The following is a 56,196-nucleotide window of genomic DNA, read 5'->3' as shown; positions in this document are numbered from 1 at the left end:
CCTCCGGGAGCTCCCGGAGCTTCCGCCGGCAACGGGAACCCGCCCTCACCTGATCGGCGAGGACGGGTTCCAGTTCCATTGCAGCTGAATCACTTACACCCGGGCTGGGTGCATGTCTGCCGCTTCTCCGTCGATCATCACCATTGCCGGACGGGGTATGTCGACGGTGCCGTCTCCGAGATCGCCGAGGCTGCCGTCGAACGCCACCAGGTCCGCGCGACGGCCGGCGGTCAGGCTGCCGACGCGAGTCTCGTCGTGGACCAGGTACGCGCTGTCGACGGTCATGGCCCGGATCGCGCGATCCACTCCGATCCGCTGGTTCCCGCCGAGCACGGTGCCGCCCTGTGTCATCCGGGTGACCGCGGTGCGGATGGTCGCCAGCGGGTCCATCGGCGTGATCGGACAGTCCGAATGCAGCCCGAATCGCAGACCCAGTTCGTCGGCGCAGGCCAGGGGATCCATGTCGGCGGCCCGCTCGGCGCCGAGGAAGCGGTCGCGGTGGCGATCGCCCCAGTAGAAGACGTGGTTGACGAAGAAACTCACCCCGAGTTCGGCTTCCCGGATCGCGGCCAGGTCGCTCGGTGCGCTCACCTGGCAGTGTTCGATGCGGTGCCGTCCCACCCGGCCGTCGGTGGCCTGCGCCCGCCGCAGCGACGTGATCGCGGCGCCGACGGCGGCGTCGCCGTTGGCGTGCACGGCGACCTGACCACCCGCGCGGTGCACCCGCAGGATCATCTCGTCGAGTTGCTCCTGCGGGTAGAGCAGGTCGCCGTGATGACCGGGGTCGCAGGCGTACGGGGCGCGGAGTGCGGCGGACAGTCCCTGGATCGATCCGTCGGCCCAGAATTTCGCGCCGGCCAGCCGGAAGTGCGCTCCGGCCGCGGGTGCGTGCTCGAACGTGACTCCCCGGTCGTCGACGGCCTGCAGCGCGAGGTCGCCGCGGAGGAACCCGACGACGTGGACCGGTAGCTCACCCGATACGTCCAGTGAGCGGTAGGCGGCCAGCTCCTGCTCGCCCGCCGACAGACCCACCCCGAGATCGTGGATCGTGGTGATTCCCCGTGCCCGCGCCGACAGCAGGCTGCGGAGCAAGGCACCGTTGACCTCCTGCTCGGTCAGCGCGGGAACCGCCGCGGTGAGCCTCGACACCGCATCGATTTCCCACGCCATCCCGGTCAGCCGGCCGTCGTCCCCGCGGGGGAAGAGCGGGTCGTCCATCGGCACCGTCGACTCGTCGATGCCCGCCGCCGCGAGTGCGGCGGTGTTGGCGACGGCGAAGTGCCCGCAGATGTGCAGCACGATGACCGGCCTGTCGATGCTGACCGCGTCGAGATCCGTCCGCGTCGGGTGCCGTCCCTCGGCGATCTGGGTGTCGTCGTAACCCCACCCCCGGATCCAGCCGCTGCCGCCGGCCGAGGCACGCAGCGCCTGCTGAATGTCGGCGATCGACCGGCACGGTGGCGTCCGGCAGTCCGCCCAACCGTCGGTGAGACCGGCGTACGTGGGGTGGATGTGCGACTCGATGAGTCCCGGGATCACCGTGGCGCCGGGCAGGTCGACGCGGCGGGCGCCGATCCCGGCGCAGTCGGCCATGTCCTTCCTGGTGCCGGTCGCGAGCACGCGGTCGCCGGCTATGACCAGCGCTTCGACGGTCGGCGACGACGGGTCCTGGGTGTGGATCGCATCGGCGGTGAGCAGTGTTCGGGACATTCAGGCACCTACTTGGCTGGGAGTGGCCGTGGATTTCACGGCGGCGGGTGTGCGACCTTCGGTGCGAAGGCCGCGGACGGGGTCGGTGGCCGGCCAGAACAACCGCGTCGCCACCACGAACAGGATGTTGAGGACCAGTGCGGCCGCGCCGAGGTTGACACCGTGCTCGGCGAGCCACACGGACACGGGGCCGTGCTTGTCGAGATACAGCCACAGCACCACGACGTCACCGAGCACCACGCCCATCGCGAGGGCGGAGGGGCGCAGTTTCCAGCCGAAGACCATCGTCGCGAACACCACGGCGGCCTGTGTGACGCCGTAGTACGCGGTGTTGACCAGGGTCAGCAGGAGCTGAGGGGTCGCGAGGGTGAGCAGGAGCGAGATCGCCAGATACGCCACGACGACTCCGCGTACCCAGATCCGTTGGCGGGATTCGGGGATCCCGGGAATGATGTTGCGCGACACGATCGCACCGATACCGAGGGCCGCCCCGCACAGCACCACGATCGCGCAGAGGGCCGCGCCGCCCGCGACGACGCCGGTCAGCCACTCGGGCAACAGTTGTCGCGACAACTGCAGGAGCACCTGGTCGGATTCCGTGCCCTCGAGCTTGGTCGGCAGCAGCGTGATCGCCCCGAAGGCGGCGGCGACGAGGAACGGGTACATGAGCATGTACAGGGGATTGAACTTGGCGACCCGCTTGATCGTCGCCTCGGACTTCGCCGCGAGCACGGCCTGCACGATGATCGGGAAGATGAAGAACCCCACCGATTGGAACACGATGGTCGTCAGGACGAACGTCAGCGACGACCCGGTGACCGTGGAGTGCGAGGCCGAGCCGCCACCACTGGCTGCCGCCGCGGCGAACAGCTTCTCGGTGCCACCGGTCTCGATCACTGCCGCCAGTCCGATCAGGACGGCGCCGAGCAGCAGGGCGGTGTCCTTGACGTAGGACACGAATGCGGGGGCGCGCACCCCGGACAGCATGAGGAACAGCAGCGCGAGTGCCGCTCCCGCGAACACCGCGACGGTGGGATCGATGGAGATCCCCAGCCCGGTGAGCGCGATCTGCAGACCGGCGAGCTGAAGCTGCCCCCACGGGATGAGGAATACGACCGACGCTATAGCGATCGTCAATTCCAGTCCCCGCGACCGGAAGTGGCGTCCGGCCACATCGGGCAACGTCATGGCGCCGTACCGCTTGCCCGCCCGCCACAGGTAGGGCGCGAAGAAGTACCCGATCGGGTAGGCCAGCAGGATGTACCCGATGAACCAGACGCCGTAGCTCGCGCCGTGCGCGTACACGCCGCCGGGGAACCCGATCAGGGTGCCGATGCTGTACGCCTCACCCGCCCCCAGGATGAAGACCAGCAGCGGACCGAACGACCGGCCACCCACCAGGTAGTCGGAGATCTCCTTCTTGCTGCCGCGCCGCGACAGCACGCCCGCCCCGAGGGCGAGGATCAGCACGAGCGTGAAGAACGCCGCGGTCATGACTGTTCTCCGATCCCACTGCCCGCAGCGGCGGATTCGGCACGTTCGGCAGCTTCGAAGTCTTTGCGGTCGAATAGCTTCCAGGCGAGATGGAGGCACAGCGAGGTGAGCGGCATCCACAGGAACAACCACGCGAACAGGATCGGAACTCCGAAGACCGCGGCCGTGGATCCGGACAGGACCACGATGCCGCCCAGAACCCCGGCGAACGGGACACCTATCGCGAGTAAGGCGCTTTTTGCCTCGTTGGACATGATTGTTGGGCTCCTATTCTGACTGCGTCGACCGGCGTCGCGGTGTGGTCCGGTGCCTGGCGACGTGCACTCTGGCACTAGTGTGGTCCGAGTCACTCCCCGCGGGCCATGGGCGAATCCCGGAAAACGCCGAAGCGGTTCGTGAATTTCACGGGAGTGTGGAATGCGAGGGGAAAGTGCCCGAGTCCGCGGGTGAAGACACGATCCAGCGGTTGTGCCGGCAGGTCTCGGAGGAGATCGAGTCGGTAACCGACCGATCGGTGCGTCAGATCCGTGCCGAGTTGCAGTCGTACGCTGCCGTTCCGATCGATGAACAGCACGAGTACATCGCCCGGCAGCTCGCGGCGACGTTGCGCGCCCTCGCGGAGTGCGAACCCCTCGCCGACGACGTCCTCGAGCGTTCACGTCAGCTCGGCCGGCGCCGGGCAATGCAGGGATTACCACTGTCCGACGTCATCGAGACGTACCACATCGCGTCCCGCGAACTATGGAACACGATGGTCGCCAGAGCGGCCGAACCGACAACCGACCTGTTGCGTGCAGGCGGCATGATGTGGGATCTCGTCCACACCGCCACCAGCGCGGTCGCCGTCGGACACACGGACGCGACCCGAAGCGAACAGACCATCCGCGCGGGCGTGCGGTACCGGTTCTTCGAGGCACTCGCAAGGTCCCCCGACGGAGACGACCGTGATGTGCGCGAGCTGGCGGAGGCGCTCGGGTTCACACCGCAACACGGGTTTCGAGCGGTGTGCGTCGCCGCGGAGGAATGGTCGGAAGCGCAGCTCGAACGGCTGCAACGCACCCTCGACACGATCCCGGGCACCACTCAATGCAGCGGGCACGGCACCGTCATCGTCGCCCTGAGCCAGCACGCACCGGTCGAAGACATCATCCGCGAGGTCCGCCTCAGCCACCCGGGCACCACCGTCGGTGTCGGATTGGACCGCCCCGGCCTGGCCGGAGCGGCGATGAGCATCACCGACGCGCGGCGGGTCCTGCAACTGGCCTCGCCCACCGGCGCCGTGGTCCGATTCGCCGACGAATGGGTCGCCGCGACGCTGGCAGATCATCGCGCCGAACTCACCACGCTGTTGGAACCCGGGGCCACCGTCGCCGCCGACCACCCCCACCTCGTCGAGGCGGTGTCGGCCTTCGCCCGCAACGGCTTCTCCATCAGCGCGGCCGGCCGGGACATCCACCTCCACGCGAACTCGATCACCTACCGACTCGACCGCTGGCAGCAGCTGACCGGCTGGGATCCCCGAACCCTCGACGGCCTGCAGCGCTCGGTGCTGAGTCTCGGACTGTTCCACCGCGATTCGGGCGACACGACCTCCGACACCGCAGGGGAGTAGCAGCTCTACCGCAACGCCACCTGCACGAGGACGGCGGCGCCGAGGAAGCCGAGCAGCCACAGCACGCGCTGGCGGACCTGGTGGGCGGTGGTGCGGTCGAACATCCATTTCCCCGCGGCGGCGCCGAGCATGCAGAGCGGTGTGAACAGGGCGATCTGTGCGAGGACGGGCAGCGTGAGGAGGCCGCCGGCGGCCGATCCCGCCGCGCCGAAGGCGTCGATGACGAGGAAGAACACGACGAGCGAGGCGCGTCCGGCGGCCACGTGGGTGGACGCGGAGAAGTACATGAGGACGGCGGGCGGGCCGCCGAGGGCGAAGCCGCCGTTGAGGAGTCCGGACGCCATTCCCGTCGCGGCGGTGACACCGGGGCCCGGCAGCGACTGCCGGTCGGGGACGGCGGCCATGGCGACGGCGGATCCGATGATGGCGGCACCGAGCAGTACGCGCACCAGGTCACCGGACAGTTGCGTGAGCGCCCACATGCCGACCGGCATTCCGATCAGGGTGCCTGCGAACAACCAGCGCAACGACTTCCAGTGCACCTGTCGCCACACCTGGGGCAGCATCGCGGCGCTGGCGACGACCTCGAGGACGAACACGGTGGGAATCACGGACGTCGGCGGGAGCAGGACGACGAGTCCGGCGACCCACACCATCGCACCACCGAAACCCCCGAAGCCGCGTACGACGCCACCGGCCACCACGATGCCGAGGGCGAAGAGGAGGGCGGGCAGCGACAGATCCCACACCGTTGCCGCCATACCCTGTTGCTCCGCTTCCGTTCGTCGTGGTCTCCGTCAGAAGTGTGGGGGTCGCGGCGGTAAAGCGACAGGTCCAGACCGCGTCGAATCGTCGGTACCAGGACCGCACGGGACGTGGCCCCCGGCGTGATCGCCGGAGGCCACGTGCTGGCAGCGGTTGGATTTACACGTAATCCTTGTACTTGTCGAGCAGGCGAACCGGCTTCGACAGGGCGTCGCGGCGGAAGGGGTCGCCGAGTTCGCGGGTGCACATGATCTCGATGACCGTGGTCTTGCCCTCGTTCATCTGTGCGGCGACCGCGCGCTGCAGCGCGGGACCCACCTCTTCGAGTTTGTCGACGACGATGCCCTCGGCACCCATCGCCTGCGCGATTCCGGCGAAGGATTCGCTCTCGAGCTCACCGGCGACGAAGCGGCGGTTGTAGAAGTCGACCTGGTTCTTCTTCTCCGCGCCCCACTGCCGGTTGTGGAACACGACCGCCGTGACGGGGATGTCGTGCCGGACGGCCGTCATGACCTCGCCCAGGCTCATGCCCCAGGCGCCGTCGCCTGCGTAGGCGATGGCGGGCCGTTCCGGTGCCGCGGCCTTCGCGCCGATGACGGTCGGCAGTGCGTAACCGCAGTTGCCGAAGCTCATCGGGGCGAGGAAGCTGCGCGGCTTCTCGAAGCGGAGGTAGCTGTTGGCGACGGAGTTGATGTTGCCGATGTCGGTGGAGACCATCACGTCCTCCGGCATCGCCTTCTCCAGCTCACGCAGCACCTGACGCGGGTGCAGCCAGTTGCCGTCCTCGCCTTCCTGTTCGGCGATCATGTCGAGGCTGAACGGGTCGCGCTCGTGGGTCCACTCGTCGAGTTCCTTCTCCCACGCCGCCTTCTCGGCGTCGATCTTCTTGCTGCGCTCCTCTCGGTTGGCATCACACGCGAGGGCCTTGCCCTCGAGCCGCTCGGTGAGCGCGACGGCAGCGGCCTTCGCGTCGCCGCAGATTCCGACGGAGACCTTCTTGACCAGGCCGAGCATCTTGTGGTCGGCGTCGATCTGGATGATCTTGGCGTTCTTCGGCCAGTAGTCCATCCCGTGCTGCGGGAGGGTGCCGAAGGGGCCGAGGCGGGTGCCGAGGGCGAGCACGACGTCGGCCTGGCTGATCAGCTTCATCGCGGCCTTCGAGCCCTGGTAGCCGAGCGGTCCGGTCCACAGCGGGTGGCTGGCGGGGAACGAGTCGTTGTGCAGGTAGCTGTTGACGACGGGGGCACCGAGACGCTCGGCGAGCGCCTTGCACTCGTCGACGCCGTCGGCCATCACCACGCCGCCGCCGGAGACGATGACCGGGAACTTGGCCTGCGCCAGCAGTTCCGCCGCCTCGTTCAGGCTCTTCTCCCCGCCGGGGCCACGATCGAGGCGGGTGGGCTGCGGGATCTCCGTCTCGATTTCGCCGTAGAAGAAGTCGCGGGGAATGTTGAGCTGCGTGGGGCCCATCTCGGACATCGCACGGTCGAAGCAGCGGCCGGTGAACTCGGCCATGCGCTTGGGGTTGTTGACGTGGCCCTGGTACTTCGTGAACTCCTGGAACATCGGCAGCTGGTTGGCTTCCTGGAAGCCGCCCAGGCCCGTTCCCATGGTGCCGGCCTCGGGGGTGACGATGACGACGGGACTGTGCGCCCAGAATGCGGCGGCGATCGCCGTGACGCAGTTGCTGATGCCTGGGCCGTTCTGCCCGATGACCATGCCGTGACGTCCGCTGACCCGGGCATATCCGTCAGCCATGTGTCCGGCGCCCTGCTCGTGCACGACTGGGACGAGCCGGATTCCGGCGGGAGCGAAGATGTCCATCGCGTCCATGAAGGCCGATCCCATGATGCCGAACATGTCGGTTACGCCGTTCGCGACCATCGTCTCGACGAACGCCTCCGACGGTGTCATCTTCTGTACGCCGGAAACAGCGGTGCGATCGGCACCGTTCTTCTTCTTGGTCATGTGTGATCCTCCTTCAGGGGCGCGCCGGAACCGGCCGAGAATGTCAAAAATCGGAACGTTTCGTTCGTGATTTTGTGATCTGCAGTGACAGTAGGCCACGTCACACGGTTCGTCAATGAATGTTCCTAAAACCGGAACCAGATGTATGATTTTTCGATACATGATGCGAATGCGTCGCCGTTCTGCCTAGGAGGAACCGTGGGTGAGATTCACCGGATCGACGAGTCGAACGGACACCCGACGACGGAGCTACCCGGAGACACACCGACGCTCCGCCTGTTCGCGCTGCTCGAGATGATCGCGTCCAAGGACCAGCTGTTCACGTTGCAGGGGCTCGTCGAAGAGACGGGCATGGCCAAGCCGACCCTGCACCGCATGCTGCAGCAACTCGAGGGGGCCGGACTCCTCACCCGGCAGAACAACGGCAGGCACTACGGCACCGGTGTGCGCCTGCGCCGCTTCGCCGAGAACCTGCTGCTCAACGACACCCACCACGGGGCGCGGCACGCCATCCTCCGCAACCTCGTCGCCGAACTCGGCGAGAGCTGCAACGTCACCACCCTGTCGGGTAGCGAGGTGGTGTACCTCGACCGCGTGGAAACCTCCGAACCCCTTCGGTTTACACTCCATGCGGGGTCGCGGGTGCCCGCGCACTGCTCGGCGAGCGGCAAGATGATCCTGTCGCAACTCAGCCCCGCGCAGCGCCGGCGACTCCTCGGGCGGATGCCGCTCGAGCGGTACACCAACAAGACGGTCACCGACGTCGAACTCATCGAGACCGAACTCAAGCAGGTCCGCCGCGACGGCTACGCCATCGACGACGAGGAGTTCCTGCCCGGCCTCGTGTGCGCCGCGGTGCTCGTCCCCTGCGCCACAGGTAATTCCAATCTCTGCATCGCAGTCCAGGCCCCGGTCATGCGACTCACCCCCGACAAGGCGCTCAAACTGCTACCCGCGTTGCGGCGGGCCGCCGACGCCATCGGTGAGATCGAGAACGAGGTCCAGGACGACGGAACGGCAGACCTGAACTGAAGGAGGGCGCATGCCCGAAATGACCACTGCGGCACCCAGCCACGTGCTCTCCGCGCGTGAGCTGTTCGGACTCGACACCGACCTGACGGTTCGGGCCTTCCGGGAACCGGTCGACCACGTCCCCGACGTCGACCACGCGTACCGGTTCGATCACGCGGTGACCACCGCCCTGCTCGCCGGGTTCGACCGTAACCGCCGGGTGATGGTGCAGGGACTGCACGGCACCGGCAAATCCACGCACATCGAGCAGGTCGCGGCGAGGCTCAACTGGCCGTGCGTGCGGGTCAACCTCGACGGCCACCTCAGCCGGCTGGACCTGATCGGCAGGGACGCGGTCGTGTTGCGAGACGGCAAGCAGGTCACCGAATTCCAGGAAGGCATCCTGCCCTGGGCGCTGCAGCGTCCCGTCGCCCTCATCCTCGACGAGTACGACGCCGGCCGCCCCGACGTCATGTTCGTCATCCAGCGCCTCCTCGAACGCGACGGCAAACTCACCCTGCTCGACCAGAACCGGGTGCTGTCTCCGCATCCGGCGTTCCGGTTGTTCGCCACCGCCAACACGGTCGGACTGGGCAACCTCAACGGGATGTATCACGGTGCGCAGCGGCTCAATCACGCGCAGATCGACCGCTGGAACATCGTCGCGACGCTCGATCATCTCCCCGCGGAACAGGAGATCGAGATCGTGTCCGCGCGGGTGCCGTCCGTGGGGCGGTCGCTGATCGCGTCGATGGTGGCCGTGGCGAATCTGACCCGCAACGGTTTCCGGCTCGGCGACCTGTCGACGCTGATGTCGCCGCGCACGGTGATCACTTGGGCCGAGAACATCGAGATCTTCCACGACCCGGCGCTGGCATTCCGGTTGTCGTTCGTCAACAAGTGCGACGAGGCCGAGCGGCCCATCGTCGCCGAGTACTTCCAGCGATGCTTCGACGAGGAACCCGAGTGGTCGGCGATGCTCGCGGCGAGCACGGCCTGAGCGGGCGGTCATGGCAGAACTGCCCGTGTGCCCCGAATCGGTCCGTCGTCGGCAGGAGGTTCGTGAACTCTGCGCCGGCAGCATCCGCGCTCTGACCGGTCAGGGTGAGTTGCATTTCCGCGGAACGGAACTTCATCGCGGACATCGGCGGGTGCCGATGCCCGCCCCGCACCTGCACCCGTCGTTCGGCCGCGCCGACGTCGCCTCCTTCCGCGGTGCGGGCGACGGCATGGCGCTGCGACTGCTCCACACCGATCCCGCCCTGCACCGGAGCCTGTACCCGGAGGACACGCCGAGTCGGCTGATCTTCGAAACCCTCGAACAGTTCCGCGTCGAATCGCTGGCCGCCGGCGCGTGGGACGGGGTGCGCGCGAATCTCGCCCACCGATTCTCGCGGTGGTCGCAGGAGTTCGTGGCGTCCGGCCTGACGGAGACCGTGCACGGCATGCTGCTGTTCACGGTGATCCAGATGTGCCGGGCACGGATCACCGCCGAGCCGATACCCGAGACCACGCAGGATCTGATCGAATCGACCCGGTTCGGCCTCGCCTCCGTGCTCGGTGACCAGCTTCCGCAGCTACGCCGAACCCGGCACTCGCAATCGGATTTCGCGGTGCATGCGCTGGCCGTCGCCGACGTGATCGGCCGACGACTGGAGCAGGCCGCGGACGCGGACGAGTCCGACGATACGAGGCGCGACGACCGCGCCGCGACCTTCTCCCTGCTCTTCGACTTCGAGCCGGACGAGAATGACACATTCGCGACGGCCGCGTCGGGCCACAGCCGCGCGCTGGGTGACGGCGGGGACGGGTACCGCGTGTTCACCCGCGCCTACGACGAGACCCGGCAGATCACGTCCCTCGTCCGGCCCGAACTGCTCCGGGATTTCCGCCGGCGCCTCGACGTCGGCATCGAAGACAATCGTCTCAACGTCCGAAAGCTCGGACGGCAGCTGAAGACCCTGCTGTCCGAGCCCGACCGCGACGGCTGGGAGGGCGGGCGCGACGAGGGTTACATCGACGGTCGCCGGCTCGCGCAGCTTGTCACCTCGCCCACCGAACGCAGACTCTTCCGGGCCGAACGCACCGAACCGCGGAACGACGCGACGGTGACGTTCCTCATCGACTGCTCCGGTTCGATGAAGAAGTTCAGCGAACCGGTCGCCGTCCTGGTCGACGTGTTCGCGCGGGCGCTGGAACTGGCCGACGCCCGGTGCGAGATCCTCGGCTTCACCACCACCGCGTGGAACGGCGGCCGGGCCCGCAGGGACTGGCTCCGGTCCGGCCGTCCGGACGATCCGGGACGTCTCAACGAGGTCCGGCAGCTGGTGTTCAAGGACGCCGAGACCACCTGGCGCCGCGCGCGTCCCGCCATCGCGGGACTGCTCAAGGACGACCTGTTCAAGGAGGGCGTCGACGGCGAGGCCGTCGACTGGGCGTGCTCACGGATGCGCGACCGCGGCCCGGGCAGGAGGCTGCTGTTCGTGATCTCGGACGGCAGCCCACTGGACGGCGCCACCGCGCTGGCCAACGACGAGTTCTACCTGGACCACCACCTCCAGGTCGTGGTCGAACGGCACGAGGACGAACGCGCGGTCGAGGTCTACGGCCTGGGCGTCGGGCTGGATCTGAGCCCGTACTACGACCGTTGCCGGACGCTCGATCTGACGCACGGAACCAACAGCGACGTCATCGCCGACGTGCTGTCGATGATCGCCCACTGACAGGCGCGCCTGTGAGTGGCTCAACTGTGAAGGAGTCACCCCCATGACCGAACCCCGGGTTTCGCTGGTTACCTTGGACATTGCCGGCACGAGCGTCGACGAGGGCGGCGCCGTGTACGTCGCGTTACGCGACACCGTCGAGAAGCACCTCGGCGAGCCGCTTCCGGACGATCGGTTCGACCGGTGGAAGGGCACGGGCAAGCGGCAGGCCATCGAGGGACTGCTGCGCGAGAGCGGAGCCCCGGCCGACACGGCCGTTCTCGACTCCGTCGAATCGGAGTTCACCGCAATGCTTCTCGATGCGTACCGGAAGACGCCTCCGACCGCACTGCCGGGAGTCCACGACGCGTTCGGCACCCTGCGGGAGCGCGGCATCAAGATCGTTCTCCAGACCGGTTATTCACGCGAGATCGCGGAACCGCTGCTCGAGCAGGTCGGGTGGGAGATCGGGCGGGACATCGACGGTGTGATCACGAGCGATCAGGTGCGGATGAGCAGGCCGTCGCCGTATCTCATCTTCCGTGCGATGGAACTGGCGGGCGTGCAGAGTGTCGACGAGGTCCTGGTCGGCGGCGACACCCCCAACGATCTGCGCGCGGGCACGAACGCCGGGGCGCGGTACGTGGTCGGCGTTCTGACCGGCGCCCACGACGCCGCGACGCTGCGCCCCGAGCCTCACACGCACATCCTGGAGAGCGCCGCGAAGATTCCCGAACTGCTGGGCTGATCGACGAGTGCGGTCCGGTCCTGCCGCGCAGGACCGGCCCGTGACCCGTCAGTCCCGGTAACTCGGCGCCGGTGGACCCGCCGTCGGCCCCAGCAGGCCCAACCACCGGTCGTACAGGCGATTCCACGTCCCGTCCTCGCGCATCCGTTCCAGGGTTCCGTTCACGAAGCGCACCAGAGCGTCGTTGTTCTTGTTCGCGACGACGCCGTACGGCTCCAGTTCCAGATTCGGGCCGACGATTTCGAGGTTCGGATCCTGCGCTGCAAGGCCGGCGAGGATGGAGTTGTCGGTGGTCGCTGCGTCTGCCTGGCCCAGTTGCAACGTGGTCAGGCAATCGTCCCAGTCGGGGACAGCCACGATCGTGGCTTCGGGTGCCACCCGCTGGATCGTGGCGAGGGACGTGGTGTCGATGAAGGTGCACACACGTTTGCCGGCCAGGTCCGCGGGAGAGGCGATGCCGGATCCCTCCGGTACGAGCAGTCGCTGGAACGCCTCGAAATACACGGACGAGAATCCGACCCGGGTGGCGCGCTCGCACGTGATGGAGGTGGCGTGAACAACCAGGTCCACGTCGTTTCGTTCCAGTGCATCGAAGCGGCCGGCCGACGTCAGCAGACGGAATTCCACCTTGTCCGGGTCGCCGAAGAGGTCGCGGGCGATCTCCCGGGCCAGGTCTACGTCGAACCCCGACAGCGTGCCGGTCGACGGGTCCCGGAAGCTGAACAGGTTCGTGTTCTGGTCGGTTCCGACGATCAGCCGTCCCCGCGCGACGATCGCGGCCAGCGCCGACCCCGGCGGCGCCGTCTCCGGCCGCAGACCGGGATCGGGCCGCAGACTCGACAGCGCGCCGCACGAGGAGGGATCCGGTGGGGGCGGCGGAACGACAGCCGTGGGCGGCAGGATCTCGGCACCGTCCGGGAGCGAGTAGTGCGAATAGTCGCCGGCGAGGGGTGGGGGCAGCGCCGAGGGGGCCGCGCACGCCACACCCACCACACCCAGAGACACTGCCGCGACGAGCGCCACCCGGCACCGCAGGAGCGGGCCGGCCGGGGTTCGTCTCCACGATCTCGTCATCGGCCGTTACAGTTCGATCAGGTCACCGCAGGGGTGTTCACGACTGCCTCCGGTGGTGGCGATGAGAATTCGGCTCCTGTTGCGCCGCCGCGGCCAGTTCGATGTCCGAGCCGCCGAGCGTCTCCACCGACTCGATGCGCTTCTCGGCCTGCGAGACGGACTCGTCCGCCGAACCGACCAGGGGAGCGGCGGAGAGCGATTCGTCGTCGACACCTGCCTTGCCGAGCCACTTGCGCACCTCGTAGCTGATCAGGATGGCGATCAACGTCAGACCGCTCATGAGGAACTGCGAGCGGGTGCTCGGGAGGAAGGCCATCGCGAGGATGACCGTGGCCATCAGCGCGATGGTGGCGTAGCTCAGCCAGGGGAACAACCACATCCGGAGTTGCAGTGCCGCGGGATCTTCGCGCTCGAGGCGCCGGCGGAGCACCACCTGGGAGACGGCGATCAGCAGGTACACGAACAGCGCGACGGCGCCGTAGGAGTTGACGAGGAAGTTGAACACGATGTCGCCCCACACGTACGTGCAGGCGACGGAGATGTAGCCGATGGTCGTGCCGAGCAGAATCGCGCGACGCGGCACGCCGTTGCGGGAGAGCTTGGTGAAGAACTTGGGCGCATCCCCGTTCCGGGTGAGCGCGAACAACATTCGTGACGTGGTGTACAGCGCGGAGTTGAGGCAGGAGAGTACCGCGGTGAGGACGATGAAGTTCATGATCGTGGCGACGCCGGGAATCCCGAGCACCTCGAGCACCGACGCGTACGGACTGACACCGACGCTCTCGGTGTCCCACGGCTGGATCGTGACGACCACGAGAATCGACCCGACGTAGAACGTCACGATCCGCGCCACGATCGACCGCATGGCCCGGGCGACAGCACGTTTCGGTTCCTCCGACTCGGCGGCGGCGATCGTCACGATCTCGGCCCCGGTGTAGAAGGCGACGCAGGGGACGACCGCGGCGAGCACCGCACCCCAGCCCAGCGGGGTGAATCCGCCGTGACTGACGAGGTTGCCGAGCCCCGGCGTCGAATCCGGCCACAGCCCGGTGATCCAGAGGGCGCCCATCCCGAGGAACAGGACGATCGCGACCACCTTGATCGAGGAGAACCAGTACTCGAACTCGCCGTAGGAGCGGGCGGACACCATGTTGGTGGCCGTCAGCAGCAGCATCAGCCCCAGGCTCAGCATCCACAGCGGCACCATCGGGATCCACAGTTGCAGGATCCGGCCGCCGGCGATGGCCTCGACCGCAACGACGATGACGAAGAAATACCAGTACATCCACCCCGTCGCGAACCCGGCCCGACGCCCCAGCGCCTGGCGGGCGTAGACGTAGAACGATCCGACCACCGGCCTGGCCACCGCCATCTCCGCCAGCATCCGCATGATCAGCAACGTGATGATGCCCGCGATGAGGAAGGAGATGATCGCGGCAGGTCCCGCGCCGCCGATGACGACGCCGCTGCCCACGAACAGGCCGGCACCGATCACGCCACCGAGGGCGATCAGGTTCATGTGCCGGCGTTTCAGGCCTTTTCCGAGACCGGAACTGTCGGTGTGTTCGGGAACGGTACTGTCCACATTTCCTCCAGAGGGCGTTGACCGAGCGCGCCGGCTGCCTGCGGCCGCCCGTCGCCGGACAGTGGTGCAGGGCGGGCACCGAGTAGGTGTGATCCACATCACTCATTTGGTGAGTCACCTCACCTTACGACTCGGAAACAGCGCCCGCCCAGAGCCAGATTTGCGGGGAGGAGAGGGACCAGAGGTTGTACGGATCCGAGGTCGGCGGTGGTCGGGCCCGGGACGCGCGGAGCGCATAACGCCCCTCCCGACGGGTACTACTTCGGTACCGATCCACGTCGCCGCGGGAGGCGCCATGACCACCGACAACCAGGGCGACCGAACCGACGTCGACAAGGCGTTGCTCGGACACTCGACGTACCGCAGCCTCGGCGAGCAGCACCTCTCGCCCGCGGAGGAGCGATTCGAGAAGGGCCGCCGCACGATCGGGCTCTTTCTCGCCCCGCTGATCACGATCGGATTCCTCGCGCTTCCCCTCGACATTCCGCCGAACCAGCAGACGCTGGCGGGCGTGCTGCTCGGCGTCATCGTGCTGTGGGTGTCCGAGGCGGTGCCGATCCCGATCGGCGGGCTGCTCGGTGTGGCCGTCGTGGTGTTTCTGGGGGTGGCGCCTGCCGACGAGGTCCTCTCGGCGTTCGGTTCGTCGACGATCTTCACGTTCATCGGCGCGTTCATCCTCGCCCAGGCGATGCTCGAGCACGGCGTGGCGCGGCGGTTCGCGTTCCGGATCCTGACGCTGCCCCGGGTCGGCCAGTCCACCACCGGGGTCATCGTCGCGTTCGGCGTCATCACGTGCGGGCTGTCGGCGTTCGTGTCCAACACCGCGACGGTGGCCATGCTGCTGCCCACGGCCCTGGGCATCCTCGGGGTCATCGCCAAGGTGATGCAGCACCGCGGTGTGGTCGCTCCGGACTTCGACCCGTTGCGGCTCCGCGTCGGCGCCGCGATCATGCTGATGCTCGCGTACGGCGCCAGCGTGGGCGGCCTGCTGACGCCGGTCGGGAGCCCCCCGAACCTGATCGGACGGGGGCTCATCGAGGAGGCCACCGGGGAGCGGATCACCTTCGGGCAGTGGGTGGCCATGGCCGTCCCGATCTGCTTGGTGATGTTCATTGCGCTCACCTTCATCCTGCTGCGCCTCAACAAGCCGGAGATCCGGCGCATCGAAGGCGTCTCCGACTACCTGGCGGAGCAGCGCGCCGAAATGGGCCCCCTGTCCCGTGCCCAGAAGAACACGCTCATCGCGTTCGGGGTCACGGTGTCGCTGTGGATCCTGCCCGGCGTCGTCGCGGTGATCACCGGCAACGACTCCGACCTCTACGCGACGATCAGCGACCGCCTCGACGAAGGCATGGTGGCGGTGTTCGGGGCGGCGCTGCTGTTCCTGCTGCCGACCGACTGGAAACAACGCGAATTCACCCTGCGCTGGCGAGACGCGGCGCAGATCGACTGGGGCACGATCGTCCTGTTCGGAACCGGCATCATCTTCGGGTCGCTGCTCGCCGACACCGGTCTCGCCGAGACGATCGGCACCTCGGTCGCCGATTCGCTGGGCCTGACGAGCGTCGTCGCCATCACGATCTTCGCCGTGCTCCTCGCCATCGCCGTGTCGGAGACGACGAGCAACACGGCGTCCGCGGCGGTCGTGGTGCCGATCGTGATTCCGGTGGCGATCGCGGCCGGGGTCAACCCGTTCGTCCCGGCCCTCGCGGCCACGTTCGCTGCGTCGTTCGGCTTCATGCTGCCGGTGTCGACGCCGCAGAACGCCGTGGTCTACGGCTCCGGAGCGGTACGGATCACCACGATGATCCGAAGCGGGATCACGTTCGACATCATCGGCGGAATCCTGATCATCGTCCTGCTGCCACTGATGGTCGCCGTGGTCGGTCTCGGCGCCGGCTGACGCACGGACGCGGTCGCACATCCCGCTGCGGTGGACGAGATCTGAGAGACTGGCCGCGGAACGATCGCGAGACCACGAGGGGGCAGCGGGAGTATGCGGGGGATCTTCGGACGAGCGGCCCTGGCCGTCGGCATCAGCGTCGTCGTCGCGGCGGGGGTCACACCGATCGCCGCCGCGCAGCCGGCGCCGAGCGACGAACTCGACTGGGGGCCCTGCCCGGCCGAATACGAACTCGATCCGGCGTCCGAGCAGTGCGGGTCGGTCACCGTGCCCCGCAACTACGCGGATCCGGCCGCCGGCACGATCGACGTCCTCGTCACCCGCCACCGCGCCGAGGATCCCGGCGCGCGGCGAGGCGTGCTGTTCACCAATCCCGGTGGGCCGGGCGGAGACGCGATCGGCTCGAACAGCATGTTCGTCGACGTGCTGCCCGACGCGGTCCGCGCACAGTGGGACGTGATCGGTGTGCAACCGCGCGGGCTCCCGTACGCCGGTGCCGTCGACTGCGCCCTGTCCCCCGAGCAGACGACGGCGATGGGCCTCGGCTTCGGCGGCGCCGCAACGCGTGCCGCGTGCGAGTCCGCGGCGCCGGGCACCACGGCGCACCTGACGACCGAGAACACCGCGCGGGACTGGGAGCAGGTCCGGGCGGCACTCGGCGAGGACGTCATCGACATCTACGGCCTGTCCTACGGCACCATCCTCGGATCCACCTACGCGACGCTGTTCCCGCAGCACACCGGCCGGATGGTCCTCGATTCCGCGGTCGACCAGAAGTGGCTGTGGAACGACGTGCTGTGGCAGCAGAACGACGGTTACAAGGAACGCTTCTACGACCTCATGGACTGGGTCGCCGCCCACGACGACACGTACGGGCTCGGCGACACCCCGCTGAAGGTCTACCAGCGGTGGTCGGACCGGATCGTCGAGGAGGCGGGCGGCAACCCGACACTCGCGCCGCCGCCCGCGCAGGTGGGTGACGTACCGCCCGGCCTGGAATCGCTCGCCGACGCCTACCGCGGCGGGGTCGATCTGACCGGGCCTGCCCGGGTCCAGTTCGAGGCCTTCATCCGGGGCATCGCAAATCCGTCGCACACCCAGACGTCGTCCAGCATCTACGTGATGACACGGCAACTGCTTCCCGCCCGGAACAACTGGCCGCTCCTGGCCCGGGTGGTCCGCGACGGACCCGGCGCGATCCCCGAGGGTGCCGGGCTGAACGACCTGACGGAGCAGGAGTACGCGCGACTGCTCCAGTCCCAGATGATGCAGACGCTCGTGCTGTGCAACGAGAACACCGTCGCGGCGCGGCCGGACCGCATCCCCGGCTGGCTGTTCTCCACGTTCGTCACCGGAGATCTCTTCGACCTCATCGGGTACGGCTACAGCTCCGGAACGTTCTGCGCCGGCGCGCCGCCCGTCGTCGCGCCGCCCGCGTTGACCAATCGGGGGCTGGCGACGGCGCCGCTCGTCCTGCAGGGACTGCGCGACCCGCAGACGCCCTATCAGGGCGGAGTTCGGCTCGCCCACGACATGGGGGCGAACCTCGTCACCGTCGGGGGTGGAGATCACGGCGCCGGGATCCAGGGCGGCAACGCCGTCGTCGACCAGGCCGTCACCGAGTACCTCGAGACCGGGCACACGAACGTCACGGAGGCACCCGAGGCGCCGATCACCGCACCGCTGTGAACCCGGTCCGCGTCCGGACCGTCAGCGAACGTAGTCGGCTCCCGTGATGTCGACGGTGGCCCCGGTCGCGTGACGGGCACGACCGGACGCGAGGAACGCGATCGTCTCGGCCACGTCCTGCGGCGGTGTGACCTCGCCGAGGGGTAGCGCGGCGGCGGCGCCGCTGGTCACCGCGTCGTCGGCGAGATCGGTGGCCACCCATCCCGGTGCCACCGCGTACGCGAGGATGTCGTCGCCGGCGAAGCCGCGGGCGACACCTCGGGTGAGCGCCAGGATCGCGCCCTTCGCGGCACCGTACGCCAGATGGTCGGCGTCGTCACCCCGATGGGAGGAGCGGCTGGCGACGGTGACCACGGCGCCGCCGCCGTGTCCGCGGAAATGCGTGATCGCGTACCGGGTCAGATCGGCGGGCGCGGTGAGGTTCAAGGCGAGGTTGCGAGTCCACCCCTCGTTCCACTCGGACTCGTCGTCGATCGGGGACGCGATCCAGGCACCGGCGTTGTTGACCAGCACGTCGATCCGCCCGCACACACGCACCGCCTCCTCCCACACGTCGCGGGTGGCGGCGGGGTCGGTGAGGTCCCCCTGGACGAGGTGCACCCGGGTGCCGCCGAGTTCCTCGGCAAGGTTCTTCGCCGCGCGCTCATTCGACGCGTAGTGCACGACGACGGTGCCACCGTCCCGGTGGATCACGCGGGCGGTGGCCGCACCGATACCCCGGGACGCACCGGTCACCAGGACAGCCTTCCCTGCGAGCGGACCTGCCGCGAGGGCGCTCACGAGACAGCCTGCGCGCCGGTGATTTCCACGGCCGCACCGCAGAGGAACGGGGCCTCGTCCGACGCGAGGAACGCGACGAGCGCGGCGACCTCCTCGGGTCGCCCGATCCTCCCGAACGGGACCTTCGCGTCGAGGTCGGCGACCGTCAGGCCCTTGCGGGCCAGGCCTGCCTCGAGCATCGGGGTGCGAATCTCTCCGGGGCACACGGCGTTGACCCGGATGTTGTGCGGGGCGTAGTCGCGGGCGAGGTTCTGGGTGAAGGAGACCACGGCGGCCTTGGAGACGTTGTAGGCGACGTGCCCCGGGGCGGGGTACAGGCCCCACTGGGACGCGGTGTTGACGATGGCGCCCCCGCCTGCCCCGATCATCGTCGGCAGGACTGCGCGGCACAGGTGGAAGAGGGCGTCGACGTTCACGGCGAACGTGGCGGACCAGTCGTCCTCGGTCAGCGACAGAAGGTCGCCGCGGCGGTTGATGCCCGCGTTGTTCGCCAGGACGTCGATCCGGCCGTGGCTCTCGACGACGTCCGCGGCGAGTGCCGCGCACGCGTCGGGGTCGGTGACGTCGAAGACCCGGGCCTCGGCGAGCAGACCCCGCCCGGCGAGCTCGTCGGCGACGGCCTTGGCGGCTGCGTCGTCGGCGTCGCACACGAGGACGCGGGCGCCCTCGCCTGCGAACCGGGCGCTGATCGCGGCACCGATGCCGCCGCCGGCGCCGGTGACGATCACGACGTGGTCTTCGAACCTACGAATGGTCTGGGTTGGGCTCATGGTCTAGCGGCTCCCGTTCGATCGGAGTGTCGGGGGGTGGTGCGGTCAGAACCGGACGGCGTCGATGAACTTGTTCAGCTCTTCGTTGTCGGACCTGGTGAACGCGAGTTCCGGCGTGGTGTTCACGGCGATCTCGCCGTCCTGGAAGAACACCAGGCGGTCGGCCGCCTTCGACGCGAAGGCCATGTCGTGGGTGACCAGTGCGATGGCGATGCCCTCCTCGGCCTTCAGGCGCCGCAGCACCTCGAGCACCTCGGCGGCCACCGGCGGGTCGAGCGCCGACGTGATCTCGTCGCACAGCAGCAGTCGCGGCTTCATCATCAACGCGCGGGCGATGGCGACGCGCTGGCGTTCACCGCCGGACAGCTGGGTGCACCGGCTCAGGATGTGCTGCTTCATCCCGACCTCCGCGAGCGCGGACTCGGCGCGGTCCCGGGCTTCGGAGCCGGACATGCCGAGCCGTTTGCGGGGCGCGAGGGTGAGGTTGTCGAGGACGTTCATGTGCGGCCAGAGGGTGTACGTCTGGAACACCATGCCGACGTGAAAGCTCTTGTCCGCCCACGCCTCGGTGCGCTGCTGGTCCTCGAAGACTCGGACGCCGTCGAAGTCGATGGTTCCCTCGTCGGGCTCGGTGAGACCGGCGAGCGCGCGCAGCATGGTGCTCTTGCCGGATCCGCTCTTGCCGATGATGACGGTGATGTCGCCGGCGTGCATGTCGAAGTCGACGTTGCGCATGATGGTGCGGCCGTGGAAGCTCTTCTGCAGGCCGCGGGCGGAGACGAGGACGCCGCCGATTTCGGTGTGGAACGGTGCGGTGGATTCGAGGGTTTTCATCGCTGGCCTCTGGTTCGGTTCGTGCGATCGGTGGGGGTGCGGTGGTCGGTCGTCATGCCGTCGCCACCCGTCGCCCGGGAATCATGCGGCTGAGGAAGCTCTGGCTGCCCGTTGCCCCGCGTGCCGAGTTCTGCTGCATGCGTCGTTCGAGATTGCTGGTGGCCAGGGAGACCGGGAACGCGACCGCGAAGTAGATCACCGCGGCGAGGGTGAAGACTTCCAGCGAACGGTACGTCTCGGACGAGATCGTGTTGGCGACGAACATCAGGTCCGCGACCGCGATCGTCGACACCAGGGCCGAATCCTTGAAGATCGAGATGTTCAGCGAGAGGATGACCGGCGTCTGCTGCCGAATCGCCTGGGGAACAATGATGTAGCGCAACTGCTGCAGTCGCGTCAGGCGCAGCATCTTGCCGGCTTCGACCTGCTCGACGGGCACTGCCTGGAATCCGCTTCGGTAGGCCTCGGCCATGAATGCGGTCAGGTTCGCCGACAGTGCGATAATCGCCGAGGTGAATCCGGAGATCGTCAGACCGGTGAGGGCGGGGAGTGCGTAGAAGATCCAGAAGAGCTGGACGAGCATCGGGGTGCACCGGAACACTTCGATGTAGGCCTGCGCCCCCCAGCGGACCAGTTCGATCTCCGACATCCGCGCGACCGCGACGGGCACGGCGAGGACCATGCTGATCGCGATGGTGACGACCGTGAGTTCGAGCGTGACGACCAGGCCCTCGAGCATCAGGGGAAACGCGTCGGCGACGATGGTCCAGTCGAATTCGTAGTTCATGGCTGCCGCCCCTACTTCTTGACCAGGTCGCCGAGATCGTCGATCTCGTGGTAGTCGACGTCGGCGTAGGCGCGGGCGAGTTGTCCGCTCTCGCGTGCACGCTCGATGGCGATGTTGATGATCTGCAGCGACCGCGTGTCGGTGTCGGCGGGGATACCGTACGCGGCCGACGCGGAGTAGATCGGCGGATTGGGCACGACGATCTTCAGGCTGGGATCGGCGAGGGTCTGGGCCTCGGCGGTCGGCAGATCGGCGAACTCCGCGATCACGCGACCTGCCTGGAGGGCGGAGAGCGCGTTGGAATAGTTGTCCACCGGCATGACGGTCAATCCTGTTTCCTGAACCGCCTTTTCAGGAGCGGAGCCCTGCGCGGTCGCGACGGCACCCCCGTCCGCCCTGATCTGTTCGGCGGTGGTGTGCGGCGAGTCGGCCTTCACCACGTACACCGCCTGGTACTCGTAGACCGGATCGGTGAACTGGATGGCCAGCGACCGTTCGACGGTGTAGTCGAGGTTGGCGGCGAAGTCGTAGCGATCGGCCTGCAGTCCCGCGACGATGTTCTTCCATTCGGCGGCCACCGGCTTCAGTTCCACCCCGAGTTGGTCCGCCAGCGCCCGCAGTGGGATGAGGTTCGGTCCCCCGAGCGTTCCGTCGGCGCCCTGGACGGTCATCGGCGCGGCGATTGCCACACCTACCCGCAGTTCCCCCCGATCCTTGATGTCGTCGATGAACGAGCCCTGCGGACCCCCGACGCCGCCGGACTCCGATCCGCTGCTCAGGCCGGCGCCGACGTAGCCGGATGCCGCGGCGACGACGCAGATACCGGCGACGCCGAGAACTCTCTTGGTGCTTTTTTGCATGACTGCCCTCTTCGTGTGCAGGGTGCAGGCGCCGTGGGGTGCGGCGGCACTGGGTCCGAATTCCGAGTTCGGTGAGGCGATTCGAGCGAAGCGCGTGTGTCTCCATGGCTCGGCTGGTGCGGAAGTCGGCGAAAGTGTGATCCACGCCGCATTTCCTCCTACGTAAGATTGTCAAACAATCAGACGGAGCGCAAGAGGTCGCGGAAGGTTTTCGAGACTTCGGTCGATCGGCGTCACCCGGACGAAACAAAACCATCGTGCGCAGAGGAGCCCACGGGCAGCTGAGCTGGGGATTGTCCGGTCGCGCCTGCGCCGGTGCGCGTCAGCCGACGGTGTGTAAATTTCGGGTTATCTCGGCGGCCGCAGCCTTCCGAAGGGGCCCGAAGCTCAGTCCGAGCCCTCGGCGGCCGCCATCAGTGCGACGAGTTCTTCGGCGCTGTCGATGGTGTGCGCGACGAAAGCCGCCCGGATCTTGTCGAGGTTGCGCGTGCGAATCGCGTCGACCAGCCGCTCGTGGACCTCGAAGGCACGCTGAGGGTCCGACCGGGTGAACTGGTCCTGCGCGAGCGCGATCGTGATGTGGGCCTCGGTGACCGGCCACAGCTTCAGCAGCAGGTAGTTCTCCGACGCCGCCCAGATGCTGCGGTGAAATCGCAGGTGGGCATCGTGCTGGACGAGCGGGTCGGGGTCGAAGGCGAGCCGCGCGTACTCGCGCCAGCTGGCCATCACCATCTCGAGGCGTCGGCCGGAGCCGTCGGCGAGGATCGCGGTCATCGCCTGCATGTCGATCGCGACGCGCGCCTCGGCGATGTCGAGGAGGGCCTTGGCGTCGAGAGACGCCACCCGCAGGCCGCGGTACGGCTCCTGCACGAGCAGCCCCTCCTGGGCCAGCTGGTTGAGGGCTTCGCGGACGGTAGGCCTGCTCACGCTCAGCGAAGATGACAGCTGGGCCTCGGTGAGCTTCTCGCCGGGCTGCAGGGCGCCGAGCACGATCGCGCGCTTGATCTCGGCGATGACGCCGTCGCGGCGGGTGGTCGAGGCGACCGGCAGCAGCGCCGAGGCACTGCTCGGTGCGACTGCCGCCGTGCCGTCGGCCGTGGCCGGTGACTTCGCCATGATCCGCCTTGTCGAGTGGGGACTTCCTTGAAACCCATTATGCATATTGCCTGACAATCCCGGACCTGGGACCCATATGGACGTAGAGAAGCCCCGTTCGATCACGGGAGGGACGCCAATTTTCCCCAGCCGTTGACAGCGGGTCGACGGAGTGCTTAGTGTTGCCCATCACAAGCGCAGATTGTCTGACAAACTGCATCTCACATTTTTCGCGACCCACCGGTTGCATCGAAGCGCCGGTCGGCGCTGTCAGGAGGCTGAAGACATCATGCGAATCGTTGTTGTCGGAGGTGGTGTCGTCGCCTTGGCGAGTGCGTACCGTCTCGCCAAGGCCGGCTGCGAGGTCGTCGTACTGGAAGCCCGGACCGCGGGGTCGGCCGCCACCCACGGGAATGCCGCGAAGATCGCGCTGGCCGAGAGCGGGCCGGTCCCGGCGCCGGGCGTCATCCTGCAGGGACTGCGGTGGATGCTCAAGCCCGACAGCCCGCTCTACGTGAAGCCTTCGGTGGCACCGGATTTCATCAAGTTCATGCTGACGATGGCGCGGCACTGTAACGCCCGGGACTTCCGTTTCGGGCTGGAGACACACCTGCGGCTGGCGTCCGACGCGAACGACCTGCTCGACGAATACACCAAGGACGGCATCGAATTCGAGATGCACAAGGCCGGTGTACTGCTGGCGTTCGAGACCCGGGAGCGCTACGAGGAGCACTGCGGATCCCTGCAGATCTTCGAGGGCTTCGGCATGCACCCGACCCACCTGGACAGCGACGGCGTCCAGGAAACCGAGCCCGCGCTCAACCACCGGATCAAGCACGGCCTCTTCTTCGCCGACGACCGCCAGCTCGAACCGGACTCCCTCACCCGTGCGCTGGTCAAGCGCTGCGAGGAACTCGGGGTGCAGATCCGGGAGAACACCAAGGTGGGCCGGTTCCTGCGCCGGGGCTCCACCGTGACCGGTGTCGTCACCGACACGGGCGAGCAGATCGACGGCGACGCGCTGCTGCTCGCGGCAGGCGTGTGGAGTGGCCCGCTGTCGAAGGAACTCGGCGCCCCGATGCCGATCCGTCCGGGCAAGGGCTACAGCGTCGACTACAGTCCGGCGCCGATCAAGCTGAACACCTCCCTGACACTCGAGGACGCCCGCGTGGCGGTCACCCCGCTCGACGGCATGATCCGGCTCGCCGGAACCATGGAGTTCGGCGGCTTCGAGGAGAGCGTGAACCAGACCCGGGTCGCCGCCATCCAGCGTGCGGCCGCCGAGAACTTCGACGGCTGGGACAACCCGCCCGGAGCGGCGGCGCCGTGGGCGGGACTGCGTCCGATGACCCCGGACGGCCTGCCGATCGTCGGCAAGTTCGGGAACCTCGACAACGCCTACATCGCCTCCGGGCACGGCATGCTGGGCCTGACCCTGGCGCCGGGTACCGCCGAGATCATCACCGAAACCATTGTCAATCATCGTGTTCCGGAGATCGCCACCTCGATTTCGCCCAACCGCTTCCTGTCCCGGCGCGCCCTGCGCCGCGCCTGATCGGCCGTCTCGGCAGGCGCCTTCCGAGAAAGAAACCTCACGCCATGACGATCGCACAACCGGCTACCGGCACCGGCGTCGTCCGCGGTCTGCAGCCGATCAGCAGCGGCACGCGCCGGGAAGAAGTGGCCGACTCGATCCGCCGGGCCCTCCTGACGGGGGAACTGCAACCCGGCCAGCGGATCAAGGAAGTCGAACTCGCCGCCGTCCTCGGCGTCAGCAGGCCCACCCTGCGCGAAGCAGTGCACGTGCTGATTCACGAGGGAACCCTGATCCAGGAGCCGTACAAGGGGATTCGGGTGGCGCAGACCAGCCCGCACGCGTTGCTCGACCTCGCCGAGGTCCGTGTCTCGCTGGAGACCACGGCGGCGCAACGGCTGGCCGCCGACCCCACCCGCGGCGGACTCGACACCCTGCGGCAGGCACTCGACGCCCACCGAACGGCGATCGCCTCCGGCGACGTGGTGGCGTCCGACCTGACGCACCTCGAGTTCCACCGCACGCTGTGGCTGGCGTCGGGCAACGAGATGCTGATCAAGATCTGGCCTCTCGTGGCGGCGCAGATCCGCATGGCCATGACGGTCGACCAGGCCACCCGTTACGACCCCGACCGCGACCTCGCCATGCACGCCCGGCTGGTCGACGTCATCGAACTGGGGGACCCCGACATCATCCGGGCCGAAGTGACCCGGCACATCCGAAGCAGCGCAGAAGAAGTCGTCTCGATCATCGGCGACTCCGACCACCCCTGACACACAAGGAGACAATTCATGAGCACGCAGTTCAGCGGAATCCTCGCCGCGGTCGTCACCCCGTTGACCGCCGACGGATCGGCCGTCGACCCCGACGGCATCAAGCGTCAGGCCGAGCACATCATCGGCGGCGGCATCAACGGCCTCGTCCCCGGCGGTAGCACCGGTGAGTTCACGACCCTGTCCACCGACGAACGCAAGCGGGCGACGGAGCTGTACATCGAGGCCGCGGCGGGCCGGGTCCCCGTCGTCGCCGGCACCGGCGCACTGAGCACCGCCGAGACCGTCGAGCTGAGCAAGCACGCCGCCGACGCCGGCGCCGCCGCGGTGATGATCGTCCCGCCGTTCTACGACACCCCGTCCTGGGACGAACTGCTGACGCACTACAGCGCGGTGTCCGACGCGGTCGACATCGACATCATGTACTACAATCTCCCCTCCGCCACCGGGGTGGACCTGGCGCCGGCGCAGTTCGCCGAACTGGCACGCAAGACCCGCGTCAACTCCTACAAGGACACCGGCGGAGACGCGGCGAAGTTCGCGTCCGTGCTGAACCACCACGCCGCGGACATCACCGCGCTGAACGGCTGGGACACCCTCTCGTTCGCCGGGCTCGCCGCAGGCGCGAAGGCGTCGGTGTGGGGGACCGCGAGCGTCATCCCGCAGCTGTGCGCGGACTTCTTCGACGCCCTCGCCGTCCGCGGCGATCTGGTTGCCGCCCGGGAACTGTGGACGAAGATCTTCCCGATCTGCGAATTCCTCGAATCACACAACTACGCTTGCGCTATCAAGACCGGCCTCGAGCTCGTCGGCCAGGACGCGGGCCCGACCCGCCGCCCGGTGCTGCCACTGGCACCGGAGTTCCGGGACGAGTTCCGCCGCCTCCTCGTCGCGGCCGGCGTCAGCGTCGTCGAGAACTAGAACCGGTCGTCGAGAACTAGAACCGAAGGACGAGACCGTGATCCCCAGGCAGACCATCAACGCCGTCGACGTCCACGCCGCCGGCGAGCCCGGACGGGTGCTCATCGGCAGCCACCTGCACGTCAAAGGCGCCACCATGGCCGACCGGCTGCAGTACTGCCGTGAGCACCTCGACGATCTGAGGTTGCTGATGCTGCACGAGCCGCGCGGCTATCCCGGACTGTGCGCCGTCCTGGTGCTGCCCCCGGTCAACCCGGACAGCGACTTCGGCATGGTGGTGCTCGAACAAGGGGGATTCCGGCCGATGTCCGGGAGCAACCTCATCTGCGCCGTCACCGCGCTCCTGGAGACCAGCACCCTGCCGGTGCAGGAGCCGGTGACGAAGCTGAAGGTCGACACCGCCGTCGGTGTCGTGCACGTGCGCGCCGACATCGCCGGCGGCAGGGTCGTGCGGGTCACCTTCGACAACGTCCCCGCGTTCGCCGTGGCCATCGACCATCCGCTCGAGTTGCCCGAATACGGCACCGTCCCGGTGGACATCGTCTTCGGCGGGCAGTTCTTCGTCCAGGCCAAGGCCGCCGACCTCGGTGTCGAACTGGTGCCCGGCGCCGCGAAGGACCTGGCCCGCGCCGGGGCCGTGCTGCGCACCGTCGCGCAACGCGATGTCGCGGTCCGGCACCCGTTCAACCCGGACATCGACCACGTCGCACTGACGATGATCCACGGCCCGTCCCCGACCCCGGGGGTCTCCGGGCGCAACACCGTCGTCCTGCCCAACGGCACCGTCGACCTCGACGACCCGACGACGTGGACCGGCGCGCTGGACCGGTCGCCGTGCGGCACCGGCACCTGCGGGCGGATGGCCGCCAAGCACGCGCGCGGCGAACTGGCGCTCGGAGAGCAGTTCGTCCACGAGAGCCTGCTCGGCACCACGTTCACCGGCACACTCACCGACATCACCGACGTCGGACCGCACCGGGCGGTGCTGCCGTCGGTCAGCGGTCGCGGCTGGATCACCGGGTTCAACCAGTACGTCCTCGACGCGGACGACCCGTTTCCGCGCGGCTACACCCTGGGCGACCTGTGGGGCCCGGAGTCCCAGGGCGACGACGCCCGGCAACTACTCGACCAACTCGATCTGGAGAATTGATGACCACCCACGAGAAGCTGCAGTTCATCGCCGGGGAACGCCGGCACGGCAGCTCCGACACGGAGCTGACGATCATCGACCCGTCCACCGGTGAGCCGATCACCACCGGCCTGGCCGCGGCCACCGGGGATGTCGACGCCGCCGTCGCGGCCGCTCGCGCCGCGTTCCCGGGCTGGTCCCGCACCACGCCCGCCGAACGCTCGGACATCATGCTGCGCTGGGCCGAGGTCCTGCGGTCCCGCAGCACGGAGCTGACCGCCCTGGAGAGCCGCAACGGCGGCAAGGCGATCAAGCTGGCCGACGGTTTCGACATCCCCGGGGTCATCGACAACGTCACGTTCTTCGCCACCACCGCCCGCAATCTGGAGGGCAAGGCGAGCGGGGAGTACTCCGGCGATCACACCTCGTCGATCCGGCGCGAGCCGATCGGCGTCGTCGGGTCGATCTCGCCGTGGAACTACCCGCTGCAGATGGCCGCCTGGAAGATCCTGCCCGCGGTCGCCGCAGGCAACACCATCGTCCTCAAGCCCTCCGAGCTCACCCCGCTGACGTCGCTGCTCTTCGCCGAGACCGCGAAGGAAGCCGGCGTGCCGGACGGCGTCGTCAACATCCTCACCGGAGCCGGACGGATTGCCGGACAGGCTCTGATCGAGCATCCCGATGTGGACATGGTCTCGTTCACCGGGTCGACGCCGGTCGGCAAGCAGGTCGCCGCGGCCGCGGCCGGCAGCGTCAAACGGGTCCATCTGGAACTCGGCGGCAAGGCACCGTTCGTGGTGTTCGACGACGCCGACATCGAGGCGGCCGCCCGCGGCGCCGTCGCCGGTTCGCTGATCAACGCGGGCCAGGACTGCACCGCCGCCACCCGCGCCTACGTCCAGCGTCCGCTCTACGAGAACTTCGTCCAGCGGGTCGCCGAACTGATGGACGAGGTGAAGGTCGGCCCCGCCGACGACACCGACACCGACATGGGTTCGCTGATCTCCTTGAAGCAGCGCGACCAGGTCGCGGCGATGGTCGACCGGGCCCGCGACTCCGGCGCGAAAGTGGTTCGCGGCGGCCGTATCCCGAAACACACCCCGACCGCGGGCGCGTACTACGAGCCGACGCTGATCGTCGACGCGACGCAGGACTCCGAGATCGTCCAGCAGGAGATCTTCGGCCCCGTCCTGGTCGTACTGCCGTTCGACACCGACGACGAGGCCATCACCCTCGCCAACGACACCCCCTACGGCCTCGCCGCATCCGCCTGGACGCAGAACGTGTACCGGGCGCAGCGGGCCACCCGGGAAATCCAGGCCGGGTGCGTGTGGGTCAACGACCACATCCCGATCATCAGCGAGATGCCGCACGGCGGCTACAAGGCCTCCGGATTCGGCAAGGATATGTCCACCTACTCGTTCGACGAGTACACCAACGTCAAGCACGTCATGTCCGACATCACCGGAGAGGCACACAAGGGCTGGCACGACCTCATCTTCGGCAGACACTGACCCCGAACACTTTTCAGCAACCCACCGGGGCGGGGTCGATCTCTTCTGCCGAGGAGGTCGACCCCCGGACACGATGGTCCCCGGCGCCCGCCGAAACCTCACGCCAATGAGAGCGGGCACCTGAATCCCCAAGGAGGATTCACATGAGCACATTACCGGATTCACCTTCTGCGCCCGGGTCCCCGGACGCTCCCGATCACAAACTGAAGAGAACCCTCGGACTCTGGCAGCTGACGTTGCTGGGGGTCAGCACGCAGATCGGCTCCGGCTGGTTGTTCGCGGTGCTGTCGTCGGCGTCGGTCGCAGGCCCGGCCGCCATCCTGTCGTGGATCCTCGGCGCGGGCCTGTTCATCGTCGTGTCGCTGACCTGGATCGAACTGGGCACCCTGTTCCCGAGATCGGGTGGGATCGTGCGCTATCCGGCGCTCTCTCACGGTGCATTCGCCGGGTGGATCACCGGCTGGGGATACTGGATCGGGACCGTCTGCCTGCCCGCCATCGAAGCGCAGGCCGTCCTGACCTATCTCGGTGGCCGCTTCCCTCATCTCGGCCTGGTGAAGGTGGAGCAGGGCACCACCATCCTCGCCTGGCCGAACGGAATACTCTGTGGCATCGGCATTCTCGCGATCTTCTTCGTCCTCAACCTGTTCGGCGTGAAACTGCTGGCGAAGGTCAACACGTATGTGACGATGTGGAAGCTCGTCGTCCCGTGCCTGACGTTCCTCCTGTTGTTCTTCGCGTTCAACTCGAGCAACCTCACCGTCGGCGGCGGCTTCCTCCCCACCGGCGCGGGCGGCATCGTGCACGCTCTCGCGATCGGCGGGATCGCGTTCGGCTACCTCGGCTCCCGGCAGGTGCTCGACTACGGCGGGGAGGCGCGAAACCCCAAGCGCGACATCCCCTTGGCGATCGTGCTCTCCATCCTCATCCCGATGGTCGTGTACATCGGCCTGCAGATCGGCTTCCTCGGCGCACTCGACTGGTCCGACGCCGGGATCTCCGTCGGAGACTGGGCGGGTCTGCGGACCAGCGACTGGGCGTCGGCCCCGCTGTTCCAGGCTCTCGGCGCGGCCGGATTCGGCGCCTTCGCCACCGTCCTGCTGATCGACGCCGCCATCTCCCCGGCGGGCAACGGCTGGGTCACCCTCGGCAGTGCCGCCCGGGCCTCGTTCGCGTTCGGCATAGACAAGTACGCGCCGAAGGGTCTCGCCAAGGTGAACCGGTACGGCATCCCGTGGGTGTCGCTCGTGGTCGCGATCGTGGTCAGCGCGCTCTTCATGCTCCCGTTCCCGAGCTGGTACCAGCTGGTGTCGGTGGTGTCGGTCTGCCTGGTGCTGAGCTACCTGATGGGCAGCGCGATCGCACCGGTGCTCCGCAAGACCGCACCCCACGCGGACCGCACCTGGCGGCTGCCCGCAATCGGTTTCTGGGCGCCCGCCGGCTACGCGGCAGGCCTGTTCATCGTCTACGCCGCAGGCTTCGCGTCCCTCGCGCAGCTCCTGGTCATCGCATTCGCCGGGGTGAGCATCTACGGCGCCTACACGTCGGTGAACCACGGCTGGGTTCGCAGGCCCGCCGGGTGGTCCATCTCGGCGGTGTTCCTGGTCGTGTGGATCTACGTCAGTTCCCGCGGCGGATGGTTCATGAACACCACCGAGGTGCAGCGGGCCGGCAGCTGGTCGTTCCCGGTCTACTTCGCGGCGATGACCGCGGCACTGCTGGCCTTCGTGCTCGCGCTGCGGGTGGTGAGCACTCCGGCCGGCCGTCGTCACCTCGACGCCGGTGTCTGGCTGATCGCCACCCTCCTCGCGACGCTGCTGGTGTCCTACTACGGCGAATTCGGTCCTCTCGACGAACCGCCGCTCGCCGACTACTGGGACCTRCTGGTCGTGATCACGCTGGCCCTGGTCAGTTACGTGTGGGCCGTCCGCAGCGGTTTCCACACCGAACAACTCGACGCCGCGCTCGCCGACTCCGGATTAGCGGTCGAACCCGCCGCACCCACCCGCACACCGGCACACCGGGCGACACCGGTCGCCGCCGTGCACGGACAGGAGGTCAACTCGTGAAGGTTCTCGTCGTCGGAGGCACCGGCCGCATCGGCACGGCGGTGGTGGACGCCCTGACACCCGACCACGACGTCGTCGTCGCATCCCGCTCCACCGAGGTCGCGGTCGACCTCCGGGATGCCGCGTCCGTCACCGCGCTGTACGAACGGGTCGGGACGGTGGACGCGGTGGTCAGCACCGCGGGTGTCACCCCGTTCCCTGCCTTCGGCGACACCACGACCAGCGACTTCCGGCAGGGTTTCGACGACAAATTGCTCGGGCAGATCGAACTGGTCCTGCGCGGGCTGCCGTTCGTCGCCGACGGCGGCTCGTTCACCCTGGTCACGGGGGTGCTCGCCCGCGAACCCATTCGCTCGGGTGTGGTCGCGTCGACCGTCAACGGGGCCCTGGAGGCGTTCGTGAAAGCGGCCGCAGCCGAACTTCCGCGCGGCATCCGCATCAACGCGGTCAGCCCGAGCGTCGTCACCGAAGCACTCGACGTCTACGGCGACTTCTTCCCCGGATTCGCGCCCGTTCCCGCCGCCGACGTCGCACGCGCGTTCGTCAAATCGGTGGCCGGGATCCACACCGGCCGCGTCTACGAACTGGGGTAACGGCAGCAACCGTCAAACCTCACAATCTGGACCTCAGAGGCGCACCGGAACTGGCACTGTGCTCCCCACCGCACCCTCCATACAGTGTTGTGCATCACATCAACAGTTCAGTTCGCGGTGGATCGTCTCCTCTTTCTCCGCCGGCACTGTTCTCCGTTCCAACCGCCGGTGATCCGACCCGGATCGCGATGGCGACCTGACGTTTCCGGTCAGCGCACAGTGGAGGAAAACGTGACTGCAACACCACCCCCGGCCCAATCCCAGGACTCCGGTCTCGGGAAGGGTCTGAAGAAGCGGCACATGAATCTCATCGCCCTGGGCGGCGTGATCGGTGCCGGATTGTTCGTCGGCAGCGGTGTCGTCATCGAGAGCGCGGGCCCGGCGGCGATCGTGTCGTTTCTCATCGCGGGGGTCATCACGCTCCTGATCATGCGGATGCTGGCGGAGATGGCCGTGGCCAAGCCGGTGGTCGGATCGTTCTACGTGTACGCCAGGGAAGCGCTCGGCAATCGCGCCGGATTCTCCGTCGGCTGGATGTACTGGTACTTCTTCGTCATCGTCGTCGCCGTCGAAGCCATCGCCGGTGGCCGAATACTCCAGCTCTACCTGCCGTCCGCGCCGCTGTGGATCCTCAGCCTCGGCCTTCTCGTCATCCTGACCTGCACCAATCTGGTATCGGCCCGGTCGTTCGGCGAGTTCGAGTACTGGTTCTCGTCGATCAAGGTGATCGCGATCGTCCTCTTCCTCGGTCTGGGTGCCCTGTGGATCACCGGACTGTGGCCGGACTCGACCCCCGGGGTGGCGAACCTCGTCGATCACGGCGGATTCGCTCCGCTCGGCTGGGGCGCGGTACTCGCCGCGGTCGTTCCCTGCGTCGCCTTCTTCACCGGCGCCGAGATCGTGACCATCGCGGCCGCCGAGTCCGCGGAACCCAAGAAGGCCGTCGCCCGGGCGATGCGCTCCATCGTGGTCCGGATCATCACTTTCTACGTCGGATCCATCTTCGTGGTCGTCGCCGTGGTGCCGTGGAGCGCCGAAGCCGTCGGAGTCAGCCCCTACGCGGCGGCCCTGTCCGCCCTCCACATTCCCGGGGTGGCCACGATCATGAACGTCGTCATCCTCACCGCGGTGCTGTCCTGCCTGAACTCCGCCCTGTACACGTCCTCGCGGATGCTCTTCGCCCTCACCCGCAACGGCGACGCCCCGCACATGTTCACCCGCCTGTCGGGTGGCGGAGTGCCCCGGCGCGCCATCCTCGCCGGGACGGTGATCGGATACGCCTCGGTGATCGCCGCGTTCGTATCCCCGGATCTCGTGTTCTCGTTCCTGGTCAACTCGTACGGCGCCGTGGCGCTCTTCGTCTACCTCATGATCGCGATCTCCCAGGTCGCGCTCCGCCGGAAGCTGGAGGCGCAGGATCCCGGGGCCCTCACCCTGAAGATGTGGCTGTTCCCCTGGCTCAGCTACGCGACCATCGCGCTGATGGGGACGGTGATCGCGGCCATGGCCGTGCTCCCCACCACCCGTTCGCAGTTCTGGCTGAGTGTGGTGACTCTGGCCTTCATCCTGATCGGCTACGAGTTCCGCCGGCGCAGCCGCACCAGCGCCGAACGCCTCGACACCGTCACCCCGCCCGCGGAACCGGCCGCCGAACCCGCCGCCACGGGTGCCGAAGCGGAACAACTCGTCGGCGTCGTGACGCACGAACAACACTGACACACACCTTGTCGAAGAGGGGCAGGGACCGCACCGGCGGTCCCTGCCCCTCTTTTGTGCCCCCGATGCCACATCGGCTTTTTCCGGCACGACCCGCCGCGAATCGGGGCACACTTGCAGAAGACCTCGGCGGAGGAGGACACCGTGTTCCACCGCGGAGACGACGTCGTCACCGAAGAACACTCGCTCGACGAGTCGCTGCTCGTCGAGCCCGACTCCCGGCGCCGGCCGTGGCGGGAATTCCTCGTCTCGACCCCGGGACGGCTGTCCGTGCTGGGAATCGTGCTCGTCACCGCGGCGCTGGCGACCGGGGCGGTCACGTCGGCGGCGATCGGCGCCCGGCAACAACGCATCGAGACCCTGCGGACGCACACCGAACCCCTCACCTACGCGGCCGAACGGCTCTACAGTTCGCTGTCCATCGCCGACGCCGCGGCAGCCACGTCGTTCATCTCGGGCGGCGTCGAGCCGATCGCCGTCCGCAATCGGTACAACCAGGCGATCGGGGACGCGTCGAATGCGCTGGTCACCGCGTCGAACGGGGTCGACTCGACCGACGCCGCCGCCCTCGCCCAGTTGTCCGAGGTGTCCCGGAACCTCGCCGCGTACACCACCCTGGTCGCGACGGCCCGCGCCAACAACCGATCGGGCAACCCGGTCGGCGTCGCCTATCTCAGCGACGCGTCCTCGATGATGCAGGACACGATCCTGCCCGCCGCCGAACGTCTGTACTCGGAGCAGTCGAGAGCCGTCGCCGACACCCAGGTCCTCACCGGGCGGCTCCCCAGAGTCGCGTTCGCCGCCACCGTCGCTCTGCTCGTCGCGCTCCTCCTCGCGCAGGTGTACCTGGCGCGCAAGAGCAAACGCCGCATCAACCCCGGCCTCGTCGTCGCGTCCCTGCTCGCCGCCACCCTCCTGGTCTGGCTGGCCGGCGCCACCCTGGTCTCCACCGCGGCCACTGATCGGGCGAGAACCGAAGGGGCGCAACCACTCGCGACGATCACCCAGGCGAGGATCCTCGCTCAGCAGGCCCGGGCGGACGAGACCCTCGCGCTGCTGCAGCGTGGCTCCGACGAACAGTCCGAGATCGACTACGCCCACCGCTCCGCCGCGCTGGCCGACGTGCTCGCGGGCCTGCAGGGCGGTTCTCACGAACCGGGCGCCACGCAGCCGATCGACGAGGCGGTGACGGCACTCGGCGACTGGCGGCACGCGCACGACATGCTGGAGCAGAGGCTGGAGGTGGGGGACTACCCGGGGGCGACGGCCGTCGCGATCGGCCCCGCGGACTCCGCGTCTCCCGCGACGTTCGCGGCCCTCGACGAGGCGCTGCAGCACGGTATCGACAGCTTCCGCGGCGAGGAAGTCGACGGAATGACCGAGTCCTTTCGCTCGTTGTCGCTGCTCGCGGTGGGTAGCATGGTGATCGGCGTGCTCTGCGGGTTCGCCGTCGGTGGGGGGATCTGGCCCAGACTGAACGAGTACCACTGATGACGCGGGTGAGGCGACCGAGACGGCGGACGTGCCCGCGCGCCCTCATCCTTTCGGCCGCCGCGGCCACCGTTCTCGCGGCCGGATGCGCCGCCCCGCAACCCCTCACTCCCATCGCCAGCGGTGATTACTCCGAACAGCCGTTGACGAACGGGCTTCAGATCCATCCGCCGACCGGCGACGTGCCCGCGGAACCACCCGCACCCGACTCCTGCGGCGCGCTGGCGAGCCTCCGCCCGGTCACCGCGCCGGACGTCCGGGCGCCGGGAAGCGCGCTGGCCGAGATCACCGCGCGCGGCAGGCTCGTCGTCGGGATCGACCAGAACACCAACCTGTTCAGTTTCCGGGACCCGACGACCGGCATGCTGATGGGATTCGACGTCGACGTCGCGGGTGAAATGGCGCGGGACCTGTTCGGCGACCCCGGCAGGGTCGAGTTCCGCCTGCTCACGTCCGGCGACCGTTTCGACGCCCTCGAGAAGAAGGCCGTGGATCTCGTCGTCAAGAGCACGACGATCACGTGTGAACGGTCCGAGCGCGTCGCCTTCTCCACCGTGTACTTCCAGGCGTACCAGCGACTGCTGGTGCCGAAGGTCTCCGGTATCTCCGGCCCGGAGGATCTGGCGGGCAAGCGCGTCTGCACCGTCGCCGACACCACCTCACTGGACACCGTTCGCCGGGTGCAGCCCGAGGCCACGATCGTGACGGTGCCCGACTGGGACGACTGCCTCGTGACGCTCCAGCAGCGTCGGGCCGACGCCGCGAGCACCGACGACTCCATCCTGGCCGGGCTCGCCGAGCAGGATCCGAATCTGGAGATCGTCGGCCCGCCGCTGCAGTCGGAGCCGTACGGTATCGGGGTCAACAAGGGCAACGAGGATCTGGTGCGCTTCGTGAACGGGACGCTGGATCGGATGCGCGCAGACGGAACGTGGATGAGGCTCTACGACAGCTGGCTGACGGTACTCGGACCCGTCACGGGACCGCCGACCGCCACCTACCGGGACTGAGGTGTCACCGACCGTGAGCGACGAGACCAGGCGAACCCCGATGGACGAACCGGAATCCACACGCGGAGTGCGGTTCGATCCGTTCGCGGACGACGACGAGGACGAAGTCCCCTCGTCCCGCACGGTGCCGGACGCCGCGCACACCTCCGACCTGTCGATGCTCCTGACCAATCCCGTTCTCGCCGAGCACAAACGGTACTGCGACCGCTGCAAGCGGCCGGTCGGACGCTCCACCGCGGCCCGGCCGGGCGACACGGAGGGGGTGTGCACGCACTGCGGGACCGTTTTCTCGTTCGCCCCCCAACTGGAGGCGGGCGAGTTGGTGGCGGGTCAGTACGAGGTTCTCGGGTGCCTCGCCCACGGCGGCGTCGGCTGGATCTACCTCGCGCTCGACCACAACGTCAGCGACCGCTGGGTCGTCCTCAAGGGCCTGCTGCATTCGGGCGACCCCGAGGCCCAGGAAGTGGCGCTCGCCGAGCGCCGGTTCCTCGCCGAGGTGACGCACCCGAGCATCGTGAAGATCTACAACTTCGTCGAACACCCCGGAATGGACGGCAATCCCGTCGGCTACATCGTCATGGAGTACGTCCGGGGCCGGACCCTGCGCGACGTGCTCACCGAACTGAAGGAGGAGGCGGCGCCCGACGACCCGAAACCGAGGCTGCCGGTGGAGCATGCCATCCGCTACCTCCTCGAGGTCACGCCCGCGCTCGGATACCTGCACTCGATGGGGCTGGTGTACAACGACCTCAAACCCGAGAACATCATGATCGGCGACGACTACGACCAGCTCAAGCTCATCGACATGGGCGCGGTCGCCAGGATCGGCGATCACGGATACATCTACGGCACACAGGGTTACCAAGCCCCCGAGATCGCCACCACCGGGCCCACCGTCGCCTCGGACATCTACACCGTCGGGCGGACGCTCGCCGTCCTGACCCTCGACATGCCCACCGCCGGGGGCTGTTACGTCGACGGCCTGCCGACTCCGGAGGCGTCGCCGCTGCTGGCGGAATACGAGTTCTACCAGCGGCTGCTGCTCCGGTCCATCCACCCCGACCCGGCCAAGCGTTTCGCGTCGGCCGACGAGATGTCGACGCAGCTCCAGGGTGTTCTGCGAGAGGTGCGGGCCCAGCGGACCGGAAACCCGCAGCCGGGACTGTCCCACCGTTTCAGCCCGCAGCGCACGACGTTCGGGACCGACCTCACGATCAGCCGCACCGACGTCTACGTCGACGGGCATCGCCGGGACGAACGCATCAGCGCGATGAGCATCGTTCGGGCACTGCCGATTCCGCTGGTGGACCCGGACGATCCGGCCGCCCCGCTGTTGTCCGTCGTGCACAGCAGACCGCGGGAACTCCTCGATTCGCTGCACCGGGCGAAGGAGGTGGCGGCGAAGGAGGGCGTGGAGTCCACGAGCATCGAGATCCCGCTCGCCGAGGTGCGCGCGCACCTCGACCTCGGGCAGCCGCGTGATGCCACCACCATCCTCGAATCCCTCGACCACGAACTCGAGGACACGTGGCGCGTCGACTGGCACACCGGGCTGTGCGCTCTGGTGGGCGGCGACTTCGAGGAGGCGTTCACCCGCTTCGATTCGGTCCTGACGGCGCTACCGGGCGAGGAGGCCCCGAAACTCGCGCTCGCGGCGACGTCCGAGATGTGGTGCGAATACCGCGCCGCCGAGAACCTCGGGCGGTGGCGCGGGACCGCCGAGAAGTACTACCGCACGGTGTGGCGCACCGATCACGGCGCGGTCAGTGCCGCGTTCGGGCTGGCACGGCAACTCGAGCACCGCGACGACCGGGTCAACGCGGTGGAGGCGCTCGACGAGGTGCCGCCGACGTCCCGGCACTACGCCGAGGCGCGGTTGACGAGTGTGCTGATGCTCGTCCACGATCGGCCCCTCGCGGAGGTGAGCGAACGGGATCTGCAGGAGGCGGCCCGCCGCGTCGAACTGCTCGCCCACGACGAGCGACGCGCGCTCCAGACCCGCGTGCTCGTTCTCGGGGTGGCCGTGGACTGGTTGCATGCCGGCGGTGTCCCCGAGGCGACGAGGATCCTCGGTGTGCCGTTCACCGAGCGCGGTCTGCGCACCGGGGCGGAGGCGGCGCTCCGTGCCCTCGCCCGCAAGGCGCCCGAGCGCAGGCACCGGTACACGCTGGTGGATCTCGCGAATCTGATCCGCCCGACCACGTGGCTGTAGCGCCGGGGTCAGAGCCCGCCGAATCCAACGGGTTCGCGGCCCCACCGGGCATTCCACGTCATCACCTGCATCCGATCGCTCAAAGCGTCACGACTGCGCACTGTTTCGGCGAGCTGCCCCATGAGTTCGATGATGCGACGCCGGGCATCCTCCAATTCCGCGGCCAAACGCTGCTCCTCCCTCGACCTCGCGGTGCGGTTCCTGCCGGCGACCATCGTGTTCATGCCTGCTCCCATCGTGACGTCGCTGCGTGTGCCACTCAGCTCATCTGACCGACAACTCTGCGGCATCTGGTACGGGTCCAGAAGATCCAGAAGAACGGCGGCGCAGGGGTCCAATCTGGACCTATGACGCAGCACACAAGTGGCTCTGACGTCGGGGACGGTTCGACCGTAGGGTTCGGGTACTCAACCCGATCGGAGAGGTACCTATGCGCAATCACACCGACGCACTCACGATCGCGGGCCGGGACTTCTCGTCGCGGCTGGTCATGGGTACCGGGGGTGCGGCCAACCTGGCCGTTCTCGAAGAGGCGCTGATCGCCTCGGGCACCGAACTGACCACGGTGGCGATGCGCCGGGTGGATGCCGTGGGGAGGACCGGTCTGCTCGAACTGCTGGATCGGCTGGGCATCGCGTTGTTGCCGAACACCGCCGGCTGCCGCGGCGCCGCGGAGGCGGTGCTGACAGCACAGCTGGCCCGGGAGGCACTGGGCACCAACTGGATCAAGCTCGAGGTGATCGCCGACGAGCGCACCCTCCTACCCGACGGGATCGAACTCGTGTCGGCAGCAGAACAACTCGTCGACGACGGCTTCGTCGTGCTGCCGTACACCAACGACGACCCGGTGCTCGCGCAGCGTCTGGTCGATGCCGGGTGCGCCGCCGTGATGCCCCTCGGGTCGCCGATCGGCACCGGGCTCGGCATCTCCAATCCCCGCAACATCGAGATGATCGTCGCGCGCACGGACATCCCGGTCATTCTCGACGCCGGGATCGGCACCGCGAGCGATGCGGCGCTGGCGATGGAACTCGGCTGCGACGCCGTCCTCCTCGCCTCCGCGGTGACGCGGGCGTCGGACCCGCCGCTAATGGCGGCGGCGATGGCCGGGGCGGTCACGGCCGGACGTCGCGCCAGGACCGCCGGGCGGATACCGAAACGGTTCTGGGCGCAGGCGTCGTCCCCGGTCGCGGTGTAATCGGGCGCCCGCGAACGCCGACTCGGCTAGCGTGAACGCCCATGCGGGTACACCACCTCAATTGCGGCTCGTTCTCCTCGGCGCTCATCGGGCGGTTGGTGTGCCACGTGCTGGCATGCGAAACCGACACGGGCATCGTGCTCGTCGACTCCGGTTTCGGACTGGCGGATGTCGCCGACCCCATCGGTCGCGTCGGCAAGTACGCGAAGCTGATCRGCGCCCGGTTCCGCGAGTCGGAGACGGCGGTCCGCCAACTCGGCAAGCTGGGGCTGGATCCCTCGGACGTGACCCACATCGTCGCGACGCACCTCGACTTCGACCATATCGGCGGGGTCGCCGACTTCCCGAATGCCACCCTGCACACCACCGCCGCGGAAGAGGCTGCGTCGGAGGGACGTTCGTCGTTCCGGGAGAAGGTGCGGTACCGCCCCGCCCAGCTCACCCCGCGGCCGAGGACGCACACCTATTCGGGGCCGGGCGAATCCGTGCTCGGTTTCTCCGGCGCCCACCCGATCGACGGGGTCGGCGACCGCATCGTGCTCGTCCCGATGCCCGGGCACACCCGCGGTCACGCGGCGGTGGCCGTCGACACCGGCGACCGCGGTTGGCTGCTGCACGCGGGCGACGCGTTCTACCACCGCAGCACCGTCGCCGCCCCCGGGCAGGTGCCGCCGGGAACCACCGGTCGCGCACTGCGGGTGATGGAAGAGCTGATCGCGGTGGACCGTTCGAAGATCCGCGACAATCACCGCCGGCTGCGGGAACTGAACAATCAGGTGGCCCCGCGGGTCCGGGTCTTCTCCGCCCACGACCCGACGCTGTTCGAGGAACTCGCCGCCGAGCGGGGCTGACTCAGCCGCCGGTCTTCACTGCCGTCAGGTAGGTCGCGCGGTCGGCCAGGTCCGCGAGTTCCTCCGGGAGTTCGGGCGCGGGCCTGCCGTACGACTCGGCCAGCGCGAACGGAGAATAACTCCGCACCGACCAGCCGTGCTCGGTCAGCCAGTGCTCCGGGTCGGCGCGCTCGTCGCCGTAGAACAACTGGGTGATGTCGAGGTCGCCGAACGGGTCCTTGTCGAAGTATTTCTTCCTGATCTCGTCGAAACGCTTCGCGTCGGCGCCCGGCGCGAAGTTGTCCACAGCGATGTGGCTACCCGGGCTCGACAGTTCGTCGATCCGCTCGAACAGCGCGTCGTGTGCCGCGCCCGGCAGGTACGCCAGCAGTCCCTCGGCCGACCACGCGGTGGGCTTGCCGCGGTCGAGGCCTGCGGCGTCGAGGGCGGCCGGCCAATCGTCCCGGAGATCGACCGGCACCGCGCGGCGATCGGCCTTCGGCCGCGCACCGTGCTCGGACAGCACTTCCCCCTTGAACTCCAGCACCTTCGGCTGATCGACCTCGAACACCGTCGTGCCCGCCGGCCAGTCGAGGCGATACGCCCGCGCATCCAACCCGGCTGCGAGGATCACCGCCTGCGACACTCCGTCCGCCGCGGCCGTCAGGAAGAATTCGTCGAAGAACCGCGTCCGGAACCCCATGAAACCGGAGAACGGTGTGTCTCCCAGCGAGGACGGGTCGGCCAGCAGCCCGGTGAAATGCGGTTCGCCCGCCGCCTCCACGAACCACGGCGCGTAGTCGTCGCGGATCAGGGCATCGGGACGGCCGGTTTCCAGCGCCCGGAACGTCGCCACCCCCAGGGCCGTGAGCCCCACGCTGCTGACAATGTCCCAGGAATCACCGTCGGTGCGCATGAATACCTCCCGATCGTGCCGAAGTGTCGGACATGACGACCGACCAGGCTCCCCGGCGATTCTACGCCGCCACGCTCACTGCATCTATGATGTTGCTGTACAACCTGTTTCGGCGTCTACCTCTTCAGAAGCGCACGCAGTGCGTCGACGATGTCCCCGGGCGCTTCCTCCGCCATGAAGTGACCCGCGGCGAGGGTGTCGTGCACCAGGTCGGGTGCCCAGGCCCGCCAGAGGCCCGCGGCGTCGTAGCCGAGCACGCTGCCCCAGTCCTGCTGGACGACGGTGACGGGCATCCGCAGGTGGTTCCCGGCAGCCCGGTCCGCCCGGTCGTGCTCGACGTCGATGCCCGCCGACGCCCGGTAGTCGGCGACGATGGACGGCACGGCGTCACGGGACGCCCGGAGGTACTCGGCACGCACGTCGGCGGGCATCGCGTCGGGATCAGCGGTCCAGGCGTCGAGGAAGTGGCCGAAGAACGCGTCGGCGCTCGCGCCGATCATCTGCTCCGGCAGTCCGGGTGGCTGCGCCATCAGGTAGAGGTGGAACGCGACCGCGGCGTCTACTCCGTGCAGGATGTCCCACATGTCCAACGTGGGCAGCACGTCGAGCGATGCGAGATGGCTGATCGCATCGGGGTGGTCGAGTCCGGCGCGGATGGCGACCAGCGCGCCGCGGTCGTGCCCGGCCAGCGCGAACCGGTCGTGGCCCAGTTCCTTCGCGAGCGCGACGACGTCGGCGGCCATCGTCCGCTTCGAATAGACGGTGCCGTCCGTCTCGGCAGGTTTGCCGCTGGCGCCGTAGCCGCGCAGGTCCGGGCAGATGACGGTGTGGTCGGCGGCCAGGTCGGTGGCGACGTGCCGCCACATGAGGTGGGTCTGCGGGAAGCCGTGCAGCAGGACGATCGGGCTGCCGGAACCGCCGACCGCGACGTGCAGGTCCACGTCGTCGGCGACGGTCACGCGCTGGTAGTCGAATCCGGGGATGACAGGGGTCATAGGTGGTGGCCTTCCGTGCTCGGGGTGGTTCTCGTCCAGTCTCGGGGCGGTCGATGAGCATTCGATGAGCGCTATACCGTGGCGGAGTGACTCCTACGTTCGGTGTGCTCGGGCCGGTGGTCGCGTGGGACGAGACGGGCGGCCCCGTCGAGCTGAAGGGACCACGTCACCGGGCGGTGCTCGCCCGCCTGATCGTCGCCCGCGGACGGGTCGTCCCGGTCGGCGTCATCGTCGACGACCTCTGGGTCGACCCACCCGCCGGAGCGAAGGGCGCGGTCCGGACGTTCGTCTCGGCGCTGCGGCGTGCCCTCGAGCCGCAGCGCGCGGCCCGTACCGCCGCGAGGCTGCTCGTCACCGACGGTCCCGGGTACGCGCTCCGGGCCGGCCCGGAGTCCGTGGACGCATGGCGGTTCGAGCACACGGTCGCCGAGGCCGCGACCGCCGCACCGGGGCGGGCACTCGAGCTGTTGGAGGAAGCGCTGGGGTGGTGGCGCGGCCCGTCGTACGCGGAGTTCGCCGGGGAGTCGTGGGCCCACGCCGACAGGACGCGGCTCGAGGAGTTGCGACTGTCCGCGGTGGAGCGGCGGGCGGAGGCCCGGCTGGCCGTCGGGCTCGCCGCCGAGGCCGTACCGGACCTCGATGCCTTTGTGGCCGAACACCCTTGGCGGGAAGGGGCGTGGCGGCTGCTGGCCCTCGCCCTCTACCGCTGCGGCCGCCAGGGTGAGGCACTGGCCGTGTTGCGCCGGGCGCGGGAGCTGCTCGCCGAAGAACTCGGAATCGACCCGAGCCCGCAGCTGACGTCCCTCGAAACCGACATCCTGCGCCGCGACGACCGCCTCGAACTCGACCCCGACCGGATGTGGGAGCGCGCGGCCGCCGCCTACGACCGCACGGTGGCGTCCGGTGCCCGGGCGCGACTCGAATCGACGGTCGGGCTGCTGCGCAGCCTCGCCGTGGCCGGCGGCAGCGGTCTCGCGGCGGCCCGGGAGCAACGGCTCGCGACGATCGTCGCCGCCGAACGACTGGGTGACCCAGAGCTGACCGCCCGCGTGATCGGGGCCTACGACGTTCCCGGCATCTGGACCCGATCCGACGACCCGGAGCAGGCGGCGCTGATCGTCGCCGCGGCCGAACGCACCCTCGCGCGGCTGTCGCCCGGCGTCCACGACACTGCCCGTGCTCGGTTGCTGGCCACGATCGCCCTGGAGTCCCGCGGGACACCGGGCGACCGCGGGTTGCGGGCCGCCCGGGAGTCCGAGGCGATCGCCCGCGCACTCGACGACCCGGCGCTGCTCGCATCCGCGCTGAACGGCGTCTTCATGCACACGTTCCACCGCTCGGGCCTCGCTCCCGAGCGGGACGCGATCGGCCGGGAACTGATCACACTGTCGGTGCGACACGGGTTCGTGAACTTCGAGGTACTCGGGCATCTCGTTCGGCTGCAGGCGCTCGGGGCGCTCGGCGACTTCGCCGGCGCCGACGAGCACGCCGCCGCCGCGGACGACCTGGCCGAGCGGCACGAGCGACCGCTCGTCGCCGTGTTCACGACGTGGTACCGGGCGATGCGCGCGGCGGCGACGGGTGCGTCCGACGCGGACGCCGAGGCCGGCTACCGGGCGGCGGCGAAGCTCCTCGACGGCAGCGGGATGCCCGGCCTCGAGCACGGGATCCTCCCGCTGGCGCTGCTGTGCCTGCGGGTGTCGCGGGGCCTGCCGGCGACGTTCGACGCCGACACCGAGTGGGGACCGTACGAACCGTGGGCGCGGCCCCACCTCCTGCTGGCGGACGGTCGCCCGGACGACGCGGCGGCCGCCCTGCGCCGGGCACCCGAGCCGCCGCGCGATCTGCTCGTCGAGGCGCTGTGGTCGCTGATCGAACACGCCGCGGCCGCCGTCGGCGATCACGATCTGCAGGAGCGCGCCCGAGCCGAATTAGCACCCGCCGCAGGCGAAATCGCGGGGGCGGGGAGCGGGATGCTCACGATGGGCCTTCGGCCCGTGCGTGGTTGACGAGTCCCTGCACTCGCTAGCCACGCACAGGCGTCACTTGGCCCACTCCAGCAGGTCGTCGGCGGACCACGTGTTCACGACGCGGTCGGCGTCGACCCCGCACCGCATCGCGCGCTCGCATCCGTAACCCTGCCAGGCGAGTTGACCCGGGGCGTGCGCGTCGGTGTCGATGGAGAACAGACACCCCAGGTCCATGGCCAGATCGATGAGCCGGCTCGGGGGGTCGCGGCGCTCGGGACGGCTGTTGATCTCGACGGCGGTGCCGTGGTCGCGGCAGGCCGTGAACACCTGCTCGGCGTCGAACGTCGACTCCGGCCTGGTCCCGCGCCCGCCCTCGACGAGCCGGCCCGTGCAGTGACCCAGCACGTCCACCAGCGGATTCTCGACGGCTCTGACCATCCGCCGGGTCATCGCCCCGCGCTCCGCCCGCAACTTGGAGTGCACGCTGGCGACGACGATGTCGAGTTCGTCGAGCAGGTCCGGATCCTGATCGAGCGAACCGTCCTCGAGGATGTCGACCTCGATGCCGGTGAGGATGCGGAACGGCGCGAGTTCCTCGTTCAGCTCGGCGATCACCTCCAGCTGAGACCGCAGCCGCTCCGCCGACAGCCCGTTCGCGACGGTCAACCGTGGGGAATGGTCTGTCAGAGCGCAATATTCGTGGCCGATGAGGGCCGCGCTGCGCATCATCTCGTCGATCGGGCTGCCGCCGTCGGACCAGTCCGAATGGGTGTGCAGATCGCCCTTGAGCGCCTGACGCAACGCGCCGCCGCCGATCGGCTCCGCATTCTCTCGCAGTTCCGCCAGATAGACGGGCACCCCGTCGAGCGCCTCCCGGATCACCGTCGCCGTCTTCGGCCCGATGCCCGGCAGGTCCTTCCAGCTGTCGGTACGCCCGCGGACGTCCCGCTGCTCGTCGGACAGTTCGGCGACCACGTCGGCCGCCCGCCGGTACGCCTTCACGCGGTGCGTCTCCGCCCGCGACCGTTCGAGCCAGAACGCTGTCTCTCGCAGGGCCTGCACCGGGTCCATCGGGCTGTCGGCGTCCATGACTCCAGTGTTGCGCCCACCCGGACGTCACCGCAACGCTTCGCGCGCCCCGTCCCGGACCGCGGTCGTGAGCGCCGCGAGAATGGGCGAATCCAGCTTCCACCGCTGCCAGTACAGCGGAACGTCGATCGGACGGGACGGGTCGAGTTCCACGAGCCGGTGGTCGTCGCCGGTGTGCAATTCCGGCAGCAGTCCCCAGCCCAGTCCGTAGCGGACGGCGTCGGAGAACGCCGAGGACCCGGGCACGAAATGTCGCGGCGGCTGCAACCGGCGCCGGGTGAATCCGCGCAGGAACCGGGCCTGCAGTTCGTCCTTGCGATCGAAGTCGAGCATCGGTGCCACCGCGAGGGCGTCCGCGGTCGGGCCGTCGGGAAGCCAGCGTTCGGCGTAGTCGCGGCTGCACAGCGCGCGGTACCGCATCGACCCCAGCTTCTCGACGGTGCAGCCCTGCACCGCCTCCGGAACGGACGTCACGGCGGCCATCACCGTGCCCTCCCGCAGCAGGGTGGTCGAGTGGAATTCGTCCTCCCGGTGCAGGTGGAACAGCGCCCGGTACTCCGGCGCCAGCCGGGCGAGAGCCGGAATCATCCACGTGGACAGCGAATCCGCGTTGACGACGAGCGGCAGCGTGCTCGTCGCCGCCTGTTCGGGATTGAGCGAAGACATGGCCTCACGCTCGAGGTGCGCCATCTGGCGGGCGAGCGTGAGCACGACGTGCCCGGAGTCGGTGGCCCGGACCGGCTTGGCCCGCTGCACCAGGACGCGTCCCACCTGCTGCTCGAGCGCCTTGATCCGCTGGCTCACCGCGGACGGCGTGATGTGCAGTACCCGGGCCGCGGCGTCGAAGGTGCCTTCGTCGATCACGGCGGCGAAGGTGCGGAGAGCGGACAGGTCCAGATCCATATGAAGCGATGCTAATGGCAATGAAGGATAATTAGCTGGATTGATGACGGTGGGGTTCGTAGCGTGGTTCCCATGCACCTCACCCCTGCCCTGCTCACGGCGGCGGCCGGCTTCGGCACCGGCCTGTCGCTGATCGTCGCGATCGGCGCGCAGAATGCGTTCGTCCTGCGACAGGGGATCGTCCGCAGGCACGTCCTGCCGGTGGTCGTGCTGTGCGCGGTGTCCGACGTCGCACTCATCGCCGTCGGGATCAGCGGAATCGGGGCCGTACTCGCCCACGCTCCCGCCGCCGTCACCGTGATCCGCTGGGCGGGAGCGGCATTCCTCGTCTCCTATGCCGTGCTCGCCGCCCGTCGCGCTCTGCGCCCCGGAACGCTGGACGCCACGATGGAAGTCGGATCGGCGACCCTCGCGACGTCGATCCTCACCTGCCTCGCGCTCACGTGGCTCAACCCGCACGTCTACCTCGACACGGTGCTGATGCTCGGCTCGGTGGCCAACAACCAGGGCGATTCGGGGCGGTGGCTGTTCGGTCTCGGCGCCGCCACCGCGAGTGTCACCTGGTTCCTCGCACTCGGCTACGGCGCCCAGTTCCTGCATCGCGTGTTCGCCCGCCCGAACGCGTGGCGCGTGCTCGACGCCGGGATCGCCGCGCTGATGCTCGCCCTCGGCATCACCCTCGTCACCAGCTAGTCAACTTTTTGTTGACAGAGCACATCCTGTCAACCAATACTTGACAGATGTCGGATGCCGCGCTCACCCAGCTGCTGTCGGACGCGATCGCCAAGGCGGACCCCCGGATCGACCCGGGGCTCGATCACGACCCCGCCGCCTACCTGGCCCTCGTCCGGCTCACGTCGCAGGCGCGGGACTCGGTCGACGAACTGCTGGTCTCCGCGATCTCCGCCGCACGCTCCGCCGGCCACAGCTGGGACACGGTCGGCGCCGCCCTCGGCATGTCGCGGCAGGCGGCGCAACAACGCTTCGGCAAACGGATCGGCGACGCCCCCGACCCGGACCCGGACGGCCGCACCCGCCGGCTCACCCCACTGACCGCGTTCAACGAGATGCGCATCCTCAACCGCGCCGGCTCGTACGGCTGGCACTCCGTCGGATTCGGCACCCTGTTCCACACCGTCCGCAAGTCCGACGAACAGTGGGAGCACACCCGGGCGTCGGCGCTCGCGAGCCGCGAGAAACTCGAGGCCGACGGCTGGCAGAAGGTCGGGACGCTGTGGTTCCCGTGGGCGTACTTCAAGCGCCCGCTGGGCATCCCCGCGCTCCCCGAACCGGTGAGCGGCGACTACCTGATGGAACCGTGATGGACGCCGTCGCACGATTCGCGGCCGCCCGCGTCGCCCGGCTCGCCACGGTCGGGGCGGACGGGGTGCCGCACCTCGTCCCGCTCGTCTTCGCGCTCGACTCCGACGCCATCTATTCCTGCGTCGATCACAAACCCAAACGCACCACGGCCTTGCGGCGCCTGAAGAACATCTCCGGCAACCCCGCCGTCACCCTGCTGGTGGATCACTACGACGAGAACTGGGACCACCTGTGGTGGGTGCGGGTCGACGGCCGGGCCCGGATCCTCGACCCGGACTCCGACGAGGGCGCCGCCGCGCTCGACGTCCTCGCCGCGAAGTATCCGCAATACGTCGACCGCCGCCCGGACGGGCCGGTGATCGCGATCCGCGACCTGAGGTGGCATCACTGGTCCGCCCTGTGAGTACTTGTTAACCGCCGGCGGTTAACAAGTACTCACAGGGCGATAGCCTCTTCCGCATGCCCACAGCCCTGATCACCGGCGCCAGCCGAGGCCTCGGAGCCGCCATCGCCCGCGAACTCGCACCGACCCACGACCTCCTGCTCGGCGCCCGGTCGGCCGGGTCGCTGACCGGCATCCTCGCCGAGCTGCCGGGCGCGAAACCCTGGCCGGCCGAGCTGACCGATTACGACGCGGTGGCGGCGGCGTGCGCACCGATCGACCGGCTCGACGTCCTCGTCCACAACGCCGGCGTCGCCGACCTCGCGACCGTCGCGGAGTCGACCGTCGAACAGTGGCGGCACACGCTCGAGGCGAACGTGATCGCGGTGGCCGAACTGACGCGACTGCTGCTGCCCGCTCTGCGCGCCGCAGGCGGCCACGTGGTGCTCATCAACTCGGGTGCCGGCATCCGCGCGAACGCCGGCTGGGCGTCGTATGCGGCGAGCAAATTCGCGCTCCGGGCGTTCGGGGACGCGCTGCGGCTCGAGGAGCCGTTACTGCGCGTCACATCTGTTCACCCCGGTCGGATCGACACCGATATGCAGCGTGCCATCGTGGCCGGCGAGGGCGACGAGTACCGGCCGGAGAAGTACCTGCAGCCGTCGACCGTCGCAAAAGCCGTGCGTACTGCGGTGGAGACGCCGCGTGACGCGCACCCTACAGAAGTCGTGCTGAGGGTGCGCTGACAGCGGAGAAACCTGCGTGAGATACATCACAGATTGATCTCGCAGAAAGGCTTTAAGCTGCTCACAATCAGTCGCCCTACAGTTCTTCTCATCAGCAGAGATCGCAAACGCGAGTCGGCTCCAGCGAGCTGACTCCCAGGAGGTATCCCCACGATGAACACCGAACAGCGTATGCACAGCGACACCGTCGTCGCGGTCGACGGCGACGTCTTCGCGACGATGTTCACTCTCGATCTCGGTGACGGCGAGGTCGATCGCGACGCGGTCGAGCGGATTCACGGCGGCGACTTCGACGAGTGGATCGAGGCGGCAGCGCGGTCCGGTCTGTTCACGCCGCAGGCGGTCGCGGCCCTGGTTCAGCAGTGGCAGGAGAACCCGAAGTCCCTGTTCGACGCGCTCCTCGTCGATGCCGACGAGATGACCCACAAGCGCTACGCGATCATCTGGGACGCGCTCGACGACGTCGACACGTTCGAGAGCGTCGAATACGCCTGACGGTCAGAACGGCCACGCGGGGACGGGCGGCAGGCCCTCCCGCGTGGGGCGTCCGACGACCCAGGCCAGCAGTTCGGTGCGCGGAAGTTCCGGCGCCCGGACCTCCGGGTATCGGACGGCCAGCGCGGGTAGCTCCGATTCCAAGGTGTGCTCCACGAAAAGTTCCGGCCAGTCGGCCGCCGTGTAGTCGAGGCCGAGGTCCACGTGGTGGATCTCGAGTTCACGCCATCGCAGCACCGGCACCTGACGCGCCGGCACCCGCTGACGCCAGTTCACCGGCGTCTCGTACAGATCTTCGGTGATCCCGCGCAGCGACTCGATCACCCGCCGGCCCGCGAAGCGGAAATCGGCCACCAGTAGTTCCGCCGGACGCCCGGCCCCCTCCTCGATCGCCGCGGCCCGTGCGGCCGGACCGCCCGGGTACATCTCGGGCGCGGCCTCGCCGGTGAGCACCCCGACGGCGAATCGGTGGAGCGCATCGGCGTTCCTCGCGAGGTGCGTGACGACATGCCCCCGGCTCCACCCCGGCAGCAGCGACGGCCCCCGCGCCTGATCGTCGGTCAACCCCGCCAGCGCGGCCTCCACCGTCCGGTGTGATTCGGCAACAGCATCGAGCAGTTCGACATACGACAGTGCGGGCCCCGGTGACGTCATGCAGACGATGCTCCCACAACTCGACCACGGCGAAGTCCCAGGATCCCGATAACGGAACGGTGACGATCGGCTTCCGGCGGGTGCATCTGGGACAATCGTACTGATACTGAGATCGACTGTCGGACAACGTGGTTGAAAGGTGGTGTGTGATGTACAACGAATCCGCTACGTGGGGGATACCGAGTGAGACCTTCCTGGTGATCTACATCGCCGCCGCCGTGCTCTCGGTCGGGCTGGCTCTGTTTCTCCGTTCCCACGGCAACCCTCCCGCGCCGACCGCCGGTGTTCGCCTCGACCCGGTGCAGACCGGCATGCTGACCAGCGACGATCGCGCCGTCGCCGCATCCCTGACGCTGTTGCGGGGAGCCGGCATCATCTCCGACGACGGCACGATCCTGCGGGCGTGGGGAGTCCCCGACAACGCCCTCGGGTGGTTCACGCGCGCCGTCTACGACGAACTCGCCTCCGGGCGCGGCGCCCTCGGCAACCTTCGGCTCCCAGGCCGGTTGCGGGCCCCACTCGACGAGTTGCGGACCATCCTCGTCGCGCAGGGACTGCTCACCGGAGCCGAGCAGAAGGCGTGGAACCGCCGGGCGACCATCCCGATCCTCGTCGTCGTGGCCATCGGCGTCGCACGCCTCGTCGCCGGGTTCGCCGCGGGCAAGCCGATCGGATTCCTGCTGGTCGCGGTGGTGCTGCTCTCGGCCTCACGTGAGCTGGTTCGACGGACCGGCCGCAGGACGCGCCAGGGGACGGCGGAATTGCAACGACTGCGCCGCGAACACTCGTACCTGTCGCCGCGGATGCGCCCGTCCCTGACCGCATACGGTCCGACGCCGATCGCGTTGTCGACGGCACTGTTCGGGATGGGTTCCGTCGCCCTGTTCTCGCCGGGGTTCGCGAGCGCGGCCGGCATCTCCGACAGCAGCAGCGGCGGCGGCGACAGTGGCGGCGGGGACAGCTCCTCCTCCTGCGGCGGTGGCGGTGGCTGCGGCGGCGGAGGCGGGTGCGGGGGATGACCGTCCTGATCGAGCCGGGCCTCGGCATCGGCTGGCGGCCGGAGATCTGCGGGATCATCGACCGACTGGACGGCCTGCGGTTCTGCGAGGTGATCGCCGAATCGCTGCCGGCACGCCGACGCGGGGTCGACGTTCCGGACGAGCTGCGGTCGCTGGGGGTTCCCGTCGTCCCGCACGGCATTTCACTGTCGCTGGGTGGCGCCGAGCCCGTCGAGCAGCACCGGATCGAGCACCTCGCGCGGTGCGCCGACGCGCTCGGGGCACCGCTCGTCAGCGAGCACGTCGCGTTCGTGCGGGCGGGCGGTCTCGAGGCCGGGCATCTACTGCCGGTACCGCGCTCGGCGGAGGCGCTGGACGTGTTGGTGCGCAACGTCCGGCGCACGCAGGAGTGTGTGCCGGTGCCCCTGGCGGTGGAGAACATCGCGGCCCTGTTCGACTGGCCGGACGACGAGTACTCCGAGGGTGAGTTCCTTGCCGAACTGGTCGAACGCACCGGGGTCCACCTGCTGCTGGACGTCGCGAACGTCTACGCGAACGCCCGCAACCGCGGCCGCGACGCCGCCGAGGAACTCCGGCGGCTCCCCCTCGAACGCGTGGCGTACTGCCACGTCGCAGGCGGATCCGAACGGGACGGCGCGTACCACGACACCCACACCGACCCGGTGCCCGTCGAGGTGCTGGACCTGGTCCGGGAGTGGGCATCCGGGGGCGCCCCCGCGATGATGCTCGAGCGCGACGGGAACTATCCGCCCGCCTCGGAGTTGTTCGGCGAACTGGATGCGATAGCGGACGCGGCCGGTTTCGAGCGGATCACCCGGGGCGCCGAATGGAGCCTGTCGTGACAGGGCTGGCCGATCGGCAGGCGGCGCTGGTGCGGGCTCTCGTTGCGTCGGGGGAACCGCCCGAGGGATTCGACCGCGACGCACTCGGCATCGCATCGAAGGCATTGCTGCGCAAGCGGTCCGGCGAGGTGGGTGAGTGCATTCCGCACGTCCGCGCAGCATGCGGCGAACGATTCGTCGTGCTGTTCACCGCCTGGGCGGAGGGCAGGCCGAAGGTGAGCACGCGCGCCGACGCCGCGGCGTTCACCGCGCACCTCGAATCGATCGGCGAACTGCCCGCACCGACGCGGCGGCGCCTGTTCAGCCTGCGGCGAAATTGAGCAGCAGCTCGTTCACCTCTTCGGCCCGTTCCAGCTGGACGAAGTGGCCGGCGCCGTCGAGGAGGTGCACGCCGCGCAGGTCGGGGACGGTGTCGCGCATCCGGTCGAGTGCCTGCGCACCGCTCATCGCGACGACGGGATCGTTCGCACCGGCCACGAACAACGTCGGCACCTCGATCTGGGCCACCCCGACTCTCGCGGCGCGTTCCCAGTTGGCGTCGTAAGCCCGGTACCAGTTCAGGCCGCCGGTAAATCCCGTCCGGGTGAAGACCTCCACGTAGTGCGCGAACTCGTCCTCCGTCAGCCACGACCACGGCAGGGGTGGGGCGTCGGGCAGCACGTCCAGGTACCCGTTGCCTTCCGACGGGTGCTGCCAGATGTCCAGGTAGCGGTAGTCGCCCGACAATGCGTAGAACACTCGCTGCAGGAAGCCACGGGGGTCGCCGTCGAGTTCGCGGTCGGCGACACCCGGTTCCTGGAAGTAGTGGATGTGCAGGAAGTGCTTGCGCGCCAGCGACGCATAGAGTTCCGACGGGCGCAGTGGGAAACGATCGGGCATGTAGGGAACGGACAGCAGCACCAGCCCGGACACGCGTTCGCGGTGACGCAGCGCGACGGTCCAGGCCACCGGAGCGCCGAAGTCGTGGCCGACGAACACGGCACGGTCGAGTCCGAGGGCGTCGAGCAGACCGATCAGTGCGTCCGACACCCGCTCGTTGGTGTAGTCGTCGATGTCGCGGGGCACGTCGGTGCCGCCGTAGCCGGGCATGTCCGGGGCGATCGCGCGGTACCCGGACGCCGCGAGGGCCAGCATCTGGTGCCGAAAGCTGTAGCCGAGGCCCGGGAACCCGTGGCACAGGATCACGGGCGGACCGTCACCCAGCTCGCTGATTTGCCAACGGAATCCGTCGACCGTGATCGATCGCTCCGTCGACGTCGCCATGCTCCGAATCCCTCCACCGGCTGGAACGCGTTCTCGCAGTGTACCGTAACGGCGACGCCACTAGAATGCACTTGATTCGCAGTGGTAACCGTCGACCGACCGGGGAAGTGGAGTGATGCGCAATGGTGGAGGCACGCTCCCGCCATGAGTTCGTCGCGGTCCAGCTCCGGCAGCGCATCATGCAGCGGCAGTACGCGGTGGGAGAGTCTCTGCCGAGTGAGAGCATGCTGTGCGCAGAATTCGAGGTGTCGCGCGGCCCGGTGCGCCAGGCCCTCGCGACGTTGAAGAACGAGGGGCTCATCCAGCTGTCCCAGGGCAAGCCGGCCGTGGTCCGCAGCCACGACATCACACAGACGCTGGACACGTTCACCCCGTTCACCCAGTGGGCGCGGCGCACTGGCCGCACCGCGGGGAGCCGCACGCTCGAGATCTCCCGCCGCCGGGTGTCCGAACCCGCCGCCGCCGCATTGGGAGCGGACCCGGACGACTTCGTCGTCGAGGTTCTCCGCGTCCGACTGCTCGACGGCGAACCGACGATGCTCGAGCGGAGCACGTTCACCGACCGCGTCGGCTCCCTGCTGTTCGAGTTCGACATCGACTCCGGGTCGATCACCGACTACCTCACCTCCCGCGGCGTCCGGTTCGAATCGATGGAGCACGTACTCGACGCCGTCGCCGCCGCCGAGGCCGAGGCCGAACATCTCGGCATCGCCCCCGGCAGCCCCTTGCTGCGGGAACGCCGGACGTCGCGGGATCAGCACGGCGACATCTTCGAGTACGCCGACGACCGGTACCGGCCCGACCTCGTCGCCTTCAGCATCGTGAACGCCCGGACCGTCGACCCGCGGGTCCCGCCGGGCGACAGCAACGGCCTCTAGTCGGCGGCCGGCAGGCGATTCCGGTGCGACGAACGGGACGCTCGTTCGATCTGACGCAACGAGCGTCCCGTTCGTCGCGGAGGCGGGGGCGGATCAGGCGCTGCGCAGCCGGTCGAGCAGACCGGGCAGGTCCGCGACGCTGTCGAGGACGTGGGTGGCCCCGGCCTCGGACAGCTGGGTGGCGTCGTGGGCGCCGGTGAGCACACCGACGGAGGCGCGGGCTCCGGCGCGCAGGCCGGTGGTGATGTCCGACGTGGTGTCGCCGAGCACCACCATGGACTGCACGGACGGGGCGCCGGCGCGCATCAGCGCGGTCAGCGGCATGTCGGGAAAGGGGCGGCCGCGGACGCCGTCACCGGGACAGAGCACGACGTCGGCGACGTCCTCCCAGCCGAGCGCGCGGATGATCGACATCTGCGTCTCGTGGGCGAACCCGGTGGTGAGCGCCGTCTTGATGCCCTGCTCCCGCAGGGAGCCGAGGAGTTCCTCGGCTCCGGGAACGGCGCTGCACCGGCCGTCGTCGACGAGTTGCGCGTAGCAGCGTTCGAATTCCTTGTTCGCCGCCTGCGCCTGTTCCTCGTTTCCGCCGCTGAGGTGGCGGAAGACGACGATCTTGGACTGGCCCATGGTGTCGGAGACGTACTCGAGCATCCGCCGCCGATCGTCGTCCGTCTTCGACAGCCCGGCATGCGCGTCCGCGGCGAGGAAGGACTGCTGCACCAGCCCGCTGTCCTCCACGGTGGTGCCTGCCATGTCGAAGACGACGAGGCTGATGTCCCGGTGATGTGTTCCCATTGTCGTGGTCCTCTCGAATCTCGGTGAATGTGCTTGTGGGATAACTTGTTCAGTGCTCTGATGCGACTTCGCGGCCGAAGACGTGGTCGATCCGGTCCTTCGCCAGACCCATGCCGGTCGTCATGCCGATACCGGTGGTGACGGTGACGATGTGCACCCCGTCGAGGGGCTCCTCGATCAGGAACTCCGAGTCAGGGGCCGAGCTGTACACGCCCTGCCAGCGCGCGGTGACGGTGACGTCCGGGACGCCGAACAGGGCGGCGGCCTCGCGGATCAGCACCTCGAACCCCTGCTCCGCCTGGAACGGCTCCGCCGAAATATCACGGATGTGGGTGTCTCCCAGCAGGATCGATCCGTCGGGCTGTGGGGTGTACATCTGGTGGAGGTCGAGGTCGGCGTAGTCGGGGTGCTCCGCGCGCAACCGCGCCGCGAGTGCCGCCGTCGTGGGCAGTTCCGCGAAACCGCTGTACCGCACGAGCGACCAGCCGGTGAACAGCGGCCCGGGCAACGGTGCGGGCAACGGCATCCTCGCGCGCAGCATGTGGAGCCGGCACCGCAGGAGCCCCCGGCGCTCGGCCTGCTCCGGGAACAGGCGGTCGATGTCGTGGTTGACGGTGACGAACACCGTCTCCGCATGCAGATCGCCCCGCGAGGTGTGGACCACTCCGGTGCCGAATCCGGCTGCGGCGGTGCGCCAGAAGAAGTCGACGCCGGACGCGTCGAGCCACCGCGCGATGGCGGGGGCCGCCTCCCGCGGGTCGACCTGGAGGTCGCCGGCCAGATACATGCCTCCGACGACGCGATCGCCGGAGACGGGGAGCGCGGCGAGGATCCGCTCGCGCGGCAGCAGTTCCACCTCGGCAGGTCCGCGCCTGTCCGCGAACTCGGTCATGACGGCCATTTCGTCGTCGTGCCGTGCCACACAATATGTTCCGGACTCGGAGATCCAGAACCCCGCCTTGCGCGACAGGTCGAGCCAGTGGTCCCGGCCGGCCAGCGCGTAGTCGCGGGCGACACCCGACTGGGCGGTGATGCAGACGTGGCCGAAGTTCTGGACGGATGCGCCGGCGACGCGGTCGGCATGATCGATCACCGCTACCGACAGGCCGCGGTCGAGCGCGTGGTAGGCGTGCGCGAGACCGAGGATTCCGGCGCCGACAACCACCACGTCGTAGCGTCGTTGATGTGTCATGAATTCCACCTTGGCCCCCGGACGCTCAACTTGTCAATACAAGTGGTTCGAGTTCACCACAGGTATAGATAAGTTTCCGTCCGTTCACCGTCCGTTGCGGGTCGGTGCGGGCGCGCCGGGTGGCACCGGCAGGCGGTTGCTGCGAAAATTGCCTCTCGCGTCCACCCACCGCAGAGGGGCGAATGATGAGTGGTGCTTCCGGATCCAGTTCCGTCCCCGTCTACGAACCGGCGTCGCCCGGCGACCGGTTCGGACCCCTGATCGAACGCCGCGACGACACCGACTTCCCGTTCTACAACGGGACGCCCACAGCGCTGTCGACGCGGCAGTGGATCCTGATGTGGGTGTCCGTCGTTG

53 protein-coding genes (1 of these 53 running past the window's edge) are annotated in these 56,196 nt (G+C 68.6%); 31 read left to right on the top strand and 22 right to left on the bottom strand.

Translation table 11 applies throughout. The annotated features are described in order from the left end of the window. Positions 1-93 precede the first annotated feature (93 nt). The 3 genes from AC1DWT_RS10355 to AC1DWT_RS10345 are packed head-to-tail and all read right to left on the bottom strand — an operon-like array spanning position 94 to position 3,458. The gene (locus AC1DWT_RS10355) at positions 94-1,710 is read right to left on the bottom strand and encodes an amidohydrolase (protein ID WP_206014081.1); all 1,617 of its coding nucleotides are present in this window, start codon (positions 1,708-1,710) and stop codon (positions 94-96) included. Further along, on the bottom strand, positions 1,711-3,204 hold the full coding sequence (locus AC1DWT_RS10350) for a sodium:solute symporter family protein (RefSeq protein WP_206014082.1): 1,494 nt from the start codon (positions 3,202-3,204) through the stop codon (positions 1,711-1,713). Further along, the gene (locus tag AC1DWT_RS10345) at positions 3,201-3,458 is read right to left on the bottom strand and encodes a DUF3311 domain-containing protein (protein ID WP_072942478.1); all 258 of its coding nucleotides are present in this window, start codon (positions 3,456-3,458) and stop codon (positions 3,201-3,203) included. The genes AC1DWT_RS10350 and AC1DWT_RS10345 overlap by 4 nt, the downstream gene beginning before the upstream one ends. 176 nt (positions 3,459-3,634) lie before the next feature. Between AC1DWT_RS10345 and AC1DWT_RS10340 the strand changes: the two genes are divergently transcribed. Next, a complete protein-coding gene (locus AC1DWT_RS10340; RefSeq protein ID WP_206014083.1) occupies positions 3,635-4,816 on the top strand; it encodes a PucR family transcriptional regulator in 1,182 nt (393 codons plus the stop codon). A 5-nt stretch (positions 4,817-4,821) separates the two neighbouring features. Here the strand turns inward: AC1DWT_RS10340 and AC1DWT_RS10335 are convergent, their stop codons facing one another. Both AC1DWT_RS10335 and xsc read right to left on the bottom strand, forming a co-directional pair. Beyond that, positions 4,822-5,577: a sulfite exporter TauE/SafE family protein gene (locus tag AC1DWT_RS10335; RefSeq protein WP_095865370.1), complete on the bottom strand. Its 756-nt coding sequence runs from the start codon at positions 5,575-5,577 to the stop codon at positions 4,822-4,824. A 163-nt stretch (positions 5,578-5,740) separates the two neighbouring features. Continuing rightward, positions 5,741-7,549, bottom strand: coding sequence for a sulfoacetaldehyde acetyltransferase (gene xsc, locus AC1DWT_RS10330; protein ID WP_095865371.1), 1,809 nt, complete (start codon positions 7,547-7,549; stop codon positions 5,741-5,743). 198 nt (positions 7,550-7,747) lie between these two features. Between xsc and AC1DWT_RS10325 the strand changes: the two genes are divergently transcribed. From AC1DWT_RS10325 to AC1DWT_RS10310, 4 genes are read left to right on the top strand one after another with little or no spacing between them, the layout of a single operon-like run. Beyond that, positions 7,748-8,581, top strand: a complete 834-nt coding sequence (locus AC1DWT_RS10325; RefSeq protein WP_072942490.1) for an IclR family transcriptional regulator — start codon at positions 7,748-7,750, stop codon at positions 8,579-8,581. A gap of 10 nt (positions 8,582-8,591) precedes the next feature. After that, the gene (locus tag AC1DWT_RS10320; protein ID WP_072942491.1) at positions 8,592-9,560 is read left to right on the top strand and encodes an AAA family ATPase; all 969 of its coding nucleotides are present in this window, start codon (positions 8,592-8,594) and stop codon (positions 9,558-9,560) included. Positions 9,561-9,570: 10 nt separating this feature from the next. Beyond that, positions 9,571-11,283 (top strand): cobaltochelatase CobT-related protein, encoded by a 1,713-nt coding sequence (locus tag AC1DWT_RS10315; protein WP_206014084.1) that lies wholly within the window; start codon positions 9,571-9,573, stop codon positions 11,281-11,283. Positions 11,284-11,326: 43 nt separating this feature from the next. After that, positions 11,327-12,010 carry a phosphonatase-like hydrolase gene (locus AC1DWT_RS10310; protein ID WP_206014085.1) on the top strand — a complete coding sequence of 228 codons (684 nt, stop codon included), beginning with the start codon at positions 11,327-11,329 and terminating at the stop codon, positions 12,008-12,010. 48 nt (positions 12,011-12,058) lie between these two features. Here the strand turns inward: AC1DWT_RS10310 and AC1DWT_RS10305 are convergent, their stop codons facing one another. Then, positions 12,059-13,084: a glutamate ABC transporter substrate-binding protein gene (locus AC1DWT_RS10305; RefSeq protein ID WP_206014086.1), complete on the bottom strand. Its 1,026-nt coding sequence runs from the start codon at positions 13,082-13,084 to the stop codon at positions 12,059-12,061. 37 nt (positions 13,085-13,121) lie between these two features. Beyond that, positions 13,122-14,669, bottom strand: coding sequence for an amino acid permease (locus AC1DWT_RS10300; protein WP_206014087.1), 1,548 nt, complete (start codon positions 14,667-14,669; stop codon positions 13,122-13,124). A gap of 295 nt (positions 14,670-14,964) precedes the next feature. On the opposite strand from AC1DWT_RS10300, the gene AC1DWT_RS10295 reads away from it, so the two are divergent. Both AC1DWT_RS10295 and AC1DWT_RS10290 read left to right on the top strand, forming a co-directional pair. After that, positions 14,965-16,572: an SLC13 family permease gene (locus AC1DWT_RS10295; protein WP_206014088.1), complete on the top strand. Its 1,608-nt coding sequence runs from the start codon at positions 14,965-14,967 to the stop codon at positions 16,570-16,572. 93 nt (positions 16,573-16,665) lie between these two features. After that, positions 16,666-18,261, top strand: coding sequence for an alpha/beta fold hydrolase (locus AC1DWT_RS10290; protein WP_241031409.1), 1,596 nt, complete (start codon positions 16,666-16,668; stop codon positions 18,259-18,261). A 21-nt stretch (positions 18,262-18,282) separates the two neighbouring features. Here the strand turns inward: AC1DWT_RS10290 and AC1DWT_RS10285 are convergent, their stop codons facing one another. The 6 genes from AC1DWT_RS10285 to AC1DWT_RS10260 all read right to left on the bottom strand — a co-directional run bounded on the left by AC1DWT_RS10285 (position 18,283) and on the right by AC1DWT_RS10260 (position 23,408). Then, positions 18,283-19,041, bottom strand: coding sequence for an SDR family NAD(P)-dependent oxidoreductase (locus AC1DWT_RS10285; protein WP_206014089.1), 759 nt, complete (start codon positions 19,039-19,041; stop codon positions 18,283-18,285). Then, complete coding sequence (locus tag AC1DWT_RS10280) at positions 19,038-19,811, bottom strand: SDR family NAD(P)-dependent oxidoreductase (protein WP_206014090.1); 774 nt, start codon at positions 19,809-19,811, stop codon at positions 19,038-19,040. The genes AC1DWT_RS10285 and AC1DWT_RS10280 overlap by 4 nt, the downstream gene beginning before the upstream one ends. A gap of 45 nt (positions 19,812-19,856) precedes the next feature. Beyond that, positions 19,857-20,645 (bottom strand): amino acid ABC transporter ATP-binding protein, encoded by a 789-nt coding sequence (locus tag AC1DWT_RS10275; RefSeq protein ID WP_072942507.1) that lies wholly within the window; start codon positions 20,643-20,645, stop codon positions 19,857-19,859. A gap of 52 nt (positions 20,646-20,697) precedes the next feature. Further along, positions 20,698-21,432: an amino acid ABC transporter permease gene (locus AC1DWT_RS10270; protein ID WP_095865378.1), complete on the bottom strand. Its 735-nt coding sequence runs from the start codon at positions 21,430-21,432 to the stop codon at positions 20,698-20,700. 11 nt (positions 21,433-21,443) lie between these two features. Next, the gene (locus tag AC1DWT_RS10265; RefSeq protein ID WP_072942510.1) at positions 21,444-22,292 is read right to left on the bottom strand and encodes a substrate-binding periplasmic protein; all 849 of its coding nucleotides are present in this window, start codon (positions 22,290-22,292) and stop codon (positions 21,444-21,446) included. Between the two features lie 387 nt (positions 22,293-22,679). After that, positions 22,680-23,408: a GntR family transcriptional regulator gene (locus tag AC1DWT_RS10260; RefSeq protein ID WP_095865379.1), complete on the bottom strand. Its 729-nt coding sequence runs from the start codon at positions 23,406-23,408 to the stop codon at positions 22,680-22,682. 268 nt (positions 23,409-23,676) lie between these two features. Here AC1DWT_RS10260 and AC1DWT_RS10255 point away from each other — a divergent pair, with 268 nt between their 5' ends. From AC1DWT_RS10255 to AC1DWT_RS10205, 11 genes are all read left to right on the top strand, one after another. Further along, on the top strand, positions 23,677-24,942 hold the full coding sequence (locus tag AC1DWT_RS10255) for an NAD(P)/FAD-dependent oxidoreductase (RefSeq protein WP_072942512.1): 1,266 nt from the start codon (positions 23,677-23,679) through the stop codon (positions 24,940-24,942). 44 nt (positions 24,943-24,986) lie between these two features. Beyond that, on the top strand, positions 24,987-25,694 hold the full coding sequence (locus AC1DWT_RS10250; RefSeq protein WP_072942513.1) for a GntR family transcriptional regulator: 708 nt from the start codon (positions 24,987-24,989) through the stop codon (positions 25,692-25,694). An 18-nt stretch (positions 25,695-25,712) separates the two neighbouring features. Continuing rightward, positions 25,713-26,615 carry a dihydrodipicolinate synthase family protein gene (locus tag AC1DWT_RS10245; protein WP_095865380.1) on the top strand — a complete coding sequence of 301 codons (903 nt, stop codon included), beginning with the start codon at positions 25,713-25,715 and terminating at the stop codon, positions 26,613-26,615. Between the two features lie 37 nt (positions 26,616-26,652). Then, complete coding sequence (locus AC1DWT_RS10240; protein ID WP_095865381.1) at positions 26,653-27,765, top strand: proline racemase family protein; 1,113 nt, start codon at positions 26,653-26,655, stop codon at positions 27,763-27,765. Next, the gene (locus tag AC1DWT_RS10235; RefSeq protein ID WP_206014091.1) at positions 27,765-29,258 is read left to right on the top strand and encodes a gamma-aminobutyraldehyde dehydrogenase; all 1,494 of its coding nucleotides are present in this window, start codon (positions 27,765-27,767) and stop codon (positions 29,256-29,258) included. Before AC1DWT_RS10240 ends, AC1DWT_RS10235 begins: the two co-directional genes overlap by 1 nt. Positions 29,259-29,401: 143 nt before the next feature. Further along, a complete protein-coding gene (locus AC1DWT_RS10230) occupies positions 29,402-31,327 on the top strand; it encodes an APC family permease (RefSeq protein WP_072942518.1) in 1,926 nt (641 codons plus the stop codon). Then, positions 31,324-31,920 (top strand): short chain dehydrogenase, encoded by a 597-nt coding sequence (locus AC1DWT_RS10225; protein ID WP_072942519.1) that lies wholly within the window; start codon positions 31,324-31,326, stop codon positions 31,918-31,920. Before AC1DWT_RS10230 ends, AC1DWT_RS10225 begins: the two co-directional genes overlap by 4 nt. A 300-nt stretch (positions 31,921-32,220) precedes the next feature. Beyond that, a complete protein-coding gene (locus tag AC1DWT_RS10220; protein ID WP_241031678.1) occupies positions 32,221-33,636 on the top strand; it encodes an amino acid permease in 1,416 nt (471 codons plus the stop codon). 114 nt (positions 33,637-33,750) lie between these two features. Then, positions 33,751-35,127 (top strand): hypothetical protein, encoded by a 1,377-nt coding sequence (locus AC1DWT_RS10215; RefSeq protein WP_477920394.1) that lies wholly within the window; start codon positions 33,751-33,753, stop codon positions 35,125-35,127. Next, positions 35,127-36,137 (top strand): glutamate ABC transporter substrate-binding protein, encoded by a 1,011-nt coding sequence (locus AC1DWT_RS10210; protein ID WP_072942523.1) that lies wholly within the window; start codon positions 35,127-35,129, stop codon positions 36,135-36,137. Before AC1DWT_RS10215 ends, AC1DWT_RS10210 begins: the two co-directional genes overlap by 1 nt. Before the next feature lie 40 nt (positions 36,138-36,177). After that, a complete protein-coding gene (locus tag AC1DWT_RS10205) occupies positions 36,178-38,349 on the top strand; it encodes a serine/threonine-protein kinase (protein WP_206016108.1) in 2,172 nt (723 codons plus the stop codon). 8 nt (positions 38,350-38,357) lie between these two features. On the opposite strand, the gene AC1DWT_RS10200 is transcribed toward AC1DWT_RS10205, so the two are convergent. Next, the gene (locus AC1DWT_RS10200) at positions 38,358-38,573 is read right to left on the bottom strand and encodes a hypothetical protein (RefSeq protein ID WP_206014094.1); all 216 of its coding nucleotides are present in this window, start codon (positions 38,571-38,573) and stop codon (positions 38,358-38,360) included. Positions 38,574-38,779: 206 nt separating this feature from the next. On the opposite strand from AC1DWT_RS10200, the gene thiG reads away from it, so the two are divergent. Continuing rightward, positions 38,780-39,547, top strand: coding sequence for a thiazole synthase (gene thiG, locus AC1DWT_RS10195; RefSeq protein ID WP_072942526.1), 768 nt, complete (start codon positions 38,780-38,782; stop codon positions 39,545-39,547). 41 nt (positions 39,548-39,588) lie between these two features. Continuing rightward, positions 39,589-40,398 (top strand): MBL fold metallo-hydrolase, encoded by an 810-nt coding sequence (locus AC1DWT_RS10190; protein WP_477920393.1) that lies wholly within the window; start codon positions 39,589-39,591, stop codon positions 40,396-40,398. 1 nt (position 40,399) lies between these two features. On the opposite strand, the gene AC1DWT_RS10185 is transcribed toward AC1DWT_RS10190, so the two are convergent. Further along, positions 40,400-41,293 carry a class I SAM-dependent methyltransferase gene (locus tag AC1DWT_RS10185; protein ID WP_206014096.1) on the bottom strand — a complete coding sequence of 298 codons (894 nt, stop codon included), beginning with the start codon at positions 41,291-41,293 and terminating at the stop codon, positions 40,400-40,402. Positions 41,294-41,409: 116 nt separating this feature from the next. Continuing rightward, positions 41,410-42,288: an alpha/beta fold hydrolase gene (locus AC1DWT_RS10180; protein ID WP_206014097.1), complete on the bottom strand. Its 879-nt coding sequence runs from the start codon at positions 42,286-42,288 to the stop codon at positions 41,410-41,412. A gap of 86 nt (positions 42,289-42,374) precedes the next feature. Here AC1DWT_RS10180 and AC1DWT_RS10175 point away from each other — a divergent pair, with 86 nt between their 5' ends. Further along, a complete protein-coding gene (locus AC1DWT_RS10175; RefSeq protein ID WP_241031410.1) occupies positions 42,375-44,297 on the top strand; it encodes an AfsR/SARP family transcriptional regulator in 1,923 nt (640 codons plus the stop codon). Positions 44,298-44,330: 33 nt separating this feature from the next. Here AC1DWT_RS10175 and AC1DWT_RS10170 read toward each other — a convergent pair whose 3' ends face one another. Together AC1DWT_RS10170 and AC1DWT_RS10165 are read right to left on the bottom strand one after the other, a co-directional pair. After that, on the bottom strand, positions 44,331-45,329 hold the full coding sequence (locus AC1DWT_RS10170) for a PHP domain-containing protein (protein WP_072942652.1): 999 nt from the start codon (positions 45,327-45,329) through the stop codon (positions 44,331-44,333). A 45-nt stretch (positions 45,330-45,374) separates the two neighbouring features. Further along, a complete protein-coding gene (locus AC1DWT_RS10165; protein WP_206014098.1) occupies positions 45,375-46,250 on the bottom strand; it encodes a LysR family transcriptional regulator ArgP in 876 nt (291 codons plus the stop codon). A 72-nt stretch (positions 46,251-46,322) separates the two neighbouring features. Between AC1DWT_RS10165 and AC1DWT_RS10160 the strand changes: the two genes are divergently transcribed. The 5 genes from AC1DWT_RS10160 to AC1DWT_RS10140 all read left to right on the top strand — a co-directional run bounded on the left by AC1DWT_RS10160 (position 46,323) and on the right by AC1DWT_RS10140 (position 49,196). Then, positions 46,323-46,943: a LysE/ArgO family amino acid transporter gene (locus AC1DWT_RS10160; protein WP_206014099.1), complete on the top strand. Its 621-nt coding sequence runs from the start codon at positions 46,323-46,325 to the stop codon at positions 46,941-46,943. Positions 46,944-46,990: 47 nt separating this feature from the next. Beyond that, positions 46,991-47,572, top strand: coding sequence for a hypothetical protein (locus tag AC1DWT_RS10155; protein WP_206014100.1), 582 nt, complete (start codon positions 46,991-46,993; stop codon positions 47,570-47,572). Then, complete coding sequence (locus AC1DWT_RS10150; protein ID WP_072942541.1) at positions 47,572-47,976, top strand: TIGR03668 family PPOX class F420-dependent oxidoreductase; 405 nt, start codon at positions 47,572-47,574, stop codon at positions 47,974-47,976. Before AC1DWT_RS10155 ends, AC1DWT_RS10150 begins: the two co-directional genes overlap by 1 nt. Positions 47,977-48,032: 56 nt before the next feature. Then, positions 48,033-48,701: an SDR family oxidoreductase gene (locus AC1DWT_RS10145; RefSeq protein ID WP_206014101.1), complete on the top strand. Its 669-nt coding sequence runs from the start codon at positions 48,033-48,035 to the stop codon at positions 48,699-48,701. Between the two features lie 153 nt (positions 48,702-48,854). Beyond that, entirely contained in the window at positions 48,855-49,196 is a 342-nt protein-coding gene (locus AC1DWT_RS10140; RefSeq protein ID WP_072942546.1) for a hypothetical protein, read from the top strand. A gap of 3 nt (positions 49,197-49,199) precedes the next feature. Here AC1DWT_RS10140 and AC1DWT_RS10135 read toward each other — a convergent pair whose 3' ends face one another. After that, entirely contained in the window at positions 49,200-49,850 is a 651-nt protein-coding gene (locus tag AC1DWT_RS10135) for a maleylpyruvate isomerase family mycothiol-dependent enzyme (protein WP_095865392.1), read from the bottom strand. A gap of 149 nt (positions 49,851-49,999) precedes the next feature. Here AC1DWT_RS10135 and AC1DWT_RS10130 point away from each other — a divergent pair, with 149 nt between their 5' ends. From AC1DWT_RS10130 to AC1DWT_RS10120, 3 genes are read left to right on the top strand one after another with little or no spacing between them, the layout of a single operon-like run. Next, a complete protein-coding gene (locus tag AC1DWT_RS10130) occupies positions 50,000-50,869 on the top strand; it encodes a TIGR04222 domain-containing membrane protein (protein ID WP_206014102.1) in 870 nt (289 codons plus the stop codon). Continuing rightward, on the top strand, positions 50,866-51,711 hold the full coding sequence (locus AC1DWT_RS10125) for an MbnB/TglH/ChrH family RiPP precursor modification enzyme (RefSeq protein ID WP_206014103.1): 846 nt from the start codon (positions 50,866-50,868) through the stop codon (positions 51,709-51,711). Before AC1DWT_RS10130 ends, AC1DWT_RS10125 begins: the two co-directional genes overlap by 4 nt. After that, entirely contained in the window at positions 51,708-52,031 is a 324-nt protein-coding gene (locus AC1DWT_RS10120; protein WP_371851553.1) for an SCO6045 C-terminal-like domain-containing protein, read from the top strand. Before AC1DWT_RS10125 ends, AC1DWT_RS10120 begins: the two co-directional genes overlap by 4 nt. On the opposite strand, the gene AC1DWT_RS10115 is transcribed toward AC1DWT_RS10120, so the two are convergent. After that, positions 52,012-52,974, bottom strand: a complete 963-nt coding sequence (locus tag AC1DWT_RS10115) for an alpha/beta fold hydrolase (RefSeq protein ID WP_072942556.1) — start codon at positions 52,972-52,974, stop codon at positions 52,012-52,014. The two genes, AC1DWT_RS10120 and AC1DWT_RS10115, sit on opposite strands and share 20 nt — an antisense overlap. Positions 52,975-53,096: 122 nt before the next feature. Here AC1DWT_RS10115 and AC1DWT_RS10110 point away from each other — a divergent pair, with 122 nt between their 5' ends. Next, positions 53,097-53,852 carry a GntR family transcriptional regulator gene (locus tag AC1DWT_RS10110; RefSeq protein WP_072942558.1) on the top strand — a complete coding sequence of 252 codons (756 nt, stop codon included), beginning with the start codon at positions 53,097-53,099 and terminating at the stop codon, positions 53,850-53,852. 93 nt (positions 53,853-53,945) lie between these two features. Here the strand turns inward: AC1DWT_RS10110 and AC1DWT_RS10105 are convergent, their stop codons facing one another. Both AC1DWT_RS10105 and AC1DWT_RS10100 read right to left on the bottom strand, forming a co-directional pair. After that, positions 53,946-54,647, bottom strand: a complete 702-nt coding sequence (locus AC1DWT_RS10105) for a phosphonatase-like hydrolase (protein ID WP_072942559.1) — start codon at positions 54,645-54,647, stop codon at positions 53,946-53,948. Positions 54,648-54,696: 49 nt separating this feature from the next. Continuing rightward, positions 54,697-55,839, bottom strand: coding sequence for a TIGR03364 family FAD-dependent oxidoreductase (locus AC1DWT_RS10100; protein WP_206014104.1), 1,143 nt, complete (start codon positions 55,837-55,839; stop codon positions 54,697-54,699). A 185-nt stretch (positions 55,840-56,024) separates the two neighbouring features. Here AC1DWT_RS10100 and AC1DWT_RS10095 point away from each other — a divergent pair, with 185 nt between their 5' ends. Next, on the top strand, positions 56,025-56,196 hold the start of the coding sequence (locus AC1DWT_RS10095; protein WP_206014105.1) for a CPBP family intramembrane glutamic endopeptidase. The gene runs 638 nt beyond the window's last position; the window shows 172 of its 810 coding nt (coding positions 1-172); its start codon is at positions 56,025-56,027; the stop codon falls past the right edge of the window.

It is taken from the genome of Rhodococcus sp. P4_B6 (genome assembly GCF_056402215.1).
Note: the sequence above shows the minus strand (reverse complement) of the source record. Positions and strands in the feature narration are given on the sequence as shown.

Excerpts from the sequence above, each read along its gene's own strand:
- AC1DWT_RS10355 (WP_206014081.1), bottom strand. The coding sequence starts at position 1,710 with ATGTCCCGAACACTGCTCACCGCCGATGCGATCCACACCCAGGACCCG.
- AC1DWT_RS10350 (WP_206014082.1), bottom strand. The coding sequence starts at position 3,204 with ATGACCGCGGCGTTCTTCACGCTCGTGCTGATCCTCGCCCTCGGGGCG.
- AC1DWT_RS10345 (WP_072942478.1), bottom strand. The coding sequence starts at position 3,458 with ATGTCCAACGAGGCAAAAAGCGCCTTACTCGCGATAGGTGTCCCGTTC.
- AC1DWT_RS10335 (WP_095865370.1), bottom strand. The coding sequence starts at position 5,577 with ATGGCGGCAACGGTGTGGGATCTGTCGCTGCCCGCCCTCCTCTTCGCC.
- xsc (WP_095865371.1), bottom strand. The coding sequence starts at position 7,549 with ATGACCAAGAAGAAGAACGGTGCCGATCGCACCGCTGTTTCCGGCGTA.
- AC1DWT_RS10320 (WP_072942491.1), top strand. The coding sequence starts at position 8,592 with ATGCCCGAAATGACCACTGCGGCACCCAGCCACGTGCTCTCCGCGCGT.
- AC1DWT_RS10315 (WP_206014084.1), top strand. The coding sequence starts at position 9,571 with ATGGCAGAACTGCCCGTGTGCCCCGAATCGGTCCGTCGTCGGCAGGAG.
- AC1DWT_RS10310 (WP_206014085.1), top strand. The coding sequence starts at position 11,327 with ATGACCGAACCCCGGGTTTCGCTGGTTACCTTGGACATTGCCGGCACG.
- AC1DWT_RS10305 (WP_206014086.1), bottom strand. The coding sequence starts at position 13,084 with ATGACGAGATCGTGGAGACGAACCCCGGCCGGCCCGCTCCTGCGGTGC.
- AC1DWT_RS10295 (WP_206014088.1), top strand. The coding sequence starts at position 14,965 with ATGACCACCGACAACCAGGGCGACCGAACCGACGTCGACAAGGCGTTG.
- AC1DWT_RS10290 (WP_241031409.1), top strand. The coding sequence starts at position 16,666 with ATGCGGGGGATCTTCGGACGAGCGGCCCTGGCCGTCGGCATCAGCGTC.
- AC1DWT_RS10280 (WP_206014090.1), bottom strand. The coding sequence starts at position 19,811 with ATGAGCCCAACCCAGACCATTCGTAGGTTCGAAGACCACGTCGTGATC.
- AC1DWT_RS10275 (WP_072942507.1), bottom strand. The coding sequence starts at position 20,645 with ATGAAAACCCTCGAATCCACCGCACCGTTCCACACCGAAATCGGCGGC.
- AC1DWT_RS10270 (WP_095865378.1), bottom strand. The coding sequence starts at position 21,432 with ATGAACTACGAATTCGACTGGACCATCGTCGCCGACGCGTTTCCCCTG.
- AC1DWT_RS10265 (WP_072942510.1), bottom strand. The coding sequence starts at position 22,292 with ATGCAAAAAAGCACCAAGAGAGTTCTCGGCGTCGCCGGTATCTGCGTC.
- AC1DWT_RS10260 (WP_095865379.1), bottom strand. The coding sequence starts at position 23,408 with ATGGCGAAGTCACCGGCCACGGCCGACGGCACGGCGGCAGTCGCACCG.
- AC1DWT_RS10255 (WP_072942512.1), top strand. The coding sequence starts at position 23,677 with ATGCGAATCGTTGTTGTCGGAGGTGGTGTCGTCGCCTTGGCGAGTGCG.
- AC1DWT_RS10250 (WP_072942513.1), top strand. The coding sequence starts at position 24,987 with ATGACGATCGCACAACCGGCTACCGGCACCGGCGTCGTCCGCGGTCTG.
- AC1DWT_RS10245 (WP_095865380.1), top strand. The coding sequence starts at position 25,713 with ATGAGCACGCAGTTCAGCGGAATCCTCGCCGCGGTCGTCACCCCGTTG.
- AC1DWT_RS10235 (WP_206014091.1), top strand. The coding sequence starts at position 27,765 with ATGACCACCCACGAGAAGCTGCAGTTCATCGCCGGGGAACGCCGGCAC.
- AC1DWT_RS10220 (WP_241031678.1), top strand. The coding sequence starts at position 32,221 with ATGAATCTCATCGCCCTGGGCGGCGTGATCGGTGCCGGATTGTTCGTC.
- AC1DWT_RS10210 (WP_072942523.1), top strand. The coding sequence starts at position 35,127 with ATGACGCGGGTGAGGCGACCGAGACGGCGGACGTGCCCGCGCGCCCTC.
- AC1DWT_RS10205 (WP_206016108.1), top strand. The coding sequence starts at position 36,178 with ATGGACGAACCGGAATCCACACGCGGAGTGCGGTTCGATCCGTTCGCG.
- AC1DWT_RS10200 (WP_206014094.1), bottom strand. The coding sequence starts at position 38,573 with ATGAACACGATGGTCGCCGGCAGGAACCGCACCGCGAGGTCGAGGGAG.
- thiG (WP_072942526.1), top strand. The coding sequence starts at position 38,780 with ATGCGCAATCACACCGACGCACTCACGATCGCGGGCCGGGACTTCTCG.
- AC1DWT_RS10185 (WP_206014096.1), bottom strand. The coding sequence starts at position 41,293 with ATGCGCACCGACGGTGATTCCTGGGACATTGTCAGCAGCGTGGGGCTC.
- AC1DWT_RS10180 (WP_206014097.1), bottom strand. The coding sequence starts at position 42,288 with ATGACCCCTGTCATCCCCGGATTCGACTACCAGCGCGTGACCGTCGCC.
- AC1DWT_RS10170 (WP_072942652.1), bottom strand. The coding sequence starts at position 45,329 with ATGGACCCGGTGCAGGCCCTGCGAGAGACAGCGTTCTGGCTCGAACGG.
- AC1DWT_RS10165 (WP_206014098.1), bottom strand. The coding sequence starts at position 46,250 with ATGGATCTGGACCTGTCCGCTCTCCGCACCTTCGCCGCCGTGATCGAC.
- AC1DWT_RS10160 (WP_206014099.1), top strand. The coding sequence starts at position 46,323 with ATGCACCTCACCCCTGCCCTGCTCACGGCGGCGGCCGGCTTCGGCACC.
- AC1DWT_RS10155 (WP_206014100.1), top strand. The coding sequence starts at position 46,991 with ATGTCGGATGCCGCGCTCACCCAGCTGCTGTCGGACGCGATCGCCAAG.
- AC1DWT_RS10150 (WP_072942541.1), top strand. The coding sequence starts at position 47,572 with ATGGACGCCGTCGCACGATTCGCGGCCGCCCGCGTCGCCCGGCTCGCC.
- AC1DWT_RS10145 (WP_206014101.1), top strand. The coding sequence starts at position 48,033 with ATGCCCACAGCCCTGATCACCGGCGCCAGCCGAGGCCTCGGAGCCGCC.
- AC1DWT_RS10140 (WP_072942546.1), top strand. The coding sequence starts at position 48,855 with ATGAACACCGAACAGCGTATGCACAGCGACACCGTCGTCGCGGTCGAC.
- AC1DWT_RS10135 (WP_095865392.1), bottom strand. The coding sequence starts at position 49,850 with ATGACGTCACCGGGGCCCGCACTGTCGTATGTCGAACTGCTCGATGCT.
- AC1DWT_RS10130 (WP_206014102.1), top strand. The coding sequence starts at position 50,000 with ATGTACAACGAATCCGCTACGTGGGGGATACCGAGTGAGACCTTCCTG.
- AC1DWT_RS10125 (WP_206014103.1), top strand. The coding sequence starts at position 50,866 with ATGACCGTCCTGATCGAGCCGGGCCTCGGCATCGGCTGGCGGCCGGAG.
- AC1DWT_RS10115 (WP_072942556.1), bottom strand. The coding sequence starts at position 52,974 with ATGGCGACGTCGACGGAGCGATCGATCACGGTCGACGGATTCCGTTGG.
- AC1DWT_RS10110 (WP_072942558.1), top strand. The coding sequence starts at position 53,097 with ATGGTGGAGGCACGCTCCCGCCATGAGTTCGTCGCGGTCCAGCTCCGG.
- AC1DWT_RS10105 (WP_072942559.1), bottom strand. The coding sequence starts at position 54,647 with ATGGGAACACATCACCGGGACATCAGCCTCGTCGTCTTCGACATGGCA.
- AC1DWT_RS10100 (WP_206014104.1), bottom strand. The coding sequence starts at position 55,839 with ATGACACATCAACGACGCTACGACGTGGTGGTTGTCGGCGCCGGAATC.